At 62.1% G+C, this 57671-nt stretch carries 41 protein-coding genes and 3 pseudogenes (1 of these 44 cut by a window edge); 17 read left to right on the top strand and 27 right to left on the bottom strand.

Annotation, left to right across the window (positions count from 1 at the left end; all coding sequences use genetic code 11):
* On the bottom strand, positions 1–118 hold the 5' end (the start) of the coding sequence (locus tag ACIOUG_RS06615) for a DMT family transporter (RefSeq protein ID WP_401063583.1). It extends 368 nt beyond the left edge of the window; only the first 118 of its 486 coding nucleotides appear in the window; the start codon lies at positions 116–118; its stop codon lies off the left edge, out of view.
* 113 nt (positions 119–231) lie between these two features.
* Between ACIOUG_RS06615 and ACIOUG_RS06610 the strand changes: the two genes are divergently transcribed.
* On the top strand, positions 232–1167 hold the full coding sequence (locus ACIOUG_RS06610) for a LysR family transcriptional regulator (RefSeq protein ID WP_401063581.1): 936 nt from the start codon (positions 232–234) through the stop codon (positions 1165–1167).
* Between the two features lie 137 nt (positions 1168–1304).
* Here the strand turns inward: ACIOUG_RS06610 and ACIOUG_RS06605 are convergent.
* The 3 genes and pseudogenes from ACIOUG_RS06605 to ACIOUG_RS06595 all read right to left on the bottom strand — a co-directional run.
* Positions 1305–1898 (bottom strand): annotated as a pseudogene (locus ACIOUG_RS06605) (methyl-accepting chemotaxis protein); the annotation flags it as partial.
* 312 nt (positions 1899–2210) lie between these two features.
* Positions 2211–2987: pseudogene (locus tag ACIOUG_RS06600) on the bottom strand (cache domain-containing protein); the annotation flags it as partial.
* A gap of 193 nt (positions 2988–3180) precedes the next feature.
* Positions 3181–4500, bottom strand: coding sequence for a Na+/H+ antiporter family protein (locus ACIOUG_RS06595; RefSeq protein WP_027613996.1), 1320 nt, complete (start codon positions 4498–4500; stop codon positions 3181–3183).
* 267 nt (positions 4501–4767) lie between these two features.
* On the opposite strand from ACIOUG_RS06595, the pseudogene ACIOUG_RS06590 reads away from it, so the two are divergent.
* Positions 4768–6240, top strand: a pseudogene (locus tag ACIOUG_RS06590) (HAMP domain-containing protein); the annotation flags it as partial.
* Positions 6241–6342: 102 nt separating this feature from the next.
* Positions 6343–7098, top strand: coding sequence for a methyl-accepting chemotaxis protein (locus tag ACIOUG_RS06585; RefSeq protein WP_371262551.1), 756 nt, complete (start codon positions 6343–6345; stop codon positions 7096–7098).
* A gap of 132 nt (positions 7099–7230) precedes the next feature.
* On the opposite strand, the gene ACIOUG_RS06580 is transcribed toward ACIOUG_RS06585, so the two are convergent.
* Genes ACIOUG_RS06580 through ACIOUG_RS06565 form a run of 4 tightly spaced genes read right to left on the bottom strand, consistent with a single transcriptional unit; the run spans position 7231 to position 9832 of the window.
* Entirely contained in the window at positions 7231–8544 is a 1314-nt protein-coding gene (locus ACIOUG_RS06580; protein ID WP_401063578.1) for a sensor histidine kinase, read from the bottom strand.
* The gene (locus tag ACIOUG_RS06575; protein WP_003223514.1) at positions 8541–9209 is read right to left on the bottom strand and encodes a response regulator transcription factor; all 669 of its coding nucleotides are present in this window, start codon (positions 9207–9209) and stop codon (positions 8541–8543) included. The genes ACIOUG_RS06580 and ACIOUG_RS06575 overlap by 4 nt, the downstream gene beginning before the upstream one ends.
* A gap of 3 nt (positions 9210–9212) precedes the next feature.
* Positions 9213–9524 (bottom strand): PepSY domain-containing protein, encoded by a 312-nt coding sequence (locus ACIOUG_RS06570; protein ID WP_401063575.1) that lies wholly within the window; start codon positions 9522–9524, stop codon positions 9213–9215.
* On the bottom strand, positions 9524–9832 hold the full coding sequence (locus ACIOUG_RS06565) for a PepSY domain-containing protein (protein ID WP_401063572.1): 309 nt from the start codon (positions 9830–9832) through the stop codon (positions 9524–9526). Before ACIOUG_RS06565 ends, ACIOUG_RS06570 begins: the two co-directional genes overlap by 1 nt.
* A 244-nt stretch (positions 9833–10076) precedes the next feature.
* Between ACIOUG_RS06565 and ACIOUG_RS06560 the strand changes: the two genes are divergently transcribed.
* From ACIOUG_RS06560 to ACIOUG_RS06535, 6 genes are all read left to right on the top strand, one after another.
* Entirely contained in the window at positions 10077–11156 is a 1080-nt protein-coding gene (locus ACIOUG_RS06560) for a patatin-like phospholipase family protein (protein ID WP_401063570.1), read from the top strand.
* Positions 11157–11251: 95 nt separating this feature from the next.
* Positions 11252–11608 (top strand): 6-carboxytetrahydropterin synthase QueD, encoded by a 357-nt coding sequence (queD, locus tag ACIOUG_RS06555; protein WP_007915588.1) that lies wholly within the window; start codon positions 11252–11254, stop codon positions 11606–11608.
* 202 nt (positions 11609–11810) lie between these two features.
* The gene (locus tag ACIOUG_RS06550) at positions 11811–12623 is read left to right on the top strand and encodes an alpha/beta fold hydrolase (protein ID WP_401063567.1); all 813 of its coding nucleotides are present in this window, start codon (positions 11811–11813) and stop codon (positions 12621–12623) included.
* Positions 12624–12862: 239 nt separating this feature from the next.
* A complete protein-coding gene (codB, locus tag ACIOUG_RS06545; protein ID WP_401063564.1) occupies positions 12863–14134 on the top strand; it encodes a cytosine permease in 1272 nt (423 codons plus the stop codon).
* Between the two features lie 14 nt (positions 14135–14148).
* Positions 14149–15384 (top strand): cytosine deaminase, encoded by a 1236-nt coding sequence (gene codA / locus ACIOUG_RS06540; RefSeq protein WP_401063563.1) that lies wholly within the window; start codon positions 14149–14151, stop codon positions 15382–15384.
* A gap of 118 nt (positions 15385–15502) precedes the next feature.
* Complete coding sequence (locus tag ACIOUG_RS06535) at positions 15503–16150, top strand: carboxymuconolactone decarboxylase family protein (RefSeq protein ID WP_401063561.1); 648 nt, start codon at positions 15503–15505, stop codon at positions 16148–16150.
* 126 nt (positions 16151–16276) lie between these two features.
* Here ACIOUG_RS06535 and ACIOUG_RS06530 read toward each other — a convergent pair whose 3' ends face one another.
* On the bottom strand, positions 16277–17257 hold the full coding sequence (locus ACIOUG_RS06530; protein WP_401063559.1) for a diaminopimelate epimerase: 981 nt from the start codon (positions 17255–17257) through the stop codon (positions 16277–16279).
* Between the two features lie 372 nt (positions 17258–17629).
* Here ACIOUG_RS06530 and ACIOUG_RS06525 point away from each other — a divergent pair, with 372 nt between their 5' ends.
* Positions 17630–18781 (top strand): MFS transporter, encoded by a 1152-nt coding sequence (locus ACIOUG_RS06525; RefSeq protein ID WP_401063557.1) that lies wholly within the window; start codon positions 17630–17632, stop codon positions 18779–18781.
* Positions 18782–18897: 116 nt separating this feature from the next.
* Here the strand turns inward: ACIOUG_RS06525 and ACIOUG_RS06520 are convergent, their stop codons facing one another.
* The 4 genes from ACIOUG_RS06520 to ACIOUG_RS06505 all read right to left on the bottom strand — a co-directional run bounded on the left by ACIOUG_RS06520 (position 18898) and on the right by ACIOUG_RS06505 (position 23414).
* Positions 18898–21321, bottom strand: a complete 2424-nt coding sequence (locus tag ACIOUG_RS06520; RefSeq protein WP_401063554.1) for a TonB-dependent siderophore receptor — start codon at positions 21319–21321, stop codon at positions 18898–18900.
* 98 nt (positions 21322–21419) lie between these two features.
* Positions 21420–22403, bottom strand: coding sequence for a FecR family protein (locus ACIOUG_RS06515; protein WP_401063552.1), 984 nt, complete (start codon positions 22401–22403; stop codon positions 21420–21422).
* Between the two features lie 37 nt (positions 22404–22440).
* On the bottom strand, positions 22441–22941 hold the full coding sequence (locus tag ACIOUG_RS06510; protein ID WP_258679267.1) for a sigma-70 family RNA polymerase sigma factor: 501 nt from the start codon (positions 22939–22941) through the stop codon (positions 22441–22443).
* A 95-nt stretch (positions 22942–23036) separates the two neighbouring features.
* Positions 23037–23414, bottom strand: coding sequence for a c-type cytochrome (locus ACIOUG_RS06505; protein WP_401063550.1), 378 nt, complete (start codon positions 23412–23414; stop codon positions 23037–23039).
* Positions 23415–23637: 223 nt separating this feature from the next.
* On the opposite strand from ACIOUG_RS06505, the gene nhaA reads away from it, so the two are divergent.
* Positions 23638–24846, top strand: coding sequence for a Na+/H+ antiporter NhaA (gene nhaA / locus ACIOUG_RS06500; RefSeq protein ID WP_401063607.1), 1209 nt, complete (start codon positions 23638–23640; stop codon positions 24844–24846).
* Positions 24847–24984: 138 nt separating this feature from the next.
* Here the strand turns inward: nhaA and ACIOUG_RS06495 are convergent, their stop codons facing one another.
* A complete protein-coding gene (locus ACIOUG_RS06495) occupies positions 24985–29454 on the bottom strand; it encodes a hemagglutinin repeat-containing protein (RefSeq protein ID WP_401063548.1) in 4470 nt (1489 codons plus the stop codon).
* Between the two features lie 113 nt (positions 29455–29567).
* Positions 29568–31295 carry a ShlB/FhaC/HecB family hemolysin secretion/activation protein gene (locus tag ACIOUG_RS06490; RefSeq protein WP_401063546.1) on the bottom strand — a complete coding sequence of 576 codons (1728 nt, stop codon included), beginning with the start codon at positions 31293–31295 and terminating at the stop codon, positions 29568–29570.
* A 355-nt stretch (positions 31296–31650) separates the two neighbouring features.
* Here ACIOUG_RS06490 and ACIOUG_RS06485 point away from each other — a divergent pair, with 355 nt between their 5' ends.
* Positions 31651–32772 (top strand): HlyD family secretion protein, encoded by a 1122-nt coding sequence (locus ACIOUG_RS06485; RefSeq protein WP_401063543.1) that lies wholly within the window; start codon positions 31651–31653, stop codon positions 32770–32772.
* Positions 32769–34361 carry a DHA2 family efflux MFS transporter permease subunit gene (locus ACIOUG_RS06480; RefSeq protein ID WP_401063540.1) on the top strand — a complete coding sequence of 531 codons (1593 nt, stop codon included), beginning with the start codon at positions 32769–32771 and terminating at the stop codon, positions 34359–34361. The genes ACIOUG_RS06485 and ACIOUG_RS06480 overlap by 4 nt, the downstream gene beginning before the upstream one ends.
* A gap of 128 nt (positions 34362–34489) precedes the next feature.
* Here the strand turns inward: ACIOUG_RS06480 and ACIOUG_RS06475 are convergent, their stop codons facing one another.
* The 3 genes from ACIOUG_RS06475 to ACIOUG_RS06465 form a co-directional block, all read right to left on the bottom strand.
* A complete protein-coding gene (locus tag ACIOUG_RS06475) occupies positions 34490–34930 on the bottom strand; it encodes a carboxymuconolactone decarboxylase family protein (RefSeq protein ID WP_401063538.1) in 441 nt (146 codons plus the stop codon).
* 97 nt (positions 34931–35027) lie between these two features.
* Entirely contained in the window at positions 35028–36470 is a 1443-nt protein-coding gene (locus tag ACIOUG_RS06470) for a mechanosensitive ion channel domain-containing protein (protein WP_401063535.1), read from the bottom strand.
* A gap of 206 nt (positions 36471–36676) precedes the next feature.
* Entirely contained in the window at positions 36677–37543 is an 867-nt protein-coding gene (locus tag ACIOUG_RS06465; protein WP_401063533.1) for a pirin family protein, read from the bottom strand.
* 312 nt (positions 37544–37855) lie between these two features.
* On the opposite strand from ACIOUG_RS06465, the gene dkgB reads away from it, so the two are divergent.
* On the top strand, positions 37856–38659 hold the full coding sequence (dkgB, locus tag ACIOUG_RS06460) for a 2,5-didehydrogluconate reductase DkgB (protein WP_401063532.1): 804 nt from the start codon (positions 37856–37858) through the stop codon (positions 38657–38659).
* Positions 38660–38663: 4 nt separating this feature from the next.
* Here dkgB and ACIOUG_RS06455 read toward each other — a convergent pair whose 3' ends face one another.
* The 9 genes from ACIOUG_RS06455 to ACIOUG_RS06415 all read right to left on the bottom strand — a co-directional run bounded on the left by ACIOUG_RS06455 (position 38664) and on the right by ACIOUG_RS06415 (position 51193).
* Positions 38664–41888 (bottom strand): transporter substrate-binding domain-containing protein, encoded by a 3225-nt coding sequence (locus ACIOUG_RS06455; protein WP_401063530.1) that lies wholly within the window; start codon positions 41886–41888, stop codon positions 38664–38666.
* Between the two features lie 9 nt (positions 41889–41897).
* A complete protein-coding gene (locus ACIOUG_RS06450) occupies positions 41898–42524 on the bottom strand; it encodes a response regulator (RefSeq protein ID WP_401063528.1) in 627 nt (208 codons plus the stop codon).
* A gap of 144 nt (positions 42525–42668) precedes the next feature.
* Positions 42669–43103 carry a chemotaxis protein CheY gene (locus ACIOUG_RS06445; protein WP_401063526.1) on the bottom strand — a complete coding sequence of 145 codons (435 nt, stop codon included), beginning with the start codon at positions 43101–43103 and terminating at the stop codon, positions 42669–42671.
* Positions 43104–43190: 87 nt separating this feature from the next.
* Positions 43191–44399, bottom strand: coding sequence for an EAL domain-containing protein (locus ACIOUG_RS06440; RefSeq protein ID WP_401063524.1), 1209 nt, complete (start codon positions 44397–44399; stop codon positions 43191–43193).
* Positions 44400–44479: 80 nt separating this feature from the next.
* Positions 44480–44845, bottom strand: a complete 366-nt coding sequence (locus ACIOUG_RS06435) for a hypothetical protein (RefSeq protein WP_401063521.1) — start codon at positions 44843–44845, stop codon at positions 44480–44482.
* 230 nt (positions 44846–45075) lie between these two features.
* On the bottom strand, positions 45076–45792 hold the full coding sequence (locus ACIOUG_RS06430) for an MgtC/SapB family protein (RefSeq protein WP_007968289.1): 717 nt from the start codon (positions 45790–45792) through the stop codon (positions 45076–45078).
* A gap of 166 nt (positions 45793–45958) precedes the next feature.
* Positions 45959–48658, bottom strand: coding sequence for a magnesium-translocating P-type ATPase (gene mgtA, locus ACIOUG_RS06425; RefSeq protein WP_401063518.1), 2700 nt, complete (start codon positions 48656–48658; stop codon positions 45959–45961).
* Positions 48659–49241: 583 nt separating this feature from the next.
* Entirely contained in the window at positions 49242–50576 is a 1335-nt protein-coding gene (locus ACIOUG_RS06420; RefSeq protein WP_401063516.1) for a lysine N(6)-hydroxylase/L-ornithine N(5)-oxygenase family protein, read from the bottom strand.
* Between the two features lie 134 nt (positions 50577–50710).
* Positions 50711–51193, bottom strand: coding sequence for a sigma-70 family RNA polymerase sigma factor (locus ACIOUG_RS06415; protein WP_045122005.1), 483 nt, complete (start codon positions 51191–51193; stop codon positions 50711–50713).
* 322 nt (positions 51194–51515) lie between these two features.
* Here ACIOUG_RS06415 and ACIOUG_RS06410 point away from each other — a divergent pair, with 322 nt between their 5' ends.
* From ACIOUG_RS06410 to ACIOUG_RS06400, 3 genes are read left to right on the top strand one after another with little or no spacing between them, the layout of a single operon-like run.
* On the top strand, positions 51516–52688 hold the full coding sequence (locus ACIOUG_RS06410) for an efflux RND transporter periplasmic adaptor subunit (RefSeq protein ID WP_401063513.1): 1173 nt from the start codon (positions 51516–51518) through the stop codon (positions 52686–52688).
* Complete coding sequence (locus ACIOUG_RS06405) at positions 52689–54662, top strand: MacB family efflux pump subunit (RefSeq protein WP_401063510.1); 1974 nt, start codon at positions 52689–52691, stop codon at positions 54660–54662. It abuts the gene before it with no gap.
* A 7-nt stretch (positions 54663–54669) separates the two neighbouring features.
* Positions 54670–56070: an efflux transporter outer membrane subunit gene (locus tag ACIOUG_RS06400; protein ID WP_401063508.1), complete on the top strand. Its 1401-nt coding sequence runs from the start codon at positions 54670–54672 to the stop codon at positions 56068–56070.
* The last annotated feature ends 1601 nt before the right edge of the window (positions 56071–57671 follow it).

Below are 57671 nucleotides of genomic sequence, written 5' to 3'. Positions count from 1 at the left end.
GCAACCCGGCCTCCACCGACAGGCCCATGCCGGCCAGAATCACCAGCGGCAGCAACAACAGGCGCAACCACGACCGGTTCGCCGGCGCCGCCACACTCACTTCATCCAACGTCTGCATCATCCAACACCCACACAAGTCAACAATGGCGCGGATTATCGGCTGGCGCCGCTGTGCGATAAATGGGAGCATTCAGACAACACTTTTGCGCAACTCGCACAGCAGGATGATTCATGCACGGGTTTAACGAACTGGGCTTCAAGGCACTCAGGCTGTTTGTGGCGGTGCTCGACCACGGCAGTTTTTCCGAAGTCGCGCGGCGCGAAGGCGTGGCGCCCTCTTCTATCTCGCGGCAGATCCAGTTGATGGAGCAGGCGCTGAACCAGCAATTGCTCTACCGCCACACCCGCGCCGTGACGCCGACCGAGGCCGGGCGCATGCTCGGCCACCATGCGCGGCTGGTGCTGGTGCAACTGGAAGAAGCCGAGCAGGCGTTGCAGGAACAGCAAAGCGAACCCACCGGGCTGGTACGGATCAACGCACCGGTGGTGTTCGGCCAACGTCATCTGACGCCATGGCTCGGTCAGTTGTGCGCGCGCTATCCGCAGCTGCAACTGGACATCCAGCAGACCGACCACTACGTCGACCCGTTGCAGGAAGGCGCCGACCTGCTGTTTCGCATCGGTCCCATGCACGACTCGAGCATGCAGGCGCGGATTCTCGCGCCGCACCGCTTTCAGGTCGCGGCCAGCCCGGCGTATCTCAAGCGCCACGGCATCCCGCAGCACCCGGAGGATCTGGCGCAACATCAATGTCTGGCCTACAAAGGTGCGACCGGTCAGCAACGCTGGTTCTTCCGGCGGGATCAGGGCGACTGGACGCCCTACTCGGTCAAAGGCCCGATCACTGGCAACCACGCCGACACGCTCACCCAAGCGGCCGAACAAGGCCTCGGGTTGGTGATGTTTCCGTCGTGGCTGATTGGTGAAGCGGTGCGTGAAGGCACGCTGGTGCCGGTGTTGCGCGAATATCAGGTGTCGAACAGCCTGGAGCCGCAGCAGATCGCGGTGCTGTGGCCGGGGAGCCGGCGGCTGTCGGTGAAGGTGCGGACGGTGATTGATTTCTTCGTCGAGTGCTTCGGCGAAGTGCCCTACTGGGACCGACCTTAATAGATCAAGCACCACAATCCCTGTGGGAGCTGGCTTGCCAGCGATGACGCCAGCACATCCGACATTGATGTCGACTGACAGGACGCCATCGCTGGCAAGCCAGCTCCCACAGGGTTTTGAGCGAACTCTCGATTACGTCAGATGCGGAACTGGCCTACGAGTTTGCCCAATAGCTGGCCAAGTTCGGCCAGGCTGCGCGAAGTCTGCGCGCCCAATTGGGTCTCGTCCGCCACGCTGTCCACCGCCACCGCGATCTGATGCACGCTGCGGTTGATCTCTTCGGCCACCGCCGTCTGTTCCTCGGCTGCGCTGGCGATCTGCGCGTTCATCGAGTTGATGGTCGCGATCAGGTCAGCCATGGCGTCCAGCGACGCCCCGGCCTGATTGGCCTGCGCCGAGGTGCCATCCCCCGCTTCACTGGAACGGCGCATCGCCTCGACCGCCGACTGCGTGCCAGCCTGCAGGCGATCGATCATGCCCTGAATTTCCTGGGTGCTGATCTGCGTGCGGCTGGCCAACGCGCGCACTTCGTCCGCCACCACCGCAAAACCGCGCCCGGCCTCCCCGGCGCGCGCCGCTTCAATCGCCGCGTTCAGTGCCAAGAGGTTGGTCTGCTCGGCAATCGAGCGGATCACCCCGAGCACGCCGACAATCGACGACACGTCCTGCTGCAGGCTGTCGAGCGACACGCCGCTGCTGCGAATGTCATCCACCAGTGCATGAATCTGTTTGATGCTGCCGGCCACCACGCGTTTGGCGCTCTGGCCTTCTTCGTCGGTCTGCTGCGCGGCGACTGCCGCGTTCTGCGCGCTCTTGGCGACCTCCTGGGCGGCGGCGGACATCTGGTTGATCGCCGTGGCGACCTGATCGGTCTCGTGGCGCTGACGCTCCATCGCCTGATCGGAACGCTGAGCCTGATCCGACACCTGGGTCACCAGGCCAGTCAGTTGCGTGGTCATCTCGCTGATCTGCCGCACCAGACCGTGGATCTTGTCGACGAATCGGTTGAACGAGCCGGCCAGTTCGCCGAGTTCGTCCTGGCTGGTGATGTTCAGTCGGCGGGTCAGATCGCCCTCGCCCGCCGCGATGTCATCGAGGTTGGCTTTCATCAGGTTCAGCGGCCGCAGAATAGTGTTGGCCAGCAGCATCCCGGCGATGGCGATCACCAGCAACACCACCAGCGCCACGCCGACGATGCTGAGGATCACCCCTTCCATGCGCTCCTGTACTTGCGCCTGCACCACCGCGACTTGCGCTTCGATGCCGTCGAGGTTGACCGAGGTGCCAACCGCCATGTCCCATTTCGCCAGGTACTCGGTGTAGCCGAGTTTCGGCACCAGCACGTTGGCATTGCCCGGCAGCGGCGAGCTGTATTGCAGATAGTGGGTGCCGTCCTTCGCCACTTTCACCAGGCCGAGGTTGACGTAGACGCCATTCGGATCGCGGTTGTCCTTGAAGCTTTTGCCCACGCCTTCGGGGTCGTTGGCCTTGAACAGGCGCACGGTCTCGGAGTCGTAGCCGAAAAAGTAGCCGTCCTTGCCGTAGCGGATGCCCGACAACAGCTTGATCGCCTGCACCCGCGCCGCGTTGTCACCGGGGGCGGCAGCGTCGTACAGCGGTTTGATCGTGGTCATCGCCACGGCGACGTAACTTTGCAGCGTGGCTTTGGCGTCGGCCAGCAGACGCTCGCGAGTCTGTTCGACTTCGGTGTGCGCCTGTTGCTGGAGGATGAACAGCGTGGTCAGGCTGATGACCAGCGCAAAGAGTAGCACCGGCAGGACGGCAAGGGACAGGACTTTGGCCTTGAGACTCAAGCGCATTGGGGGGCTCACTCTTTTGGTTTTATTGGCGTGGTTAAAGGCGTTAACGGCACGCGCAAGCAAAAGTTGAGCGGGGGATTCACCGCATTCCCCTGTGGGAGCGGGCTTGCTCGCGAAGGCGTCGTGTCAGTCAACATTTATGTTTCTGATACACCGCTTTCGCGAGCAAGCCCGCTCCCACAGGTTTCAGCGTTTACAACACCATCGCGGCCACCCAGCCGAATGCCAACAACGGCAGGTTGTAGTGCAGGAAGGTCGGGACCACGGTGTCCCAGATGTGGTGATGCTGGCCGTCGACGTTCAGACCGGAGGTCGGGCCCAGGGTCGAGTCAGAGGCCGGCGAACCGGTATCGCCCAGCGCCCCGGCGGTGCCGACGATGCACACGATGGCCATCGGGCTGAACCCCAGCTGCACGCACAGCGGCACGAAAATCGCCGCCAGAATCGGCACGGTGGAGAACGACGAGCCGATACCGATGGTCACCATCAGGCCTACCAGCAGCATCAACAGCGCGCCGATCGCCTGGCTGTGATCGATCCACGCCGCCGCGCTCTCGACCAGCGAACGCACTTCGCCGGTGGCCTTGAGCACTTCGGCGAAACCCGAGGCGGAGATCATGATGAAGCCGATCATCGCCATCATCTTCATGCCTTCGGTGAACAGGTCGTCGGTCTCGCGCCACTTGACGATGCCCGAGGCCGAGAAGATCAGGAACCCGGCCAGTGCGCCGATAATCATCGAATCCAGCAGCAACTGAATGATGAACGCGGCGGCAATCGCCAGACCGGCAATGCCAATGGTCTTCGGGTTGTATGCGACGCTGACTTGCTCGACCTGTTCGATCTTCTGCAGATCGTAAACGCGCTTCTTGCGATAGCTGAAAAACACCGCCAGCAACAGGCCGAAGACCATGCCCAGTGCCGGGATCGCCATGGCGTGCATGACGTTGATCTGGCTGATATCGACCCCGGCCTTGCTGACGTTGGCCAGCAGGATCTGGTTGAGGAAGATATTGCCGAAACCCACCGGGAACACCATGTACGGAGTGATCAGGCCGAAGGTCATGACGCAGGCGATCAGCCGGCGATCCAGTTGCAACTTGGTCAGCACATATAACAGTGGCGGCACCAGCAGCGGGATGAACGCAATGTGGATCGGCAGAATGTTCTGCGAGGCAATCGCCACTACCCACAGCAGGCCGATCAGCAGCCATTTGACGCTGCCGCCGCCGGTCGAATGCTGGCGGTCGACCATCGCCAGGGCCTTGTCGGCCAGCGCATGGGCCAGGCCGGACTTGGCAATCGCCACGGCGAAAGCGCCGAGCAATGCGTAGGACAACGCCACCGTCGCCCCGCCACCCAGGCCGCTGTTGAACGCCTTGAGCGTGGCGTCGATGCCCAGACCACCGGTCAGGCCACCGACCAGCGCACCGACGATCAGGGCGATCACCACGTGCACGCGGGACAGGCTGAGGATCAGCATGACGCCGACCGCAGCAATCACTGCATTCATTTCACTACCTCAAAAACACTGCGATGAAATCATCACCGCCAGACAGGATGAGTCCGCCAACGCTTGACCGGCGGATTTGCAAAGAGGGTCTTATTAGAAGGGCGCGCACTGTGCCGCAGAGTGGCGGCGGTGTCAAAGCGAGCGGCTGAATTGAAATGTAACTGACAATGCACAACCCGGTGATGCGCAGGAGATCCCTGTGGCGAGGGAGCTTGCTCCCGCTCGGCTGCGCAGCAGTCGCAAACTCGGTAGACGCGTTGTGCCTGAATGACCGCATTAGCAGGGTTTGGGGGCGCTACGCACCCCAGCGGGAGCAAGCTCCCTCGCCACAGGGGCCTAAATGTCACTCAGCTGCGGCAATTGGTCATATTGCGCCTGAACAATAAAGAAAGCCGAAACGCGGCCGTTACAGTGCAAAGTCTCAGATATTTATCGAATAAGGACGTCTCCATGTCGCTCAGACAACTTTCCATTCAATGGAAAATCACCCTGCTCGCAGGCCTGTGCCTGGCCGGCATCGTGACCCTGCTGGTGGGTCTTTCGCTGTACCGCATGGAGCACAGCTCCGAGCTGGTGAAAGCGTCGAGCATGGAGATGCTGACCGAGTCAGCCCAGGCGCGTATCGAATCGCAAGGTGAAGTGCAGGCCGCCGGCATTCGCCAGCAGTTCATGGACGCCTATCAATATGGCCACGGCTTCTCGCGCCAAGTGCTGTTCCTGCGTGAACAGGCCGAAAAGCGCTTCCTCGACGCCTTCGACCTGCGCGAGGACATGACCCGTCAGGTCAAGTCCGCCTTGCAAGCCAACCCGGATCTGCTTGGTCTGTCGCTGGTGTTCGAAGCCAACGCGCTGGACGGCAAGGATGAACTGTTCGCCGGTCAGGCTGAACTCGGCAGCAACGACAAGGGCCGCTTCGCCCTGTACTGGTCGCAGCCGACTCCCGGCAAAGTCACCTCGATGGCGCTGCCGGAAAGCGACATGGCCGACACCAGCACCGGCCCCAGCGGTCAGGCGGCCAACGCCTGGTTCACCTGCCCGCGCACCACGCTCAAGCCGTGCGTGATCGAACCGTACTTTTATGTGATCGACGGCCAGAACGTGCTGATGACCAGCATCGTCTTCCCGCTGATGGTCAACGGCAAAGTCATCGCCTCGCTGTCGGTAGACATCAACCTCAACAGCCTGCAAGCAATCAGCCAGGGCGCGAGCAAAAAACTCTATGACGGTCAGACCGCCGTGAGCATCATCAGCCCGGCTGGCCTGCTCGCCGGTCACAGCCCGGATGCGAGCAAGCTGAGCAAGCGTCTGGATGCCGTGGACACCGTCAGCGGCGCCGAACTGTTGCGGCAACTTGCGGCCAGCAGCAGCGTCAGCAGCCTGCACAGCAACGGCCAGTTGAAAGTGCTGTCGCCGTTCCAGCCAATCCCCGGCGGCCCGTCGTGGGGCGTGTTGCTCGACGTGCCGGAAAAGGTCCTGGTCAGCCGCGCCGAAGCGCTCAAGCAGCAACTGGATGCAAGCAACAACGCCGGCACCCTGATCGAACTGAGCCTTGGCGTGCTCGCGGCCCTGGTCGGCCTGCTGCTGGTGTGGCTGATGGCGCGCAGCGTGACCAAACCGATCCTCGGCGTCGCGCATATGCTCGAAGACATTGCCAGTGGTGAAGGCGACCTGACCCGCCGTCTGGCCTATGACAAGAAAGATGAACTCGGTCAACTGGCCGGCTGGTTCAACAAGTTCCTCGACAAGTTGCAGCCGATCATCGCCGAAGTGAAACGCTCGGTGCAGGATGCACGCAACACCGCCGACCAGTCCTCGGCCATCGCCACCCAGACCAGCGCCGGCATGGAGCAGCAATACCGTCAGGTCGATCAGGTCGCCACCGCGTCCCACGAAATGAGTGCCACCGCGCAGGACGTTGCACGCAGTGCTGCGCAAGCCGCCGAAGCCGCCAAGGACGCCGACCGCGCTACCCGCCAGGGCCTGACCGTGATCGACCGCACTACCGCGAGCATCGACACCCTGGCCGCCGACATGAGCGCGGCGATGGTTCAAGTCGAAGGCCTGGCCGCCAACAGTGAAAAGATCGGCACCGTGCTGGAAACCATCCGCGCCATTGCCGAACAGACCAACCTGCTGGCCCTCAACGCCGCGATCGAAGCCGCCCGTGCCGGTGAAGCAGGGCGCGGTTTTGCCGTGGTCGCCGACGAAGTGCGCAACCTCGCCCGCCGCACGCAAGAGTCGGTGGAAGAAACCCGTCAGGTGATCGAACAACTGCAGACCGGCACCCAGGACGTGGTCGGGTCGATGGGCAACAGCCATCGTCAGGCGCAGGGCAGTGTCGAACAGGTCGGGCAAGCGGTGACCGCACTGCGCCAGATCGGCGATGCGGTAACTGTGATCAGCGACATGAACCTGCAGATCGCCAGCGCGGCGGAAGAACAAAGCGCGGTGGCCGAGGAGATCAATAACAACGTGGCGACCATTCGCGACGTGACCGAATCGCTGTCCGGACAGGCTAATGAGTCGGCGCGGGTGAGTCAGTCGCTGAACAGTCTGGCGAATCAGCAGCAGAGCCTGATGGATCAGTTCCGGGTCTGACTGCCCATTGCCAAACCCAATGTGGGAGCGAGCCTGCTCGCGAAAGCGGTATGTCAGTCAGCGATGATGTGTCTGACCCAGCGCATTCGCGAGCAGGCTCGCTCCCACAGGGGATTGGTGGTGTTGGGAAGATCAGCGTTTTGGCAGCTCGATCATCACCTTCAACCCGCCCCACTCGCTCTCGCCCAGCACCAGCAGCCCACCCCACGTCTCGACGATATCGCGCACGATCCCCAGTCCCAGACCATGCCCGTCAGTCTGCTCGTCGAGCCGCGTGCCACGGCTGAACACCTGAGTGCGTTGCTCTTCAGGGATCCCCGGCCCGTCATCTTCAACACTCAGGGCGTAGCCGTCAGTACGTTCGATCACACTCAGACGCACCTCGGCATCCGCCCATTTGCAGGCGTTGTCGAGCAGGTTGCCAAGCAGCTCCAGCAAGTCCTCGCGATCCCAGGGCAGTTGCAGCCCCGGTGGCGCGACATAGCTCAGCGCCAGATGCTCGCCGTGGATCATGTTCAGCGTTGCCAGCAGCCCCGGCAGTTCCGCATCGCAATCGAACAGCGCACCCGGCAGCGCATCACCGGATAACCGTGCGCGATTGAGTTCGCGATTGAGCCGCTGCTGCACCTGCTCCAGTTGTTCTTTGAGAATCTTGCGCAGCTCCGGGTGAGCATCGAGCTTTTCGCTCGACGCCAGACTCAGCAGCACCGCCAGCGGCGTCTTCAGCGCATGCCCCAGATTGCCCAGCGCATTGCGCGAGCGTTTGAGACTGTCTTCGGTGTGCGCCAGCAAATGGTTGATCTGCGCCACCAGCGGCTCCAGCTCTACCGGCACCTGGTCGTCCAGTTGCGAGCGCTGGCCCTGCTGCAACTGGGCGATCTGCTCGCGCGCGCGTTCCAGCGGCTTCAACGCGCGGCGCACCGTCAGCCGTTGCAGGAGCAGAATCAGCAGCAATCCGGCCAGCCCCAGGCCGAGACCGATCTGGCGCATGCGCTGGAAACTCTCGCGCACCGGGGTGTAATCCTGGGCGACGCTGATTGAGATCGACTGCCCCAGCCGTCGATAGTCCGAGCGCAATACCAGCAACTGCTGACCGTCCGGGCCCAGTTGCAGGTTGCTGTGCAAGCCCGGCTGGTCGAGCAGCGGCAGATCCTGATCCCACAACGAGCGTGAGCGCCAGTGGCTGTCGGCAAAGTCGATGCGGAAGTAGTGCCCGGAAAACGGTCGCTGATAGGCCGGCGACAGGTGCCGCTCATCCAGCTGCAAACCCTGCGGGCCGCGCACCAGCGCCACCAGCAGGCTTTCGCTGTCGTTGCGCAGTCCCGCTTCGAGATAGCGCTGCAAACCGACTTCGAACAACCACAGGCTGGTTTGCGCCAGCACCACGCCAACGATCACCATCACACTGATCAAGCCCAGGCTCAAACGGCGCTGGATCGACCTCACGAAGCTTGCCCGCCGAACAGGTAACCCTGGCCGCGACGGGTTTCGATCACGGCTTTACCAAGCTTGCGCCGCAGGTGGTTGACGTGGACTTCGAGGACGTTGGAATCACGCTCGGTCTCGCCGTCATAGAGGTGTTCGGCAAGGTGGGTTTTCGACAGGATCTGTTCCGGGTGCAGCATGAAATAGCGCAGCAGGCGGAATTCGGCGGCGGTCAGCTGAATCTCGCTGCCGTCGCGAATCACGCACTGGCGACCTTCATCCAGATGCAGGCCGGCAGCCTTGAGCGTCGGCTGATTGGCCTGGCCCTTGGAGCGGCGCAGCAACGACTGCACACGCAGGTGCAACTCTTCGGGGTGGAACGGTTTGGTCAGGTAATCGTCGGCGCCGGCCTTCAGGCCTTCGATGCGCTCAGCCCAGGAATCGCGGGCGGTGAGGATCAGCACCGGGGTCGACAGGCCCCCGGCGCGCCATTGCGCCAGCACCTCCAGCCCCGGAACGCCGGGCAGGCCGAGGTCGAGAATGATCAGGTCATACGGCTCGCTGCTGCCTTGATAGACCGCATCGCGCCCGTCCGCCAGCCAGTCCACCGCGTAGCCTTGGCGCTGCAGGCCGGCGATCAGTTCGTCGGCGAGCGGCACGTGGTCTTCCACCAGAAGCAAACGCATCGGTCAATCTTCCTTGTCTTTGAGTAATTGGCCGGTATCGGCTTTCAGGTGCAGCTCGCGCGCCACACCTTCGACCGTCAGCAGCTCGACTTCATAAACATAGACGTCGTGCTTTTCCTCCAGCTCGACTTCCAGCAGTTTGGCCCCGGGGTAGCGATCCAGCGCCTGTTGCAGCACCTGCTCCAGCGGCAGGATCACCCCCTGCTGACGCAGCTTCAGGGCTTCGTCCTGATCGAGATCGCGGGCCATCGCCGCCGAGCAAAAAATCACGAGCGCCAACGCCGTGCGACCGGTGGCGCGAACATTAACCTTCATTACGTATCCTGATGATCCTTGAGAACCTGCCCAGTGACCGCGTCTAATTCCAGATCCCACTCCAGCCCTTGCGGATCACGCATTTCGACCTGGTAGACGTACTTGCCGTACTCTTCTTCCAGCTCGGTTTCGGTGATCGTCGAACCCGGGTGCCTGGCCAGCGCCGTGGCGTTGAGCTTCTCGAAGGACACGATAGTACCAGCGTCGCGCAGGCGCAGGGCTTCATCGGGGCCAAGATCGCGGGCGTGGGCGAAGCTGGCGGTCAGGCCGATGATCGCGGCAATGGACAGGGCAGTCAGGGTTTTCATGGGGTCTCCGTATTTTTATGTGCAGCTACGGTGGGCACCTTAGCGGGATCAACTTAACTGAAACTGAATTGCCATCATTGCTCCAGAGCAACACCTTCGCCCTGTAGGAGTGAGCCTGCTCGCGATTGCGGTGTGTCATTGAGCATTGATATGTCTGATACACCGCTATCGCGAGCAGGCTCACTCCTACAGTGTTTTGCAACATGTGCTTATAATTGTTCGCTTGCTAACGATCGAGACCGGTATGACCGCCATCCACATCAAGTTCCCTGCCCTCACCCTCAAGGCCGGCCCTCGGGCCATGGCGCGCATTCGTGCCCAAGGGCTGAACGCCGCCGACGTCGGCACCCTGCCCGGTGCGGCCGGCGGACCTAAGGCTTTGGGGATTCAGGGGCTGGACCTGGCGTTGTTCGGCGAATGGCTGCCGAGCGCGCCGCGTGAGCGCTCGCTGATTGGTGCGTCGGTCGGCTCCTGGCGCTTCGCCAGCGCCTGCCTGCCGGACGCCGCCGCAGGCATTCGCCGCCTCGGCCAGTTGTACGCCGAGCAGAATTTCAACAAAGGCGTGACCATGGCCGAGATCAGCGCGAGCTCGCAGCGCATGCTCAATGACCTGCTCGACGGCCGCGACGCCAGCATCCTCAACAACGCCGACTATCGCCTGAACATTATGGTGGTCAAAAGCCACGGACGCCTGGCCGACGACCATCGTGGCCGCCTCGGCCTGGCGCTGGGTTCGGTGATCGCCGATAACCTGCGCGGTCGCGCGCGGCTGTCGCGGCACTTCGAACGGCTGATCATTCACGATCCGCGCCTCGCGCCACCGGTCAACGCGCTTGACGACTTCCCGTCGCGTTTCGTCGCCCTCAATGCCGGCAACCTGCGCCAGGCGCTGCTGGCCTCGGGTTCGATCCCGATGGTCATGGAAGGCGTGCGCGACCTGCCGGGCGCCGGTGTCGGCACCTTCCGCGATGGCGGGCTGCTCGACTATCACCTCGACCTGCCCTACAGCGGCGACGGGATTGTGCTCTATCCACACTTCACCGACCGGGTGATTCCGGGCTGGTTCGACAAGACCCTGCCGTGGCGGCGCGCCTCGGTCGAGCGCTTGCAGGACGTGCTGCTGCTGGCGCCGTCGAAGGAATATCTGGCGCGCCTGCCCTACGGCAAACTGCCGGACCGTAACGACTTCAAGCGCTTCATGGGCGATGCGCCGAGCCGCCAAAAGTACTGGCACGCGGCGATGGACGAAAGCCGCCGCCTCGGCGACGAGTTTCTCGAACTGGCGGCCAACGGTCGCCTCGCCGAGCGCTTGCTGACCCTTTAGTCAGTGTTTTCCCGCATCGCCAAACACAAGCTGGTAAACTCGCCGCCTGCCCGAATCGCTGCGGCGAACGCCACCTGAACAGAGCCGAAAATACTGTGGAAATCTTCAAGGAATTTACTTTCGAATCCGCCCACCGCCTGCCGCACGTACCGGACGGCCACAAGTGCGGACGCCTGCACGGTCACTCGTTCAAAGTGGCGCTGCACCTGAGCGGCGACCTCGATCCGCACACCGGCTGGATCCGCGACTTCTCCGAGATCAAGGCTATTTTCAAGCCGTTGTACGAGCGTCTGGATCACAACTACCTGAACGACATTCCCGGCCTGGAAAACCCGACCAGCGAAGTGCTGGCCAAATTCATCTGGAATGAAATGAAGCCGCTGCTGCCGGAACTCAGCGCGATCCGCATTCACGAGACCTGCACCAGCGGTTGCATCTATCGCGGCGAATGATTCAACACAAATCCCCCTGTAGGAGTGAGCCTGCTCGCGATAGCGGTTTGTCAGACACATTGATTTCGGATGTGCCGACGCTATCGCGAGCAGGCTCACTCCTACAAAGGATCGGTGTTTGTCAGGAAAATAGAGAACAGCCTTCACGGCTGTTTTTTTATGCCTATGCTTTTTGGCTCAAACCCGCCAAGAGGACAGGCCGATGACGGACTGGCTGCTGGATCAGGTCTTCGATTTCAACGGGCATCCGATACGCCACGCGGTAATCGGTGACGGCCCGCCACTGGTATTCGTGCATGGCACGCCGTTTTCATCGTATGTGTGGCACCGCATCGCGCCGTATTTCTTTGCCAGTCACCGGGTGCATTATTTCGACCTGCTGGGTTACGGGCGCTCCGCACAACCGGATGCCGATGTATCCCTCGGCGTGCAAAACCTGCTTCTCGCGCAATTGCTCGATCACTGGCACATCCAGCGCCCGGACGTGGTCGCCCATGACTTCGGCGGTGCCACCGCGCTGCGCACGCATTTGCTTGATGGCAAGGATTACCGCAGCCTGACGCTGATCGATCCGGTGGCGCTGACGCCATGGGGATCGCCGTTCGTGCAGCATGTGCGCCAGCATGAAGCGGCGTTCAGCGGCCTGCCCGATTACATTCAGCGCGCGATCGCCCCGACTTACATTCGCGGGGCGATTCACCGCCACATCCCCGACGCTGAACTGGCGCCCTACGTGCAACCGTGGCTCGGCGATCCGGGGCAAGCGGCGTTCTATCGGCAGATCGCGCAGATGGACGAACGCTACACCCGCGAGGCCGAACCGCTGTACCCGAGCATCCGCTGTCCGGTGCAGATTCTCTGGGGTGAAGCCGATCAGTGGATTCCCATCGAGCGGGGCCGGGCGTTGCACAAGATGATCCCCGGCGCGCAATTTCACCCAATCGAAAACGCCGGCCACCTCGTTCAGGAAGACGCCCCGGAAGCCATCGTCGCCGCCCTGCTGCGCTTCCTCTGACTCCAACACAAATCCCCCTGTAGGAGCTGCCGCAGGCTGCGATCTTTTGATCTTGTTTTTTAAAATCAAAGTCAAAAGATCGCAGCCTGCGGCAGCTCCTACATTGGGCTTCGGTGCGTTCAGGTGCACCGTTTTCGCGCCGAATATCACCACCTCGTCTATACCTACGCGCAATGCCGTCGCTTGGCACGACCACTGCAACCCACACCGCGTCCCCCCTTTTCAGCAAGGAACGCCCCATGACGCAGACCGATCCCGGCAACGACTACCCCCTCAGCGAAGTCCCGATGCATGCACGCAAAGGCTTGGCCTCCACCGCCATGGTGCTGCTGGGCTTCACCTTCTTCACCGCAACCATGTTCGCCGGCGGCAAGCTCGGTGTGGCCTTCAGTTTTGGCGAGATGCTGGCGGTGATCGTCGTCGGTAACCTGCTGCTCGGGCTGTATGCGGCGGGGCTGGGTTACATCGCCTTCAAGAGCGGCCTGAATTCGGTGCTGATGGGGCGCTTCTGTTTTGGTGAAGTCGGCAGCAAGCTCAGTGACCTGATCCTCGGCTTCACCCAGATCGGCTGGTACGCCTGGGGCACTGCGACCGCCGCCGTGGTGCTCGGCAAATACTTTGATCTGGATGAGGGCACCGTGCTCGGTCTGATGGTGCTGTTCGGCCTGGTGTTCTGCGCCACCGCGTATGTCGGTTATCGCGGCCTGGAGATTCTGTCGTACATCGCGGTGCCGGCGATGATGTTGCTGCTGATGCTGTCGATGTGGGTTGCGACCGTAAAAGTCGGTGGCCTCGATGGTTTGCTCAGCGTAGTGCCGAGCGGTTCGCTGGACTGGTCGACCGCGATCACGCTGGTGTTCGGCACCTTTGTCAGCGGCGCGACCCAGGCGACCAACTGGACCCGTTTCTCGCGCTCGGCACGGGTCGCCGTGCTGGCGAGCCTGATCGGATTTTTCATCGGCAATGGCCTGATGGTGCTGATCGGTGCCTACGGCGCAATCGTCTATCAGCAGCCGGATGTGGTTGAAGTGTTGCTGTTGCAAGGTTTCGCCATGGCCGCGATGGCGATGTTGCTGCTGAACATCTGGAGCACCCAGGACAACACCATCTACAACTTCGCCGTCGCCGGCTGCAACCTGCTGCGCACCGGCCGGCGCAAGACCGTGACCCTGGCCGGTGCGGTGATCGGCACCCTGCTCGCCCTGCTGGGCATGTACGACATGCTCGTGCCGTACCTGATTCTGCTGGGTACGGTGATTCCGCCGATTGGCGGGGTGATCATGGCCGACTTTTTCTTCCGCTGGCGCGGGCGCTATCCGCGTCTGGCCGACGCACGGCTGCCGGCGTTCAACTGGCCGGGGCTGGGGGCTTACGCGGTCGGTACGCTCGCCGCATTCCACTCGCCCTGGGTCGCGCCGCTGGTAGGGATTGCCGCCGCCGCGCTAACGTATGTCATCGTTACCGGCCTGCTCGGCGCCCGTCGCGCCACCGTGCCATTACAAGACCTATAAGAAGGATTCGCCTGATGCACATCATCAACGCCCGACTGCGCAACCAGGAAGGTTTGCACGAACTGCACCTGGAAGACGGTCTGATCCGCAGCATCGGCCGCCAGACCGAAGCCCCGACCCTCAACCCCGGCGACCTCGACGCCGGCGGCAATCTGGTGGTGCCGCCCTTCGTCGAGCCGCACATCCACCTCGACGCCACCCTCACCGCCGGCGAGCCGCGCTGGAACATGAGCGGCACGCTGTTCGAGGGCATCGAGTGCTGGGGCGAGCGCAAGGTCACCATCACCGAAGAAGACACCAAGACCCGCGCCAAAAAGACCATCCAGGCCTTGGCCGCCCACGGCATCCAGCACGTGCGCACCCACGTCGACGTCACCGATCCACAGCTCACCGCACTCAAGGCAATGCTCGAAGTCCGCGAAGAATCCCGGCACCTGATCGACCTGCAAATCGTCGCGTTCCCGCAGGAAGGCATCGAGTCGTTCCGCAACGGTCGCGAGCTGATGGAAGAAGCGATTCGCATGGGCGCCGATGTGGTCGGCGGCATTCCGCATTTCGAGTACACCCGCGATCAGGGCGTCAGCTCGGTGAAGTTTCTGATGGACCTGGCCGAACGCACCGGCTGCCTGGTGGACGTGCATTGCGACGAAACCGACGACCCGCACTCACGCTTTCTCGAAGTGCTCGCCGAAGAAGCCCGCAGCCGTGATATGGGTGCCTTGGTCACGGCCAGCCACACCACAGCGATGGGCTCTTACGACAACGCTTATTGCGCCAAACTGTTCCGCCTGCTTGGCCATTCCGGGATCAGTTTTGTCTCATGCCCGACCGAAAGCATTCACCTGCAAGGGCGCTTCGACAACTTCCCGAAACGCCGTGGTGTGACCCGCGTGAACGAGTTGCTGGAGGCCGGGATGAACGTGTGTTTTGGCCAGGACTCCATCGTCGATCCGTGGTATCCGCTGGGCAACGGCAACATTCTGCGCGTGCTCGAGGCCGGGTTGCACATCTGCCACATGCTCGGTTATCGCAACCTGCAGAACGCGCTGGATCTGGTGACTGACAACAGCGCCAAAGCCATGCACCTGGGCGAGCGTTACGGCCTGGAACAGGGGCGCCCGGCGAACCTGCTGATTCTGTCGGCGGACAGCGATTACGAAGTGATCCGCAGCCAGGGCCTGCCGCTGTATTCGATTCGCGGCGGCAAGGTGTTGATGCAGCGGCAGATGCCGGTGGTGGAGTTCGTCTAAGGTAATCAGATCGGCGTCGCGATGACGCCGATTTCCCCCACCTCGATGGACGCTTTTTCATGCTGAAGTTCGTGCGTAGTTGATCAACCGCCATCCTCATTGGCTTGAGGATTTCTCCATGAACCACAAACCTTCACCCATGGCCACGCTGTACGACGAAGGCCGTCATACCTTTACCGGACTTGTACCCGATGGCGGCGCTCGTCTCGATGCACTGTTTCACACCGTACCCGCGTTGGGCGAGTTGGCGGTGGGCGTGGTTTACGGGCATTTGCATGCCCGCCCCGGCCTCGACCCGCGTTTGCGTGAAGCAGTATCGTTTGCCGCCATCGTCGCCTCGGGGATGGTCGGTCCGCCGCTGAGTGTGCACCTCAAGACGGGACTGGCCTCGGGGCTGGCGCCCGGTGAAATGACCGAAGTGTTATTGCAGGCCTCGGCATTTGCCGGTTTTCCTCGGGCGGTCAGCGCAGCGGAGCAACTCAATCGGCTGTTCGACGAAGCCGGCCTGACCTCACCGCCCCCACCGACACCCCGTGAAGTCGCACAGACCTTCTGTGAACAAGTGCGCGCCGGGCATGCACCGATTCCTGTAAGTGGCGCGGTAAAGCGCCAGTTGAAACACGCGCAAAGGTTGGCGCTACAGGCCAGTTCGGCGCACACAGTGATTGTTGAATGTTTCGAGGATGAGCTGTCGCCACGTGCACTGCTCTGGTTGACGGTGCAGGGTGATCATGTGGTGTCGGTGACGTTGTTCAAGGCTCATTGACAGGGTCAACCTGCGGGCCTCATCGCTGGCAAGCCAGGCTCCCACAGGGTTTTGTGTGGAAACATTATTCGTGCCCACCTGAATCCAATGTGGGAGCCTGGCTTGCCAGCGATGGCGATTCAGAATTCAGCCCATCAACCGCGCCGCACCGAACAACCTGACCCGCACCAACTCTCCGTCTGTTTCTTCGAGCAAAACCGGCGCGGTGCCGCCGGGCATGATCACTTGCACCTGCCCCGCCGTCACCCAACCCACTCGCCATGCAGCACACGCCACTGCACTGGCGCTGGTGCCGGAAGACGCGGTCGGCCCTTCGCCACGCTCGAACACTCGGGCGACGATGCGCTGTGCTGACTCAAGCGCGGCCCATTGCAGATTGATACCCTCCGAACACGGCTGCCCGGCACCGGTGGGCATCGCGTAGGCGATTCGGGTCAGGCCTTCGGCCCAAGGCGATTGGCGCATTTGTGAGTTGCCCGGTAGCTCGGCGACGTTGGTCAACAACGTCACGCAATGCGGATTGCCGATGCGCACGAACTGGCTGTGCTGCCACGCGGGATCAAGCTGCGCCAATGGTTTTACATGGCTCAGCTCATGACCATTGAATTCGCGGCCTTCTACATTCCGGGCGGCCACCGCTGAAGGCCCGAAGCCCGGTTGACCGAGGTCCAGCCAGAAGCCCTTCACACCTCCGACTTCCGCTGTTTTCACCGATGTTTCCACCGCGCCGCCCTTGTCGTGATGGACCCGCAGCGACGCGCCTTGCGCCGGCATCAGCCCCTGCGCCAACAACGACTGGGAGAAAATCGTCAGGCCATTGCCACTGCGCTCGGCCAAGGTGCCGTCGGTGTTGACGATCAGCACGTCGAACGGCGGTGCTGACTGGAACGGACCGATCAGCAGACCGTCGCTGCGGTGCGATTTGCTCCCCGCCGGACGCTGGCCCTCGGGCCAGTCGCAACACAGCGCAATGGCTGCGCGACTCCATGCCTGTCTCGACGCAGCGCACTGCGCGGCACCGAGCGGCAAATCGATCCCGGCCTCGCGAAGGGCCTCAGGCGAAATCACCCCGTAAATATTGCCCCGCGCATCGTAGAACTGCGTCATCACCGGCCTCACTCACCTTGTCGAAGCCATCACTGTAAACCGCGATCCCCTGTAGGAGTGAGCCTGCTCGCGATAGCGGGGTGTCAGGCGCCCTGGTCATTGCCTGAGCCACCGCCTTCGCGAGCAAGCCCGCTCCCACACTAAATGGCGGGCGCTCACAAATCTGCTGTCATGCGCAGATCACTGTGGGAGCGGGCTTGCTCGCGAATGCGGTGTGTCAGTCACTATATTCTTTGGCTGACACACCACTATCGTGAGCAGACTCACCGCTACAGGTTAGGATGTCGGTTGCACCGCCCCGAGACCTGCGATCGAACCTCGACGCGCTATCACGGTCATTCGGGGACGCGACGTTTTTTGCCAAGGATCGATATGACCAGCCTCAACCCCCAAGACACCTTCGTCCCCGGACGCCTGCAACAGATGTCGACGCGCATCGCTTTTTTCATCGCCGGCCTGGGGATTGCCGCGTGGGCGCCGCTGGTGCCATACGCCAAGGCCCGCGCGGGCCTCGATGAAGGTACGTTGGGCCTTCTGCTGCTGTGCCTGGGAGTCGGCTCGATTCTGGCGATGCCACTGGCGGGGATTCTCTCCACGCGCTTCGGCTGCCGCAAAGTAGCGACCGGCGGCACCCTGCTGATTTGCGCGGCGCTGCCGTTGCTGGCGACGGTGTCGTCGATCCCGGCGCTGATCGCCACGCTGTTCATGTTCGGCGCCGGATTGGGCACGGTGGATTCGACCGTCAACCTGCAAGCGGTGATCGTCGAGCGGGCCAGCGGCAAAAATATGATGTCGGGGTTTCATGGCCTGTTCAGCCTCGGCGGAATTGTCGGCGCGGCAGGCGTCAGCGCCCTGCTCGGCCTCGGACTGACACCGCTGGCGGCCATGCTGGTGGTGGTGGCGGTGTTGATCGGCGCGCTGTTCAAAGCCGTGCCGCACATGTTGCCGTACGGCAGTGAAAGCTCCGGGCCGGCGTTCGCCATTCCCCATGGCATCGTGCTGTTCATCGGCGGGATGTGCTTCATCGTGTTCCTCACCGAAGGCGCGGCGCTGGACTGGAGCGCGGTGTTCCTCGCCCAGGAACGCGGAATCGACACGGCGTATGCCGGGCTTGGTTACGCGGCGTTTGCCCTGACCATGACGGCGGGACGCTTGATGGGTGACCGGATTGTTCGGCATCTGGGTGCCACGCGGATCATTCTGTTCGGCGGGCTGCTGGCGGCGGCAGGTCTGTTTCTGGCGACCTTCGCCCCGAGCTGGGAAGCGGCGCTGCTGGGTTATGCGCTGGTCGGCGCGGGCTGTTCGAACATTGTGCCGGTGCTGTACACGGCGGTAGGCAAGCAGACCGTGATGCCGGAAAGCATCGCAGTGCCAGCCATTACCACCTTGGGTTACGCGGGGATTCTGGCGGGGCCGGCGGTGATCGGCTTTGTCGCGCATGCCAGCAGTTTGAGTTTTGCTTTCGGGTTGATGGCGGTGCTGTTGGTGGCAGTCGCCATTGGCGGCAAAGTCCTCAAGGTCTGAACAGCATCATTGTGGCGAGGGAGCTTGCTCCCGCCGGGTTGCGCAGCGACCCCAAAAATCGGGCCTGCTGCGCAGTCCAGCGGGAGCAAGCTCCCTCGCCACAGGGTCAGGCGTTATCAGAAGCCGACGCTGGCCTGCACAAAGAACGTCCGCGGTGCGCCCACATACATCCCCGAATTGTTATCGCTGGAACGGGTGAAATACTGCTTGTCGAAGACGTTTTTCACCCCGGCGCTGAGCTTCAGGTTCGACACCTGCGGCCCGAAGTCATACCCGCCGCGCACGTTCCAGGTCACGTAACCCGGGATGTCGCCGTACTGCCCGTCGGCCGTGCCTTCGGTGATGTAATTGCCGTTGAAGCTGCCATCGGCGTTGACCCCGGTGCCCGGCGAGCGCTGTTTCGATTGGGCGAAACCGTCGATGTTGTAGGTCCAGCGATTGATGTCGTAACGCAAGCCAACGGTTGCCACCTGCCGCGAATAGAACGGCAGATCACGGCCCTTGAAGCCCGGAATCTCACCTTCGTAGGTGGCGCGGGTGTAGGTGAAACCGGCGTTGGCGGTCAGCCCGTCAAGGCGCGGATCAAGCGCGGCCATGTCGTAATGCACCGACGCTTCGATGCCCTGGTGCTTGGTCGCGCCGAGGTTGGTCCAGCCGACATCGTTGCTGATGTATTGCAGTTCGTCATCGAAGTCGATGTAGAACAGCGTCACTTCCCCGCCCCACACGTCATCGTTGTAGCGCGTGCCGATCTCGTAGGTCTTGGCTTTTTCCGGCTCCAGGCCGTTGGCAGTCTGGTCACCCGAGCCGCCCTGGCCGAGCTGGAAATACTGCAGGCTGCCGAACGAGGTTTCGTAGTTGGCGAACAGTTTCCACGCGTCCGACAGGTGATACATCACGCTCAGCGCCGGCAGCGGTTCGTTGCTTTCGATGCTGCGGTTTTTCTCTGGCACGCGCTTGCCCGAGGTGTCGAGTACGGCGCGGTCATGCCAGTCGGTGCTGATGTGTTCGAAGCGAACGCCGGGGGTGATGGTCCAGTTGCCGACGTCGATCTTGTTGTCGACATACACCGAGTTGGCCTCGGTGCCGCCGGTGCGGTCCTGAAACACATGACCATCGGACGTCGGCGTGACCACCGGCTGATTGTTGACCAGCGCCAGACGGCTCGACTGCTCGTGCATCGCCTCTTTCAGGTAGCGATAACCGACGCTGACTTCCTGAGTGGTCGGGCCGACGTCGAGGACCCGCGACACACGCGGCTCGACACCGAGGGTGTAGTAGGAACGCGGGTACGAGCTAAGGGTTTTCTGGTCGCGCGCGGCGATGGTGCTGCCACGAAAGCTGTCGGTGTAGTAGGTGAGCACTTCGGCTTGGGTGCGCTCGTCGATCTGGCGGATCCACTTGAACGACACGTCTTTGCGCCGGCCGCTGAAGTTGTCGTAATCGCGCACCGAGTCGTACGGCTTGTCGTCGTACTGCTTCTGCGTCAGGCCGCCGGGCATGTCGGCGCTGGCGTCGTAGTAGTGGAAGTTGAGACTGAAATCGTCCTGATCGGTCGGCGCCCAATGGGTCTTGAGCAGTACGTCGTCGATGTCGTTGTCGTTGTTGCGCTCGCGGTAACCGTTGCCGTTGACCCCGGAATACAACAGCGCCACGCCCATGCCGTTGTCGGCAGTGCCGCCGAGGAACGCCGTGTCGATGTGCTTCCAGCCGCCGTAGCGGGTGGTTTCCAGCGTGGTGCCGATTTCCCCGGTGGCTTTTTCCGGGATGGCGCGGGTGACGAAGTTGATCACCCCGCCGACGTTTTGCGGGCCGTAACGCACAGAACCGGCGCCGCGTACCACGTCGATGCTGTCGAGGTTGCCCGAGGAGATCGGCGCCATCGACAGTTGTGGCTGACCGTACGGCGCGAACGCGGCGGGCACGCCGTCGATCAGCACCGTGGAGCGTGGCGACAGGCGCGAGGTCAGGCCACGCACGCCGACGTTCAACGCGATGTCGCTGCCGCCGGTGCCATTGGAGTCCTGCACCTGCACACCCGGCACGCGCTTGAGCACATCACTGACATTCATCGCGCCCTGCTCGACCATGGCTTCGCGGCGGATCACCGTGCGTGCGCCGGGATGGTTCTGCACCACCGCAGCGTCGGCGTCGCCGAGCCAGTCACCGACCACTTTGATGTCGGTCACGCCCAGTTCCAGCGGGCCATTGCTGGCGGCAGTTGCGGCCGGCGCCAGGGTTACCGAGCCTTCGTTGATCTGATAATCCAGACCACTGCCCTGGAGCAATTGGCGCAACGCCTGCTCGGGGGAAAGGTTGCCGTCCACGGCGGGCGCCTGTTTACCGGTGACCAGGTCGGGGCTGAAAAACACTTGCAGCGAAGTTTGCTGGCCCAATTCGCTAAGGGCCTGGCCCAGCGGCTGGGCGCGGATGTGAATGGCTTCAGCGGCGAAGGCCAGCGGCACGGCGGCGTTGACCGCTAACGCCAGGGCCAGCGGTAACCAGGGGGATTTTTTGTTGTTGGCTGAGGTGTTTTTCACGTCGAACGTAGTCCTGTGGATCGCAAGAGTGCGCGTCTGTTAATGCAAACCAGTTGCAGTTGAACAGGAAGACGATGAACTCGAAAAAAACCTGAATTTTATTTTGAAATTATTTCCTGACTGCCATCGGCCAGGGTGCGAACGGCCACCGGCAGGATGCTCGGCAGGGCCTTGAGCAAGGCGTCGGTGTTGTCGGATTTGAACACGCTGGTCAGGCGCAGACTGGCCACGTCCGGGTTGCTGACCTTCAGCGGTTTGTCGCGATAACGCGAAACCTCCGCTGCCACTTCGCCGAGGCTGGCGTTGTTGAACACCAGTTTGCCGCCGCGCCACGCCGTCAATTCGGCGGGGTTGACCGCGTAGGCGGCAGCGACTTTGCCCTCGGCATCGACATGGGTGCCGAGGCCTGCGGTCAGGTTGATGAGTTGGTCGTCCGGCGCATCGCGCCCCTGCACCTTGACCGTGCCCTGCTCCACCGCGACCCGGGTTTGCGTGACATCGCGGCGCACATCGAAGCGCGTGCCGGTGACCGTGACCTTACCGTTACCGGCCTCGACCACGAACGGGCGCGCGCTGTCGTGCTGAACGCTGAACATCGCCTCGCCTTCACTCAATTCGATCAGCCGTCGGTCCTTCTCATAGCGCACCTGCAAACGGCTGCGACTGTTCAGGTCGATCACCGATCCGTCCGGCAGCGCCACATGCTTGCGCTCACCCAGCGCCGTGGTGAACTCGGCGCTATAGCCGTCCGGGTGATTCAGACCGCTGAACAACCCGAGGCCGAGCGCCACCGCCAGCACACTGGCCGCCACGGCATAGCGCAAAAGCGGGCGACGTTCGCGGCGAGTTGGCGGGGTTTCGACGAGGGCCTTAAGGCGTGGCGCCGGCAGCAGATCAGCCGCCGTCCACAAGCCTTGCAGCAACTGGAATTCGTCACGGTGTTGCGGATGCTGGTTCAGCCAGGCGTCGAAGCGCTGCTGTTCGTCGGCACTGATCAGCGGTTCCTGCAAACGCACAAACCAGCGTGCCGCTTCATCGCGCACCGTTGTTTGCCCGCACGCGCAATCACGAGTATCCATCATGGAATGTCCTGTTTGGCTGGGGATTGAAAGCAGCGGCTCATGACTGCAAGCCGTCGAGACGGTCGCGCAAATGTCGCAGGGTGCGGATCATATACTTTTCGACCATGTTCCTCGACAGCCCCAGGCGTTCGGCGATTTCCGCCTGGGTCAGGCCTTCGATCTTCTGCCAGACGAAAATCTTCCGGCAGTTGAGCGGCAATTCCTGCAGCGCCCGTTCGATGGAATCGGCCAACTGGATCGCCTGCATGTAATGCTCCGGGTCGCCGGTGGACGACACACTGTGATCGATCGCCTGCGACTCCATGGCTTCCCGCCGGTCCTCACGCCGATAACCGTCGACCGCAATGTTGCGTGCGGTCTGGTGCAGATAGGCCCGTGGCTGCTGCACCGCTGCCGAATCCGATTCGAGCACCCGCACAAAGGTGTCGTGCGCCAGATCCTCGGCCTGCGCGCGATTGCGCAGACGCCGGGTCCAGGTGCCGATCAACTCTTCGTAATGCTCGAAAAAGCCGGGTCTGCGGGGCAGCATGGGGTTCATGACGGCGTGCGATAGAAAGGGGCGTGAATAGTAATGCTTCCTATTAAGCTCGGCAATTCATTCCTTGGAAACTCGCCCCGCCGTTCATCTCCAGGTCATCGTGCTTTGGCAATCACCTCACTCATGTATTGATGCAGATCGCGAAAATCCTCAACGCTCCAGGCATGCGGCGCGATCTTCACGCCGTTGTCCCGCAAGGTTTTTGGAATCAGGTTTCCATTGGGGCGAAGGATGATCGAGGACACGATGACGCCCGGATAATCCTTCAGGCGTTTCTTGAAGGTGGCTGTTGTCAAGTCAGGCGTTGGCGGATTGCTTTTATTGGCCAATGGCCCGGTTGCCTTGATATCCGCGCCGTGGCACACGGCACATCGCTGGACATAAAGATTTTTGCCGTTGGCATTTTCCGCAACGGACAGGGAGGTCTGAATGACTGATAACAAAGCGAATAAGGCGATGAAGGTTGTTTTCATTTTTATAGAGCGTCAGAGGCTGAAATGGGCGGCGCACAGCTAAGCACACATCAGGAAGTGACTTTCCACCTATCGAGAAATTGCCGGCAGCGACCCACGTCGTCGAGTTTTTCGCAGCCGTCCCGCCTATTGTGTAAAATGCCGCCCGGGTGCCACCGCAACGACGCGGCAGGGCAGGTTTAATTCAGCGCAGGTCGGGCCGCCGCGCGGAGTTGCCGTGCCTATGAGCCACGATCCGTCACGCCTGCATGCTGCCCCTGCCCGCCAGGATTCGCCGTCTGCCCTGGCCTTTCTCTCCCGATTCTTCGCCGCCGAATCCGCCGGTGGCCTGATCCTGATGGCCGCGGCCCTCGCCGCACTGTTGGTCGCCAACTCGCCTTGGGCGGCCACGTATTTCTCGACCCTGCACATCAAGATCGCCGGTCTGTCGATCGAGCATTGGGTGAATGATGGCCTGATGGCGATCTTCTTCATGCTGGTGGGCCTGGAGATCAAGCGCGAAATGCTCGCCGGGCAGTTGTCGACCTGGGGTCAGCGCGCGCTGCCGGGCTTCGCCGCGCTGGGTGGGATGCTGGTCCCGGCCTTGATCTACGTTGCGATCAACTGGGGCAATCCGCAGACCCTCAGCGGTTGGGCGATTCCCGCCGCCACCGACATTGCTTTCGCCTTGGGCGTGCTGTCGCTGCTGGGCAAACGGGTGCCCGTGTCGCTGAAAATCTTCCTCTCGGCGCTGGCCATTCTTGATGATCTGGGCGCGGTGGTGATCATCGCGATTTTCTACACCAGCGGCCTGTCGGTGAGCATGCTCCTGGCCTCGTTGGCGGTGATCGCATTGCTGGTGATCCTCAACCGCTGCGGTGTCAGAAAGCTCTGGCCGTACCTGCTCGCCGGCGCCTTCCTGTGGTTCTTCATGCTGCAATCGGGGATCCACGCGACCCTCGCCGGGGTGATTCTGGCCCTGTGCATTCCACTGGGTAACCCGGAAGACGAGCACAACTCGCCGCTGCTGTACCTCGAAGAAAAAATGCATCCCTGGGTGGCGTTCGCCGTGGTGCCGATTTTCGGTTTCGCCAATGCGGGTGTATCGCTGGCCGGCATTTCCCCGAGCAACCTGCTTGAGCCGGTACCGCTGGGTGTGGCGCTGGGCCTGTTGTTCGGCAAGCAGATCGGCATCCTCGGCCTCGGTGCCCTGGCGATTCGCAGTGGTCTGGCGCAGTTGCCGCAAGGCGCGAGCTGGCTGCAACTGTACGGTGTCGCCCTGCTCTGCGGGATCGGCTTCACCATGAGCCTGTTCATCGGCGCACTGGCCTTCCCGGGCGCAGCGCATCTGGTCGATTCGGTGAAGGTGGGGGTGTTGCTGGGTTCGATCCTGTCCGCGCTGCTGGCGGTGGTCGTGCTGCTGAATGCGGGTAAGGCGAAGGCTTCGAGCTGATCGCCGGATCTGGTCGCGACAGAAACCAATGTGGGAGCGGGCTTGCTCGCGAAGGCGGTGATTCAGTCGATAAATTAGCTGACTGAATCACCGCCTTCGCGAGCAAGCCCGCTCCCACAGTTTTTACTGCGGTGCTGCTTAGCCTTTTTCGTCGATCCCGGCTTGCAGGGTCTGGCTGTCCAGATGGCCGCTCAGGGTCACCGGACCGACTTTCAGATTGCCGTTATCGAACGACACCTTCGGGGCGTTTTCCTCGGTTTTCTGCGGCAGGTCCAGCCCGGCTTTTACTCCGTAGTCACGGTTGACCAGATCGCTGCTACCCACCTTCGAACCGCCCAGATCGACCTTGCCCTCAGGCGATGAAATCCGCGCGCCAGTCAGCTGCGTTGCGCCGCCCACCGCAAGATTCACACCCTGATTGCCACTGATGCCGGACGCCTGCGCCACACTGTCCTTGTGCGCGTATTCGCCCTGCGCTTTCAGCGTTGGCTTGTAGTCGGTGCCGGCGAGCTTTTCCTTGTCGCTCGGTGGGTTCTTCTTCGCGGTCAGGCCCAGATCGACATCGACCTTGGCTTGCGTCTGCGAGTCCTGACGACTGTCGACGCTCAGGTCACCGGCAATCTTGCCGCTGACATTTTTCGCGTCGATCCGTGCACCCGACAGCTGTGCATCACCGGCACTGTTGAGCACCACGCTGTCAGCCTTGATCTGGCTGTTCTGCTGGGTGGTGCCTTGCAGGTAGTCGACGCCAATCTTGGCCCCGGCGTTGAAGCCGTGGTCGCTGCTGGCCTTCTCATCGGCGGCGGTCGGGGTCTTGCTGCTCAGGTTGCCGCCGGCATTCAGCGCGACGTTCCAGTTGTTGCGGCTGTCAGTGGACTGCGCCGACTCCTGAACGAAACCGCCCTTCTGCGCATCGATGCTGACGTTCGGCGCGCTGACTTGCGTGCCTTGCAGGTGCACCGCGTCACCGCTCAACACGATATTGCTCTGGCTATTGAGCTGACCACCGGTCAACGTCTGCGAGTTTTCGTTGACCCGGCCGATGTTGAAATTGCCGCTCAGATTACCGCCCTGATCGCGACTCTTCTCGCTGCTGGATTTGCTGCCGCCACCCTTCAAACCGCCGCCGAGATTGCTGCCGGTCGCGGTGTGCGTGGTGGTGGCCGCTTGCAGATCAAGCTTGCCGTCAGCGTGCAGATCAATCCCGCCGGCGCTGTCGACCTGCGTGCCTTGCTGAACCTGATTGCCACCGCTGCTCAGTTGCACCGGGTCGTTGCCGCTGATGCTCGCCACATGGGCCTGAGTGTCAGTGGTCTGCTTGCCGCTGTGATCGAGCTGGAAGCCAGCGCCGAGGTCGACGTTGGTGCCGTCGGTGCCCGGCAAGGTGCCGACCGTCAACGAGCCGCTGCCGCGCAGGCTGGAGTCGCTGCTGCTCTGGCGGTCGGTGGCCTGATTCAGCGCCAGATCGCCGCCGGTCTTGATGCTCACCCCGCCCTGCCCGCCGTCGAAACGGCTGCCAGCGAACTGTGCGTCCCCGCCCACTTTAATGTTCACGCCTTGGCTGCCGGCATAACCGCCGACCACCGCGGTGCTGCTGTCCTTACTGGCGTAGCTATTGCCACCGGCGCCGCTGGCGGCGACGTTCACGTCTTCGCCGGTCTTGGTGTAGACGCGCACGTCGACCTTGGCGTCCACTGAGTTATCGGTGCTGCTGTGATTGTTGCTCGCGGCATCGGCAACCAGTTTGTCGGCGCTGATGTTGACCTTGCCGTTGCTGGCGCTGTACTGGGTGCCCTGGTCGTGCAGGGTGCCGGCGGTTTTTACCTCGACACTGCCACCGTCGAAACGACTGACCACGGCGTTGCTGCTCTGCTCGGTCTTGTCGGCGCTGCCGTGACCGATCGCCACGTCGAGGCCGACGTTCGGCTGGCCGAGATTGCTCAATGCTTCCTTGTCCGGCACCTTGCCGTTAAGCACATCCTTGACCGCACCGGCAATCGGCCGGGCGATGTCCTTGTACTCGACGTTGGCGCCAATGTCCGCCGACCAGTTGCTCTGGTTGTGGGTGCTGCTTTCGGTGTTGCTGGCAGCGCGGTTGTCGATCGCGTTGGCCGCGACGTTCAGACCGTTGCCAGCCTTGACCTGCGCGCCTTCGGTCAGCAGCTTGTCGGCGTTGATGTTCAGGCTGCCGCTGCTCTGCACGTGGGTGGTTTGCGCGGTGGTGTTGCTGCTGCTGTCTTGCGTGGTGCTGTGGGCGAAATCGACGCCACTGCCGGCACGGTCAAGGCCGCCGGTGTAGTAAAAACCGCCGCCGGTACTGGAGGTGCCGGATGAGGTTTTGTGGCTGTCCTGTTCAGCCAGCAACGACACATTCTTGCCACTCAGCGTGGTGTCGCCGGCTGTGGATTTGACCTCACCGCCCTTGACTGTCAGATCACCGCCGGCCTGCACCTGCACGCTGCCGCCGCTGAGGCTCGAGCCTTGCTGGTTGACGTCGTTGCGGGTGACGGTCTGTTGTTTGTCTTCATAGTGCACCCCGGCGCGGTATTGCTCCGGCGTTTGCTCTTTGGCGTAGGCATCGAAGCCACGGGTCTCGGTGGTCGAGCTGCTGTCGTGAGTGTTCTGCGCGGAATGCACGTTCACATCACCCGCCGCGTCCGCCGTCAGCGCGCCGCCGGCCTTGACCGTGGAACCAGCCACTTCAATATCCTTGGCGCTTTTGAGCTTGAGGTTGCTGTCAGAAACCAGCTCGCTGCCCAGCGTGGTGCTGTCTCTGGAGTTCTGCCGCGACTCGTCCTTGGTGATGCCGAAGAACTTGCTGTCCTTGTCGTGGTTGTTGCTGTGCGAGGTGTCCTGCACGCCGTCGATCAGCAGCGAACCCTGAGCGCTGATCACGCTGGCCTCGGTGCCGCCACGGACCTGGCTGCCGCTGATGCGTACATCGTCGGCCTTGACGATCAGTTTACCGGCGGCGTTGATTTTGCTGCCCTGATGCTGAGTCTTGCCTTTGTCGGCGTCACCGGTCTTGCCGAAGAAACCACCGCCGACCAGGTCACCAGAATAACTGTTGTTATTGCTGCGGTTGGTGCGGGTGGCCGTGGTGACCTCCACCTGCTTGCCCGCCAGTTTCACATCACCGGCGCTGTTCAATTCAGCGCCTTCGGAACGCAACAACGCGGCGGTTTGCAGAGCGATATTGCCGCTCTTCAACTGGCTGCTGATGCTGCGCTGTTCTTCGCTGCTGTTGTTCCAGTCGGCCTTCCACAGATGCTTGCGATGGTTGCCCTGATCGGTCTGGGTGTGGCTTTCGGTGGCGGCGGTCAGGCGCAGATCGCCGCCGCTTTGCACATCGAGATTTTTCGCCGCTTCAACCTTGGCCGCTTTGAGTTCGGTGTCTTTGCCGGAGCTCAGCTTGACGTCGCGGCTGGCGACGATCTGGCTGCCGTGCTGGCGAGTTTCACTGTCAGTCTGGGTGCGGTCGTAGGTTTCCCAAGTGATGCCGATGGTGCTGTTGCTCCAGTTTTCGCGCTGCTCCTGGAGCTTGCGGCTTTCGACGGTGCTCAGGGTCAGGTTGCGCTTGGCATTGACGCTGACGTCGCGAGCACTGACATCGGTGGCGGCCAGCGTCAGGTCGTTGCCGCTGTGCAGGCCGACATCGCCCTGACTGCTGCGAATGCCGGCACGGGTCACTTCGAGGCTATTGGGGATGGCTTCACCGCTGACGCTGAGGTCGCCGGCGGAACGGATCTGCACGCCGTCACGCCCGGCCACTTGCACCGCACCCACACGCACGCCCGCGCCCTCTGCGGTGCTGATGATATTGATGCGCCCGGCCTGCATCGCGCCGAACAGGCTGGCGTCAATGCGTTGATCCTGGGTGTTGCCCGCCGGGTCCACGGCTTTGACCTGACCGCTGGCGTAATCGACCTGATTGCGTCCGAGCGTGAGGTTCAATTGATCGCGGGCGTCGATGCGGCCCTGGCTGTCGATACGCGGGGCGATCAGGTTGACCGAACCCTCGGCGTTACGCAGGCCGCCACTCTGGATCTGCAACTGACCGCTGGCGTCGCGGGTGCTCAGGCCTTGCAGTTTGCCGTCGTTCAATTCCGGACGACCGACCAGCAGACTGGCGTTCGGCGTATTGATGAAACTGCCGCCGTTCACCGAAATGCCGTTGGGATTGGCCAGCACATAATCGGCCGCACGGCCGAAGATTTCCTGGGCGCCGTTAATGGCCGACGGGTTGCGGCTGATCACCTCGTTGAGGATCACGCTCGCCGCCTGCCCCTGCAGTTGCGGGTTGGCCGCCAGTTGCCCGGCGAGCTGCGATTGCCCGGCCTGCAAGGCGTTGTTCAGCACCAGCCCCTGACGGTCGACGTTGTAGTCGAGGAACTGGTTGTGCGACAGACCCGAGCCGTTGGGCGCGACGATATTGACGATGGGCACCCCGCCCTGAGTCTGCAACTGCGCGGTGCCGCCGGGCCCGGGTGCGACCATCACACCGCCGGCGATGGCGCTGGGCAGGTGCACGGCGAAGAACAGGCTGGCGATCGCCCAGCGCAGTTTGCCCCGAGGAGAAAGATGGAATGCAAAGGAATGTGCTGGCATAAAAACGTCTCCATGTAAGTACGGCATCACGGCGCGCGATTTGGTCTTGGCCGTGGCTGTCGCGCTCAGATCCGACGGCGGTTTGTTCACTGCTTGATGAATCTCGGTGGTGCTCATATCTGCAACCCCACGCGCATCAGCCAGGTCTCTGGCTCGTGCTGCAAACCGTTGGGGGTGTTGAGGGCGCGTTGGTAATCGATGTCCACTTGCAGATTCTTCCAGCCCAGATTCAGCCCGACGCTGGCGCCGCTCAGGCGTTGACCTTGCGCGCCGTGATCGGCCTTGAGCCAGCCGTTGTCCAAACCTACGCGCGGGGTGATTTGCAGCGGCCAATCGCTGCGCAGCGGCAGACGCAAGGTGTTGCGCCAGATCGCGCCGCTGGCACCGGATGCGCTGCTGACCCGATAGCCGCGCACCGCCGAATCGTCGGTGCCGAGCAACTGTTCGATGGCCGGTAACGGATCGGGGCTGTATTGCAGATTGAGCTGGCTCTGCCACTGCCACGCTTGCGCGCCGAACTGACCGTTGCGCCACTGACTGAGGCCGGCGCGGTACTTGCGAAACTGCGCTTTGGGCAGGTTGTTGACTGCATGATTGGCGTCGTCATCGGCACCCAGCCAGCGCAAGCCTTGCGAGTAGCTGAAGTCGAGGTTCCACACCGCACGGTCGAGCCAGAACAGATTGAGTCCGGCTTCGGCCACGGTCAGGGTCGGGCTTTGAATGCCCAGGCGGACATTCTCCAGATAGCTGTCGACATCCTTGTGCGCCAATTGCAGGTTGGCGCTGAGCTGACGGCTCTGGTCGCGCCACAACACACGGTCGGCGCGCAGGCTCAGTTGATCGGTGATGCCGGTGCTGTACAAGGTCGCACTGGGCAGTTTGAACGGCGCGCGGTATTCGGCGTGGCTGGCGAACGCGCTGTAGGTCCAGTAGCCGTAGGGAATCGCGTAGTACAGGCTGGCGTTGCGACTGTAGCGGTCGCCCTGATTCAACGTGTCGCTGGCGCTGAGGCTCAACAGATCGTTGAGTTGCAACGGGCTGTCGAAGCTCAGGCTGACGCTGTCGCGATCACGCCCGGTGCTGGCGCTGCCGAGGTTGTCCATACCCAGGCCCAACGCCCAGCGCGACAGCCCGGCCGTGCGCGAACGCAGGATGATTCGCGACGCGCCCGGCTGGCTGCCGGGGGCGATGTCGGCGGTCAGGTCAATCGAACGCAAGCGGTTCAACTGATCCAGGCCCTGCTCCAGATCGCGCAGGTTCAGCGGCTGACCGAGCATATGCGGGAACGCGCCGCCCAGCGACACGGGCAGGCTCTGATCGGCCAGTTCGATGGACTCGATGTAGCCCTCGTCGATCATGATGTCCAGCGACTGTCCCGCCTCCGGCGCGCTCAACAGGTACGGGCGGCTGGCAATGTAGCCCTTTTCGACGTAGCTCGCGGTGATGGTCGCCAGCAGATGGTTGATCTGGCCGACGCCCATGCACGGCGCCAGCAGCGGTTTGATCCGGGCGTTGAGCTTGTCGCTGTCGATCAGCGTAACGCCGCCGATGCGCGTGCCACTTAGCGGCCAGCAGCGTTCATCGGGGGTGACGGTTTGCGCGATGACTGGAGTGGCCGGCGCCGGGCCGAACGCACCGCGCTCGAGTTGGCGCTGGCGTTGCTCCATCTGCAGTTGTTGCAGATCGCGCTGTTGCTGTTGCTGCTGGCGCAGCACTTCCTGGCCCGGCGCAACAGGGTCAGCCGCTTGTATCGAGGAGGCGCACACACTCAACACAAAGGCCGACAACAGCGGGCAAAGCGTGGAACGACGACGAAAAACAGCGCAAAGCGAATACGGCACGCAACATCCTTGCAAGCATAAAATGGCGTAATGCCACTTCATCAATGCGAGTGATAGTCAGAGCCTTCCTACGCAAATGCAAGACGCTTCCTACAGCGCTTACATTTCTTAAACAATTGATTTTGCTGCGTTCACCGCCAGCAACCGCGCACGGCGTAAGGGTTTCCCCGAGGGGGGTGATCGAGTTGTCGAACGCTCGTCCCACCTCACGGGCGCTAACTGTCTACCGAGCCCCCTCCAAAACCTGAGTCGCTGGAAGCAAACGGACGACCGGCATAAAAACTCAATTGCCACAAAATATTACTTGCCTCATATTACGTCCGTAATAACGACTCGTTTCCGCAGGTACCAAGCCATGACCAGCATGCCCACCCTTGAGCCCGACCTGTCTGTTGCGGTCACCGCCGCCAAGCCGCCACTGCGCAAACGCCTGCTGCTGACGGGCGCCGGCCTGATCGCGCTGGTGGTGGTTGGTGTGTACGCCGCGCACTGGTGGGGCACCGGGCGTTTTCTGGAAGAGACCGACGATGCCTACATCGGTGGCGACGTCACGGTGATCGGGCCGAAGGTCGCCGGGTACATCGAAGAAGTGCTGGTCAGTGACAACCAATCGGTGAAGGCCGGCGACGTGCTGATTCGACTCGATGCGCGTGACTATCGCGCCAACCTCGCCAAAGCCGAGGGCGCCGTCGCTGCCGAACAAGCGCTGCTGGCCAACCTCGACGCCACCGAGCAATTGCAGCAAGCGGTGATCGGCCAGGCTCGGGCCGGCATTGATGCCGCCGCTGCCGAAACCGCCCGTTCGCGGGACGACAATGCCCGCTACAAACGCCTGGTGAGCAGCAACGCGGTGTCGGTGGAAAGCGCCCAGCGCGCCGACGCCAGCTTCAAGACCGCCCAGGCCCTGAGCGCCCGTGCCCAGGCTGAATTGCTCGCCGCACAGCGCCAACTGGCAGTGATCGACACTCAGAAACAACAGGCCCGCGCCGCCCTGCAACAGGCTCGAGCCGAGCGCGATCTGGCGCAACTGAACCTCGGCTACACCGAGCTGCGCGCACCGGTCGACGGGGTGATCGGCAACCGCCGCGCACGGGTCGGCGCCTATGCCCAGGCTGGTTCGCAACAGTTGTCGGTGGTACCGGCCAGCGGTCTGTGGGTGGATGCCAATTTCAAGGAAGACCAACTGGCGCGAATGAGACCCGGGCAACGCGTGAGCATCCGCGCCGACGTGCTCTCCGGCCAGGAATTCCATGGCCGCCTCGACAGCCTCGCGCCCGCCACCGGGTCGCAATTCAGTGTGCTGCCCCCGGAGAACGCCACCGGCAACTTCACCAAAATCGTCCAGCGAGTGCCGGTGCGAATCCTCCTCGATCCGGCCGACGGCGTGCTCGGGCATCTGCGTCCCGGCCTGTCGGTGACCGCCGAAGTCGACACCCGCGCGCCAGCTGAAACCAGCGCCGTGGCTGTCGCGCCATGAGCACCGCCCTCGCCGCCCCGGCGCAACCGTTCAACGCCGCCGACATGGCCACCGCGACCAAAGTGTTCGCCTTCGCCACGATGTGCATCGGCATGTTCATTGCGCTGCTGGACATCCAGATCGTCTCGGCGTCGCTGCGTGATATCGGCGGCGGACTCTCGGCCGGCACCGACGAAACCGCGTGGGTGCAGACCAGTTACCTGATCGCCGAAATCATCGTGATCCCGCTGTCGGGCTGGCTGTCGCGGGTGTTCTCCACGCGCTGGCTGTTTTGCGCTTCGGCGGTCGGCTTCACCCTGGCCAGCCTGCTTTGCGGCGTGGCTTGGAACATCCAGAGCATGATCGCCTTTCGTGCGCTGCAAGGCTTTCTCGGCGGTTCGATGATTCCGCTGGTGTTCACCACCGCGTTCTTTTTCTTCACCGGCAAACAACGGGTGATTGCCGCCGCGACCATCGGTGCGGTGGCGTCACTGGCGCCGACCATGGGGCCGGTGATCGGCGGCTGGATCACCGATATTTCCTCGTGGCACTGGCTGTTCTACATCAACCTGGTGCCGGGGATTTTCGTCGCGGTGGCAGTGCCGATGCTGGTGAAGATCGACCAGCCGGAACTGGCGCTGCTCAAAGGTGCCGACTACCTGAGCATGGTGTTTCTCGCGCTGTTTCTCGGCTGCCTGGAATACACCCTCGAAGAAGGCCCGCGCTGGAACTGGTTCAGTGACAGCACAATCCTCACCACCGCATGGATCAGCGGCATCGCCGGTGTGGCCTTCATCGCGCGCACCTTGCACGTGGCCAATCCGATCGTCGATCTGCGCGCGCTCAAGGATCGCAACTTTGCCCTCGGCTGCTTCTTTTCCTTTGTCACCGGGATCGGCCTGTTCGCGACGATTTACCTGACGCCGCTGTTTCTCGGACGGGTACGCGGCTACAGCGCGCTGGACATTGGTCTGGCGGTTTTTTCCACCGGGGTGTTCCAGATCATGGCGATTCCGCTGTACGCCTTTCTCGCCAATCGCATGGATTTGCGCTGGATCATGATGATCGGCCTGGGGCTGTTTGCATTGTCGATGTGGGAATTCAGTCCGATCACCCACGACTGGGGCGCGGGCCAGTTGCTGCTGCCGCAAGCGCTGCGCGGGATTGCCCAGCAACTGGCGGTGCCACCGGCGGTGACGCTGACTTTGGGCGGCTTGGCCCCGGCACGCTTGAAGCACGCTTCGGGGCTGTTCAACCTGATGCGCAACCTGGGCGGTGCCATTGGCATTGCGGCGTGCGCGACCATTCTCAATGACCGCACCAACCTGCACTTCACCCGCCTGGCCGAGCATCTGAACAGCAGCAACGAGGCGCTGAATCAGTGGCTGTCACAGGTCGGTGGCAACCTGGCGACGCTGGGTCAGAGCGGTGATGTCGGCGTCACCGCCGGCCTGCATCAGCTGTGGCTGCTGACCTACCGCGAGGCGCAGACCCAGACCTACGGCGACACCTTTTTGATGATCATGTTGTGCTTCATCATCGCCACGGCGATGGTGCCCTTGATGCGCAAGGTGCAACCACCGGCCGCGCCGAGTGCGGATGCGCATTGATCCAGACTTCCAAAACGACCGGCCCCTGTAGGAGCTGCCGCAGGCTGCGATCTTTTGGCTTTGATTTTAAAAACAAGATCAAAAGATCGCAGCCTGCGGCAGCTCCTACAGGGGTTATGTGTTGCGGCTTAGAGCTGTGGGGTTTTACGGAAGCCCACGGCCAGACGGTTCCAGCTGTTGATGGTGCTGATCGCCACGCTCAGGTCGACCATTTCCTTGGGGGTGAAATGCGCAGCGACTGCTTCGTAATCTTCGTCCGGAGCGTGGGTCAGGCTCAGTTGGGTCAGCGATTCGGTCCACAGCAGCGCCGCACGTTCGCGGTCGGTGAAGAATGGCGCTTCACGCCACGCGGTCACGGCGAACAGCCGACGTGGGGTCTCGCCGCCCTTGATCGCGTCGGTGGTGTGCATGTCGATGCAGAACGCACAGCCGTTGATCTGCGAAGCTCGCAGTTTGACCAGTTCGACCAGGGTCTTTTCCAGCGGCAGTTTCGAGACGGCGGTTTCCAGGGCGATCATCGCTTTCAGGGCGTCTGGGGAGGCGGTGTAGAAATCGGTGCGAGCTTTCATGGTTGAGTTTCCGGGGCCAGTGAATGTGTGACTAAGGTAGCCCCGCACCTGCCCCGGACAAATAGCCAATCTCCCGGAAGACGAGTAGACCACCGCGTCACACGCGATTGCGTAACCAGTGCAGGAACCCGGTTTTCGCCACCACAGGCGGCACGTCCTGGGTCAGGGTCTGGGCCTTGTGCAGGCGATAATCGAGCAAGGCTTTCATCGCCTCGTTGATGTCATGGCGGGCATCCAGGCACGGCTTCAGGTAGGTCTTCTCGATGCGGTACAGCGCACAGAAGGTTTTCGCCGCGAAGGTCGCCGGCACCGAGGAATCGGAGAGAATGCCGGCCTCACCGATCACTTCCCCCGGCCCCATACGCCCGGATTCGAACGGCGTGCCATGGCGAGTCAAGGTCACGCTGACCACGCCGGACTCGATGATGAACAAATGATCGCTGACCTCCCCGGCATCGAGAATCGTCTCGCCGGCGCGGAAAGTCTGCAGGGTCATGTTCTGGCTGAAGGTGTCTTTCTCTTCCTGGCGCAGAGTGGAGAAAATCGGCGAACTGTCGAGCAGCGCCCGTGGCCGCGAGAGGTTGCCGGCGACAATCGGTTCGACACTCGACAACAGATTGACCCCGGATGCCTGCAGATGCCGGTAAGCCAGATCGAACAGCTGATTGCGCACCGAACGCTTCTGATCCATCGACGACACAAAACCGCTGATCTCATATTCAGCACCAGCGCTGCTGGAGCTTTTCAACGCGACGCTCGGCGACGGATTGTCCAGCAGCGGGCGGCAACCCTGCATCGCCCGCTCCAGCGCGTCGATCACCGTATTGGGCCGGGCGTGCGGGCTGACCTGGACACTGACGGCCACCCCGAACATGTTGCTCGGTCGGCTGAAGTTGATGATCTTGGCCTTGGCTGCCAGTGAGTTGGGAATCACCGCCATGCTGCCCTGGCTGGTTTGCAGGCGCGTGGCGCGCCAGTCGATATCGACGACCCGGCCTTCGGTGCCGTCGATGGAGATCCAGTCATCAATCTGATAGGGCTTGGTGGTGTTGAGCACGATCCCGGAGAACACGTCACTCAGGGTGCTCTGCAATGCCAGACCGACGATGATCGCCAAGGCCCCGGACGTGGCCAGCACGCCTTTGACCGGCAGATCCAGCACGTAAGCCAGTGCCGCGATAATGGCGATCAGGAAAATCACCGCGCCGAGCAGATCCTGCAACAGCCGCCCGGTGTGCCCGACGCGCTGCATCATCACCGCGCCGATCAGCACCGTCAGGGTGCGCGCGCCGAACAGCCACCAGCCAATCTGCAAGCCGGTCGCCGCCAGGTGCAGCGGCACGTTGTCGGCCCACGGCGCCGGTTCCATCGGGTTGAGGCCTTCGTTGAACAACAGCACGCTGAACAGGCTGAAAATCAGCACCCGCACCAGCAGCTTCCACTCGCTGCCACGGGAGCTGATCAGGCGCCACAGCCCGAGATCGAGGAGGATCAGGATCAACGCGCAGAACAACGGATGTTCGGTCAAAAAAGACAACATCAAACCACTCCGACAGGGGCCAATCGCGAGAAGATCGCACAGATTGGCTCAGTGTAGGAGCAATTGATTTCAGAGGATGAACGCCCGCGTAAAAACACCCAAAAACCAATGTGGGAGCGGGCTTGCTCGCAACGGCGGTGGATCAGTCAGACACGCATCGACTGGCACTCCGCTTTCGCGAGCAAGCCCGCTCCCACAGGGGGTAATTACCCGTGCATCCGGCCGAATCGTCCGGACTGGAAGTCGGCGAACGCCTGATGAATCTCCTGCTCGGTGTTCATCACGAACGGGCCGTGGCCGACGATCGGTTCGTCGATCGGCTCGCCGCTGAGCAGCAGCACCACCGCGTCTTCACTGGCCTCAAGGGTCAACTGACGACCGTCGCGCTCGAACAACACCAACTGCCCGATACCTGCCGTTTGCGTACCGTTGATCGTCACCGAACCTTTCAACAGCACCAGCGCGGTGTTGCGCCCTTCGTGCAGATCCAGCGTCAGCAACTTGCCGGCGTTCAGCCGCAGGTCCCAGACGTCGATCGGCGTGAAGGTCTGCGACGGGCCTTTCTGCCCCTCGAACTCACCGGCGATCAACCGCAGGCGGCCGGCGTTGTCCTTCAGCGCGATATCTGGAATGTCGCGATCGAGAATGGTCTGGTAGCCGGGCGCGGCCATTTTGTCCTTGGCCGGCAGGTTGACCCAGAGTTGCACCATTTCCAGTTTGCCGCCGGTTCTGGCGAAATCATCCGAGTGAAACTCTTCGTGCAGGATCCCGGACGCCGCCGTCATCCACTGCACATCGCCCGGGCCGATGGTGCCGCCGCTGCCGGTGGAATCGCGGTGCTGCACTTCGCCGTCGTAGACGATGGTCACCGTTTCAAAACCACGATGCGGATGCTGGCCGACGCCACGGCGCTCGGTGGTCGGGGTGAATTCGGCAGGTCCTGCGTGATCGAGCAGCAGGAACGGGCTGATGTGTTTGCCCAGGTTGTCGTAGGAAAACAGGGTGCGAACCGGGAACCCATCGCCGACCCAATGGCCGCGAGGGCTGGTGTAGATACCGATGATGTTTTTCATGGTTGCCTCCAGAAAAGTGGGTGACGCAATGGATTAAGCTTAAATCCATGACGGTTGGAGGACTAGCCGGCAAAAACCGGCTTTAGTGTTCCACTTATAGAACAGTGCTGCACCTATCCACATAGCCTTGTAGGAGCTGCGGCACGCTGCGATCTTTTGATCTTGTTTTTCAGGATCAAAAGATCGCAGCGTGCCGCAGCTCCTACAAGATTCGTGACTTGCGCTCAACAGTGCTTTGCCCCGGCAGCGGTTTTTCTCACGGACGCAGACACGGATACTCCTCTCATTCCCACTGCAACCCTGGAGTCATCAATGTCTGTTCCCGCTTTTGGTCTGGGTACGTTTCGCCTGCAAGGTCAGGTGGTCATCGACTCGGTGAGCACCGCCCTTGAACTCGGCTACCGTGCCATCGACACCGCGCAGATCTACGAAAACGAAGCCGAGGTCGGTCAGGCCATCGCCGCCAGCGGGATTGCCCGCGAAGAGCTGTTCATCACCAGCAAGATCTGGATTGCCAACTTCGCCAAGGACCGTCTCATCGACAGCCTCAAGGAAAGCCTGCAGAAATTGCAGACCGACTATCTGGACCTGACGCTGATCCACTGGCCGTCACCGGAAGATCAGGTGCCGGTCGGCGAATTCATGGGCGCGCTGCTCGAAGCCAAGCGTCTGGGCCTGACCCGGCAGATCGGCGTGTCCAACTTCACTATCGAGCTGATGCAACACGCCATCGCAGCGGTCGGTGCAGAAAATATCGCCACCAATCAGATCGAGCTGCACCCGTACCTGCAAAACCGCAAAGTGGTCGAGTTCGCCCGCAGCCAGGGCATCCACATCACCTCGTACATGACCCTCGCCTATGGCGAAGTGTTGAAGGATCCAGTGATCCAGCAGATTGCCGAACGCCTGCAAGCCACGCCGGCGCAAGTGACGCTGGCCTGGGCGATGCAGTCGGGTTACGCGGTGATCCCGTCGTCGACCAAACGCGCCAACCTGCAGAGCAACCTCGGCGCCACCGCGCTGACCCTGAGCGAGGCCGACATGGCGCTGATCGCCGGTCTGGAGCGCGGCCAGCGCCTGACCAGTCCGAAAGGCATCGCCCCGCAGTGGGATTGAGCACTCAGCCCTGAAGCAGCTGCGCGAGGCCGAGCATGGTCGCGCGCAGCGCACCGACCGACCGGTGCACGGCCAGCGTTTCGGCGTCCCGACAGGCTTGTTCGAGATCCACGCACGCCGCCACCACCCGGGCGGCACCGACCATTTGCGCACCGCCCTTGATGTGATGCGCGAGCGTCCGCAACCCGTCCAGATCCTGGGGCTGGCGCGCCGCATCCAGCCGTTGCAGATCCTCGTGCAAACTGCGCAACACTTGCTCACGCAGGCGTTGCATCACCGTGTGATCGTCTCCGGCCATTTGCTCCAGCGCGCTGAGGTCGATCTCGGGCGACGGCAGTGTCGGGCTCGCGACGAGCTCACTTGCAGCGTGAGTGGCCGCCCTCAATGCCTGCTCCAGATCGCGCAAGCGAATCGGCTTGAACAGACAATCGTCCATGCCGGCCTCAAGACAGCGGATCTTCTCCTCGATCTGCGCATTGGCGGTAAAACCGAGAATCAGGCAACGCGCCCTGCCGCTCGCCGCCTCTTCGGCACGAATCGCCCGCGCAAGTTCGTAGCCGTTGCGCTGCGGCATGTTGCAGTCGGTGATCAGCACATCGAACGGTTGTGCCCGCCAACGCTCCAGGCCTTGTTCACCGTCTTCGATATCCACCGTGCGGTGGCCCAACTCACTCAATTGCCAGCACAGCAGCAGTCGGTTGACCGGATGATCGTCCACCACCAGCACACTCAATGGCCGCGCGGACCTGGGCACCATTTCCGGCTCTGCCGGGACGGCAACTGCTGCGAGCGCGGCCAACGGTGACAGCTGCAGATTGATTTCAACCCGCGTGCCTTGCCCGGGTCGACTGTCGAGATGCAGCGTCCCGCCCATCATTTCGCAGAGGCTGCGGCTGATCACCAGCCCCAGCCCCGAGCCACTGCGCGCTGATTGACCGGTGTTGCGCGCCTGGACAAACGGGTTGAACAGACGCTGGCGGTCATCGGCGCTGATGCCGATGCCGCTGTCCTCGATTACCAGCGTCACGGCCAACGGCCCAAACGCGGTCCGCGTCACCGTCAACCACAGGCTCACTTCGCCCTGCTCGGTGAACTTGATCGCGTTGCTCAACAGGTTCGACAGCACTTGCTTGAAACGCGTCGGATCAAGCATGACATCAACGTCACTGTGCGCCCCCAACTCTACATGCCATGACAGACGCTTCTCGCGTGCCAAGCCCTCGAACACCCGGCACACCGAAGCCACCAACTCGCGCAGGTTGGTCCGCTCCGGCACCAGGGACAGATGCCCCGACTCGATGCGCGCGATGTCGAGAATGTCACCGATCAGTGCGAGCAATTGCTGGCCGGCGCTGGACGCGACCTGGATCGCCAGCCGATCGGTGACGCCCTCCTCGGCGCGTTTGAGGGCCAGTTCGAGCATGCCGATCAAGGCGTTCATCGGGGTGCGGATTTCATGGCTCATGGTCGCCAGAAACGTGGTCTTGGCGCGGTTGGCGTCGTCGGCGGCTTCCTTGGCCTGCCGCAACTGGCGCAGCCATTGCTGACGCTGACGCAACTGCCAGCGCTGAAAACCGATCCAGGCCAACGCCAGTACCAGCAGGCCCGCCGCCGTGGCGAACGCCAGGAGAATTTCGCGCCGGTGGCGCTGCCAATAGCTCTCCTCCACGACCACATCATGGCTCCACCGCTCGACCAGTTCGTCCATCTGCTGCGGCGCGATGCTCAGCAGCGCCTTGTTCAGAATCGTGTGCAGTGCGGTCGCCTGCGGGGCGGTGGCCAGGGCAATGCGCGCCGGCTGATTACCGATGGTGTTGGTGACGCGCAGGCGTTCGCGGTAATGACGGGCAATCAGAAAACGCGCCACCAGCAACGAGCTGACCGTCGCGTCGGCCTGCCCCTTGGTGATCAGTTCCATGCCCTCGGCGGGGCTGCTGACCTCCACCAGGCGTAAGCCGGGTACCCGTCCCTGTATGTAGCCGCGCAACGGATGGCCGCGATAAATCGCCAGGCGCTTGCCCGCCAGATCGTCAAGGCTGCGCGGGCTGCGGGGCGTGGTGGCGCTGACCAGTACAAACGGATTGTTCAGGTACGCACGGGTGAATTGCAGCTCGACTTCGCGCTCGCTGCTGGGTGTCACCACCGGCAACACGTCGAGTTCGCCGGCCTTGAGCTGTTCGATCTGGCGGTCCAGCGACTGTCCGCGAACAATCTCCAGTTGCAGCCCGGTGCGCTGACTGATCAGGTTGAGCAATTGCGCCGACAGCCCGTTGAAACGCCCGTCGGCATCAAAAAACGTCAGCGGCGCGAAGTCTTCGATCACGCCGACACGCACACGCGGATGCTGCTGCAGCCACTCCTGCTCCCCGGCACTGAGGCGCACCCGCGACTGCGTGGCCATTTGCGCGCGCCCCGCGCTCCAGCGCTGCTCGATCAGCTGACGACGTTCCATGGGAATCGCCGCCAGCGCCTTGTCGAGGATGCGCTTGAGGCGTGCCTCGCTGCGCAGCACGGCGAAACCGAAAGGGTTGGCGTCCAAACCTGACGGCCCGGCCAGTTGCAGGTCATTGCGGTAATTGGTGTTGATCAGGTAATTGGCACTGATCAGGTCCCCCAGGTACCCATCATCAACCCCGAATGCCACCGCACCGAGCGCATCCATCGCCGAGGGATAGCGCTGCAGGTTTACCTCGGGATAGAACGCCTGGACGCTGGCCAGTGGCAGATAGTCCTCGACCATGGCGATGCGTTGGCCGGCCAGATCCGCCGGCAAGGTTTCGTCGCGCCGGGTCACCAGCATCGGCTGATCTTCGGCGTAGGGCCGCGTCAGGACGAAATCCGGATCGGCCAGCTCAAAGCTGTTGGACGTTCCCAGCAGATCGAGTTCGCCGCGTTTGAGCGCAGCCATCACCTCATCGCGCTGGGCGAAACGCTGCACCTCGATCCGCACACCCAGCAGTTGCGCCAGCAGGTCGGCGTAGTCGGCGGTGAGACCTTCCAGCTCCTGGCGATTGCGGGTGATTTCGAAGGGTGGGTAATCGGCGCCGGAAATGCCCATGCGCAATACCGGGTGCTGGCGCAGCCATTGCCGGTCCTGTTCGTCGAGCGGCACCCGGATATTTTCCAGGCCCGCCTGAGTCAACAGTTCCAGATGCTGCGGCGGCTCGCTGGCCCAACAGCTGACCGTGAGGCTCAACCACACCAGCCACCACCCGCGTCGCGGACTCACCTTGGTCACTCAGATCAGAAAATTGCGCTTGGCGAATTCGCGCAAGTGCACCGTGGAATTGATACCGAGCTTTTTCATCAGGCGGGTTTTGTAGGTACTGACGGTTTTATGGCTCAGGTGCATGTCTTCGGCGATCGTCTTGTTGGGTTTGCCCTGCGCCAGTTGTTCGAGAATGCTCAGTTCGCGATTGGACAACTGGTCGATCAGTTGCTTTTCGCTGTGGTGCAACGGCGACGCTATATGTCCGTTGTCGGGCAGCGCAACAAAATACGAGTAGCCCGACATCAGCGCCTGGATGGCCTTGTGCAGTTGCAGCAACTGGTTGCTCTTGGCCACATAGGCCATGGCGCCGCAGCGCATGCAGCGGTCCTGATAGTGCAAAGGATCCTGCGACGTGAAGATCAGCACCCGGCATTCGGGGTCGTGGGCCTTGAGTCGCTCCAGCACCTCCAGTCCGCCGAGCCCTGGCAACTTGAGATCGAGCACCACCAGCCTGGGTTTGTGTTTACGGCTCAGCTCCACGGCTTCGCTGGCGCTCGACGCTTCGTGGATCACCTTGAACCTTTCGGTTTCAAGCACGAGTCTCACGGCAGCCCGCACCACCGGATGATCGTCGACGATCAACGCTGACTTCATGAGCGCTCCCAGTGCAAAAACATGACAAGGGTGCCACCGGCATCGGCTGTTCCCCGCCGGGATGGCTGCGCAAAGACTGTTACACGGGAAGCAAACCGTATCTACCTGTCAGATCTGACAGTTGCGACAACGGACAATCCGTGCTCAAGCCCGACGTTGCAAGGCTGGCGCCGGGTTCCAGACATTGGCTGCGCACACCGGGGCAACGTCGACCCGCGCCATCAGCTGCTTGATCGCCGCTGCATTGGGCAAGGCGACAGGACTGATCTGCAGGTTTTCCTGGGCGAAGCCGGCAGGCGTCAGCGCTGGCGCGGTGGGTTCGTTATAGATCAGGACGTGGCGCACATGCGGGTTGTTGAGGAAAAAACCGGGCAGGTCCAGCGAACCGGCCGCCAGTTCGGCATTGATGACCACGGCGTCAAACGGCTCGCAGCCGTACTCCACCAGGGTCAGCAGTTCAACGAGGTTCTGCACCGGGGCAATGCGGAAGTATTCAAGAGCGTTGAACAGGCGCTCGATTTTCATCCGGTGAAAATGCTGCGGGTCGGCTATCAGGATGCGCAGGGTTTTATTTATCATGCTCGGTCTCGTGGAGGTCACGGGTGTGTGCGCCAAGACTACGCAAGCGGCATGGACAACTCTGTAGGACTTTTCCTAAAAAAACCGTCACTCATCCGCGTGTTCCCGGTGATTGCGCCGTTGCAACCAGTGCAGCAGATCGGCCCCGGCCATCGGCCGCGCGTACCAGTAGCCCTGCCCTTGCGCGCAGCCCAGCGCCAGCAGTTCGCGACGTTGCGCATCGGTTTCGATGCCCTCGATGACCACGCTCATGCCCAGGGTCTCGCCCAGCGCCAGGGTGCTGGCGATGGCCGCACGGCAACGCGGCTCGTGCGCAAGGTTGCGAATGAAGTCGGCGTCGAGCTTGATCTCGTTGAACGGCAACTGACACAGACGCTGCAACGAGGAGAATCCAGCACCGAAGTCATCAATGGACAAGCGGCAGCCCATCATGCGCAAACGCACCAGGCTCTCCAGGCTGGTGGCGGGCGCTTCGAGCAGGCCGCTTTCAGTCAGCTCGAAGGTCAGGCTGGAGCCCGCCACGGCATGCCGCGCCAGCGTGGCTTTGAGGGTGTTGGCCAGCTCCGGATTAGCCAGCTGCACGGTTTGCAGATTGAACGCCATGTTCAGTGCAAAACCTTGGGCCTTGGCGCGTTTGTGCAGGTTCAGCGCCTGCTCCAGTTGGCAAAACAGCAATGAGTCGAGCAAGCCACAACGCTCCAGCACCGGCATGAATTGCCCAGGGGCAATGATCCCGCGGGTCGGATGCAGCCAGCGACAAAGCACCTCGACACCGCAGACTTCACCGGTGTGCAGGTTGAATTTGGGTTGATACCAGGCATGCAATTGCTGATCGACCAACGCCTGGCGTACAGCCGCTTCACTGGCCAGCACCACCGCCCCGGACGGGCTCGGCGCCTCGACCGGGCGGTGAACGAATTTGTCCAGCAACCCCGCCAACACCTGGGCATGCAGCGGTTTGCCGACATCCCCCAGCAGCTCCAGACCGAGCAGCGTGACCATCTGGTGTACCGCCCGGCGCAGATCCGCCGACAGCGAGCTGCAGATGATCACCGACCGCACCTGCCCCGACGCACCGACCCGCTGCAGAAACTCCAGGCCGTCCATGCCCTCCATCTGCAAGTCGCACAGTGCGATGTCCACCGTGCCGACCTCATCGAGCAGCGCCAGCGCCTGCGCCCCGTCGCTGGCTTCGAACACCTGATGACAGCCCAGGCTCTGCAGCATGCTGACCGCCACCGAGCGTTGGAACGGGTGATCTTCAAGAACCAGGATACGCAGGGGCGGGTTGGACATGCTGATGGCCTCGTTGTGAGTGAATGGCGGACGAGTGTTTGCCGTTTCGAGCAGGCGTCTGCGGTCGCAGCGCACATTGCCTAACCATCGAGATGTTCCAGCACGCTGCCAAGGGCCTGCCGATCGGGGATCCGCAGCATGAACAACTGGCGTCGACGAGTGGCATAAATCGCCTCGGCCTGCGCTTGCCCACGCCGGACATCGTGGATCACCGCATGCCGAATCTGCGGGTTGCCTTGAAAGAACCGCACGGGATCAACACCGGCAGCAGCGATCAGTTCGCCATTGATGAGCATCAGGTCGAATTGCTCGAACGGCTCAGGGGAGTAATGCGTGAGCGCCAGCAGTTCACGAAACGAACGGATCGGCGTGAGATTGCGATAACCCAGCTCGTGGAAGACTCTGGCGATTCTGGATTGCAGCGCCTGCTGCTCTTCGACAATCACGATTCGCCTGCACTTGTAGGACATAAAATTTAACGGTGTAGAAAATGTGCTGACCACGCTAACGACAAGCCGTCGAAATCTATGTAGGAAAATTCCCAAAAGCAGGCGCAAACCTGTTGAAAACCGCCGAAAACGCCGCACAGGTCGGATCCATGCGGCGTTTTTTTCTTGCCAGCCAATGTGACAGCGCCACCCGCCATCCTGCCGAACGACGGCTGGAACCCACCGCCTTACTCGGTAGTACTCGGACTCCAGAACGCCTGCACCACCAGCGCCGAGGTCGAAATCCGCGCCACCAGGGCATCGAGTTCGTCACCGTCCACCGAGGTGGTCGCCAGCGTCGCTTCGATCTCGATTTCGTCGGCACCGAAGGCGTGTACATCGACGTCGCTGGCCGGGTAGTTGCTGCGTTCCAGTTCGGCTTCCAGCAGGGCGAACACAGCTTTCTGCTGCGAGCGCCGGGCGATCACGTAAACGATGTTGGTGACTTCGGCCGAGACCACATCCAGTGGCTGGCGGTTGATGTTGTTGACGATCGGTCGCAGCAAGGTGTTGGCGGCCAGAATGAACAGCGTGCCGAGCACCGCTTCGGCCAGCAGGTCGGCACCGGCGCAGGCACCGACGGCGGCGGAAGTCCACAAGGTCGCGGCGGTGTTGAGACCACGGACGTTGCCCTCTTCGCGCATGATCACCCCGGCGCCGAGAAAGCCGATGCCGGAGACCACGTAGGCGACCACGCGCACAGCCCCTTCAGCGCCGCCGAGACGGTTGGCCATGTCGACGAAAATCGCCGCACCGACCGCCACCAGCACGTTGGTGCGCAGGCCGGCGGTGCGCTGCCGGTACTGACGCTCGAAACCGATCAGGCCACCGAGGATGAAGGCTGCACTGAGGCTGACGAGGGTGTCGAGCAGCGAGGTGAGGTTGAGGTTGTTGATGGCTTGCATGATGAAGCTCCTTGAATAAACCACAGTCCCTTTGTCGGGCTTGCTGCCAATTCACTTGAAATAGCCGATCCCTGTAGGAGCTGCCGCAGGCTGCGATCTTTTGATCTTGTCTTGTAAAAACAAAATCAAAAGATCGCAGCCTGCGGCAGCTCCTACAGGGGCAGCATTACTGCCAGCCGAACCGGCGGATGTAGAAACCTTTCACCGCCTGGGTCAGCGCCATGTACGCCAGCAGGATCACCGGCAGGAACACGAAGTACAGCGACGGCAGTGCCTGCAATTTGAAGTAGTTGGCCAGTGGCCCCATCGGCAGGAAGATCCCCACCGCCATGATGATCCCGGTCATCACCAGCAGCGGCGTGGCTGCACGGCTTTGCAGGAACGGAATCTTCGGCGTGCGGATCATGTGCACGATCAGCGTCTGGGTCAGCAGACCGACCACGAACCAGCCGGACTGGAACAGAGTCTGGTGATCCGGGGTGTTGGCATCAAACACGTACCACATCAAGGCGAACGTGGTGATGTCAAAGATCGAACTGATCGGCCCGAAGAACAGCATGAAGCGTCCAACATCAGCCGGCTGCCAGCGCTGCGGCTTTTTCAGCATCTCGTCATCGACGTTATCGAACGGAATGGCGATCTGCGAAATGTCGTAAAGCAGGTTCTGCACCAGCAGGTGCATCGGCAGCATCGGCAGGAACGGAATGAAAGCACTGGCGACCAGCACCGAGAACACGTTGCCGAAGTTGGAACTGGCGGTCATCTTGATGTACTTGAGCATGTTGGCGAAGGTCCGGCGCCCTTCGAGCACGCCCTCCTCCAGCACCATCAGGCTCTTTTCCAGGAGGATGATATCGGCGGCTTCCTTGGCGATGTCCACCGCGCTGTCCACCGAGATGCCGATGTCGGCCGTGCGCAGTGCCGGGGCGTCGTTGATGCCGTCGCCCATGAACCCGACCACGTGCCCGTTGCCCTTGAGGATGCGCACGATGCGCTCCTTGTGCGACGGCGTGAGCTTGGCGAAGACGTTGGTTTTTTCTACCGCCACGGCCAGCTCGGCGTCGCTCATGCGCTCGATGTCGTTGCCCATCAGCAAGCCCTGTTGCGCCAGACCGACTTCACGGCAGATCTTCGCGGTCACCAGTTCGTTGTCGCCGGTCAGCACTTTGACCGCCACGCCATGCTCGGCCAATGCCTTGAGCGCCGGCGCGGTGCTTTCCTTCGGTGGATCAAGGAACGCCACGTAACCGATCAGCGTCAATTCCTGTTCATCCGCCAGGCTGTAAGTGTCGCGACCTTGCGGCATCGAGCGGGCAGCCACGGCCACCACGCGCAAGCCTTCAGCGTTGAATGCTGCGGTGACCTGCCGAATCCGGGTCAGCAATTCATCGCTCAAGGCTTCTTCGACTTCGCCGTGCTGCACACGGGTGCACACCGCCAGCACTTCTTCCACCGCACCTTTGCAGATCAGTTGATGTGGCTGACCACGCCCTTCGACCACCACCGACATGCGCCGGCGGTTGAAGTCGAACGGAATCTCATCGACCTTGCGAAACGCCGTGCCGACCTTCAGTTCGCGATGGATTTCCACGTGCTCCAGCACCGCCACGTCGAGCAGGTTTTTCAGGCCGGTCTGGTAGTAGCTGTTCAAGTAGGCCATTTCCAGCACGTCATCGGAGTCTTCACCCCAGACGTCGACATTGCGCGCGAGGAAGATCTTGTCCTGGGTCAGGGTGCCGGTCTTGTCGGTGCACAGCACGTCCATGGCGCCGAAGTTCTGGATCGCATCCAGACGCTTGACGATGACCTTCTTGCGCGACAGGAACACCGCTCCTTTGGCCAGCGTCGAGGTGACGATCATCGGCAGCATTTCCGGGGTCAGCCCAACGGCAATCGACAAGGCGAACAGCAGCGCTTCGGTCCAGTCGCCCTTGGTGAAACCGTTGATGAACAGCACCAGCGGCGCCATGACGAACATGAAGCGGATCAGCAGCCAGCTGACTTTGTTCACACCGAGCTGGAACGAGGTCACCGCGCGGTCAGTCGCGCCGACTCGCTGCGCCAACGCGCCGAAATAGGTGCTGTTGCCGGTGGTGAGAATCACCGCCACCGCCGTACCGGACACCACGTTGGTGCCCATGAACAGGATGTTCTCCAGTTCCAGCGGATTGCGCGTGTCGCGGTCGGCTTGCCGGGCAAATTTTTCCACCGGCATCGACTCACCGGTCATCGCTGCCTGGCTGACGAACAGGTCCTTGGCGCTGAGCACCCGGCAATCGGCGGGAATCATGTCGCCGGCGGACAGCACGATGAGGTCGCCCGGCACAAGTTGCTTGATCGGCAGTTCGATCCGCGGCTCATCGCGGCGCATCACCGTGGCGGTGTTGCTGACCATGGCCTTGAGCGCGTCGGCGGCCTGATTGGATTTGCTTTCCTGCCAGAAGCGCAGGAGCGTCGACAGCACCACCATGGAGAAAATCACCGTGGCGGCTTTCAGGTCTTCGGTCAGCCAAGAGATCACTGCCAACAGGGTCAGCAGCAGGTTGAACGGGTTTTTGTAGCAGTGCCACAGGTGGGTCCACCACGGCAGCGGTTGCTCGTGTTCGACTTCGTTGAGGCCGTACTGCGCGCGCAGTGCGTCGACTTCAAAATCAGTCAGGCCGTCGGTGTGGGTGCCCAGCGAAGACAGCAGTTCGCCGCTGTCGCGATGGGCCGCATCGACCAGGGTATTGGCCAGGGTGGGCGGCACTTCACGGCTGACCGTGGTGTCGTTGAACGATTCCAGCAACGCCAGACGGCGGAAGTGCCGGGCGATGTGGCGTGTGCGCAGGAAGCCTGCGAAAAATTCCTTGAGCGTAAGTTTCATGGCTGTTGCCCCTATGGTCAGCCGGGAAACCGTCGAGCAGGTACGACCATGCCTCGTTCACCGGAAAAACCGGCACGGCAAGGCTTGGCGCGCCGGTCAGAAAAGACAGGCGTGTCGATAGGTTTGCGATCACGACCACACGGTCGAAACCACACACGTTCAGTGTCGATGAGAAGGACGTCGGGACATGGTCTCAACTGACCATGATCGGGATGCCGCTGCTCGCTTTTACGGCGAGACAACGGCAGAGAAAGGCTGCGCGTTATCTTGCCGAGAATCTGCCGGTTACCGAGACCGGCCGACAACTGTCACTCGAACAAGTACCCACTGTGGGTCTCCGCTATTGATGAAAACGCGCGAAGCTTACGCCTCGATGATTGGAGAGTAAACCCGCAAGAGGAAGTGTGTCGGGGGAATGTGGCGGGTGTTCAGGAAGGGTTCAGGAAGGGTTCAGGATCCAGATTTTCAGCAGTGCTGATGGCCCCATCGCGAGCAGGCTCACTCCTACATTTTGTCCTGCGTACACAGAACATTTGTAGGGGTGAGCCTGCTCGCGATAGCGGTATTACAGACGACGCAAAACTCAGCTGGCCGTCGCCAACAGCAGATCCGCCATCGAACGATGCCCACGGTTCTTGCCATGCTCGTACAGCGACCCGGCGATCTCGTCAGCACGCACCGGCAGCACCGACAGCAAGGTGTCGCTCAGACCATGGCTGGCCTGGCAGAAGCCCTGCATGTACAGGCCGGCCTTGCAGCGCTCGTCGGTGATCAGTTTGTAGTTGCGATCAACCTCGAAATCACCGAGGTATTCCTCCAGTGGCGCCAGCAGTTTGCGGTGCATCTGCCGCTCGTAACCGGTGGCCAGGACCACGGCGTCATAGACACGCACGGTGACTTCGCCGGTGGCGTTGTTGCGCACGGCCAGTTCAATGCCGCGCTCGGTGGCGGTGGCGCTCTCGACGGTGGTCAGGGTACGGAACGCATGACGGGCGATGCCCGAGACTTTCTGCCGATAGAAGATGCCGTAGATGCGCTCGATCAGGTCGATGTCCACCACCGAGTAGTTGGTGTTGTGGTATTCGTTGACCAGGCGCTCGCGCTCGGCGCTGTTTTGCTGGAACACCAGATCGGTGAACTCCGGCGAGAACACTTCGTTGACGAACGGGCTGTCGTCCGCAGGCTTGAGGGCCGAGCCGCGCAGGATCATGTCGACCTGCACCGACGGGAACGAATCGTTGAGGTCGATGAACGCTTCTGCCGCGCTCTGCCCGCCACCGATGATGGCGATGCTCATCGGTTGATTGTTCACGCACGGCTGCTTGGCCATCTGCGACAGGTACTGCGAGTGGTGGAACACGCGGCTGTCGCCCTTGAGCGCCTTGAACGCTTGCGGAATACGCGGCGTGCCACCGGCGCTGACCACCACCGAACGCGCGGTGCGCACGAACTGCTGGCCTTCGGTGTCGCGGGAGATCACGCGCAGCGCTTCAACCTGATGGTTGTGCAGTACCGGTTCGATGGTCAGCACTTCTTCGCCGTAGCGGCTCTGCTCGGTGAACTGCCCGGCAACCCAGCGCAGGTAGTCGTTGTACTCCATGCGGCACGGGTAGAAGGTGCCGAGGTTGATGAAGTCGACCAGACGGCCGTGGGCTTTCAGGTAATTGACGAACGAGTACGGGCTGGTCGGGTTGCGCAGGGTCACCAGATCCTTGAGGAAGGAAATCTGCAACTCGCTCTGGGTCGACAGGGTGTTGCCGTGCCAGCTGTAGTCGGCCTGCTTGTCGAGGAACAGCACATCCAGCTCGCCGTGGGTCGGGCCGCGCTCTTGCAGAGCGATGGCCAGCGCCAGGTTCGAAGGGCCGAAACCGACGCCGATCAGGTCGTGAACGATGGGCGATGCAATTGCCTGAGTCATTTCCAGTGTCCTCTGGATGAACCCCTCAACAAGGGGAAAGGAGAGCCTAAGTGACCCGACTGGCCTTGAGCAGGACAGCAGGTCGTCTGTTGAGTAGGAACGAGGACAGTGAAATAAAATTTAACGATGTCGGCTCAATGGGCATCCCATTGCTTGATGCGCAGGCGGCAATGCTTCATCGCATTGACGATGTGTTTTTCCACCAGCGCCTTGGAAATCCCCAGATGTTCGGCGATCTGCGGGTGCGACAGGCCTTCGATCTTGCGCAGCAGAAAACTGTCGCGACACAGCGGTGACAGTTCCGCCAGGGCGCGCTGGAGCATTTCCAGACGCTGGCCGTGATCGAGGGTGCCGTGAGGCGATGGGGTGAAATAGCGCTCTTCGCTGTCGAGCACTTCCAGCGGTTCGACCTGACGCAAGGCGTTGCGCCGATGATCGTCGATCACCAGATTCAACGCGGTGCGATAAAGAAACGCCCGAGGTTGCTCGATGGGGGTGTCGCTGGATCGTTCCAGCACCCGCACGTAGGCGTCATGCACCACATCTTCGGCGACCTGACGGTTGCCGAGCTTGGCGTTCAGGAAACACACCAGCTCGCGATAGTAGTTTTCCAACATGACTCCCGGCCGCTTTGATGCGGATTCTATCCTTGAGCACACTGATCGACAGCCCCGGAAGACGGGGTAGCAAGATAGTGGCAACTTGAGGTGCGTAATTTATAGTAATTCTCATATAGATTTAAAGTGGCGTTTGTCGTTGCCCGCCAAATAGTGCCGTTCTATACCTGTAACATCCTGTGTCTTCGCTTAAATTCCCCGCCGCTTTCATCGTTTACAGGACAGCTCCCCGTGTCTGCCGCGCCTTGCGTCAGCGTTCAGCGGCTGCCCGCTTCTGCGCGCCCCCGAACGACGGGCCGAATTCCACTGGCCGGAACCCTGCATGAAACGTCCCCGCCCCGCCCGACGCGCCCTGCTCGTAGTCCTTTGTCTGATTCCCGTTGTTGCCTACGCCGCGTGGCAAATCATGCCCCCGGGGCGCGAGCGCTTCGCCACCGTGCAAGTCAGCCGTGGCGATATTGAAAGCAGCGTCACCGCGCTGGGCACCCTGCAACCGCGACGTTACGTCGATGTCGGTGCGCAGGCCTCCGGGCAGATCCAGAAAATCCACGTGGAAGTCGGTGACGTGGTCAAGGAAGGTCAACTGCTGGTGGAAATTGATCCCTCCACGCAGAAGGCCAAACTCGACGCCGGGCGCTTTTCCATCGAAAACCTCAAGGCGCAATTGCAGGAGCAACGCGCCCAGCATGAACTGGCGCGGCAGAAGTATCAGCGTCAGCAGCATCTCGCCGCCGGCGGCGCCACCCGTGAAGAAGACGTGCAGACCGCCCGCGCCGAACTGAAAGCCACCCAGGCGCGCATCGACATGTTCCAGGCGCAGATCCGCCAAGCCGAGGCCAGCCTGCGCAGCGATCAGGCCGAACTCGGCTACACGCGGATCTACGCGCCGATGGCCGGCACCGTGGTTGCCCTCGACGCCCGCGAAGGCCAGACCCTCAACGCGCAACAGCAGACACCGCTGATCCTGCGCATCGCCAAGCTGTCACCGATGACCGTGTGGGCCGAGGTCTCCGAGGCTGACATCGGTCACGTCAAACCGGGCATGACCGCCTACTTCACCACCCTCAGCGGCGGCCAGCGGCGCTGGAGCAGCACTGTACGGCAGATTCTGCCGGTGCCGCCCAAGCCACTGGACCAGACCAGCCAGGGCGGCGGCAGCCCGGCCAGCACCAGCAAAAGCGGCAGCGCGCGGGTGGTGTTGTACACCGTGCTGCTCGACGTCGATAACGCCGACAACGCGTTGATGGCCGAGATGACCACCCAGGTATTTTTCGTCGCCGATCAGGCCAAGGATGTGCTCACCGCGCCGGTCGCCGCACTGCAGGGCAGCAGCACGGCCAACCTGCAAATCGCTCAGGTGGTGGCGGCCAACGGTGATATTCAGCAGCGCGAAGTACGCACCGGCATCAGCGACCGGCTCAAGGTGCAGATTGTCGACGGCCTCAACGAAGGCGATCACCTGCTGATCGGCCCGGCTGATGGCAACGGGGGCTGAATGCAAACGCCTTTGATCGACCTGCAGGACATTCGCAAATCCTACGGTGGCGGCGACGCTCCCGAGGTTCACGTGCTGCGTGGCATCGACCTGTCGATCCACGCCGGCGAATTCGTGGCGATTGTCGGCGCTTCCGGTTCCGGCAAATCGACCCTGATGAACATCCTCGGCTGCCTCGACCGCCCGACCTCCGGCGAGTACCGCTTCGCCGGGGAAAACGTCGCCGGCCTCGACAGCGACGAGCTGGCCTGGCTGCGCCGCGAAGCCTTTGGATTTGTGTTCCAGGGCTATCACCTGATTCCGTCCGGCTCGGCCCAGGAAAACGTCGAGATGCCGGCGATCTATGCCGGCACCCCGGCCGCCGAGCGTCACGCCCGTGCCGCCGCCCTGCTCGACCGTCTCGGCCTGGCTTCGCGCACCGGCAATCGCCCGCATCAGCTGTCCGGTGGTCAGCAGCAACGGGTGTCGATTGCCCGGGCGTTGATGAACGGCGGCCACATCATCCTCGCCGACGAACCCACCGGCGCCCTCGACAGCCACAGCGGCAAAGAGGTGATGGCGCTGCTCGATGAACTGGCGAGCCAGGGCCACGTGGTGATCCTCATCACCCACGACCGCGAAGTTGCGGCCCGGGCCAAGCGCATCATCGAAATTCGCGACGGCCTGATCATCAGCGACAGCGCCCGCGACAACCCCCAAGCCCAGACCAGCGCCAACCCCGGCGCCCTGCAAGCGGTGGATCTGCGCAAGCGTCTGGTCGAGGGCGCCGAAGCCACCGGCGCCTGGAAAGGCGAACTGGTCGACGCCTTGCACGCCGCCTGGCGAGTGATGTGGATCAACCGCTTTCGCACCGCGCTGACCCTGCTCGGGATCATCATCGGCGTAGCGTCGGTGGTGGTGATGCTCGCGGTCGGCGAAGGCAGCAAGCGCCAGGTCATGGCGCAGATGGGCGCCTTCGGTTCCAACATCATTTACCTCAGCGGTGCATCGCCGCACCCGCGCGCGCCGCAGGGCATCGTCACCCTGGATGATCTGGCGGTGCTCGCCACCCTGCCGCTGATCAAGCAGATCATGCCGGTCAATGGCGCCGAAGCCGTGGTGCGTTTCGGCAACCTCGACCACAACAGCTACGTCGGCGGCAACGACACCAATTTCCCGAAAATCTTCAACTGGCCGGTGGCCGAGGGCAGCTATTTCACCGCGGCCGATGAAGCCGCCGGTGCCGCCGTGGCGGTGATCGGGCACAAGGTGCGGAGCAAACTGCTCAAGGACGTCGCCAACCCGATCGGCCAGTACATCCTGATCGAGAACGTGCCGTTTCAAGTGGTCGGCGTGCTCGCGGAAAAAGGCGCCAGCTCCGGCGACTCCGACAGCGACGATCGCATTGCCGTGCCTTACTCCGCCGCAAGCACGCGACTGTTCGGCACCTACAACCCCGAGTACGTGGCCATCGCCGCGGCCGACGCGCGCAAGGTCAAGCAGACCGAACAGGCGATCGAACGCATGATGCTGCGCCTGCACAACGGCAAGAAGGATTTCGAACTGACCAACAATGCCGCGATGATCCAGGCCGAAGCGCGCACGCAGAACACCCTGTCGCTGATGCTCGGTTCGATTGCCGCGATCTCGCTGCTGGTCGGCGGCATCGGCGTGATGAACATCATGTTGATGACCGTGCGCGAGCGCACTCGCGAGATCGGCATTCGCATGGCCACCGGTGCCCGCCAGCGCGACATCCTGCGCCAGTTCCTTACCGAAGCGGTGATGCTCTCGGTGGTCGGCGGGATAGCCGGCATTGCCCTGGCGCTGATCGTCGGCGGCGTGCTGATCCTCAGCGAAGTCGCTGTCGCGTTCTCGTTGCTGGCCGTGCTCGGCGCCTTCGGCTGCGCCCTGGTCACCGGTGTTGTCTTCGGCTTCATGCCCGCCCGCAAAGCTGCCCGGCTCGACCCGGTCACGGCCCTTACCAGTGAATGAACGATCTATGAAACCGCGCCTCAGCCTGTTGACCGTGTGCCTGATTCTCAGCGCCTGCGCCAGCCCCGTTCAACGCCCGGACAGCGGCGTGCAGGCGCCGGCCACCTGGCAAGCGCCGCACAGCGCCAGCCTCGCCCGCAACAACCCGCAGTGGTGGACGCAATTCGGCAGTCACGAACTCGATCGCCTGATCGAGCAAGCGCGCCTGGGCAGCTTCGACCTCGCCGCCGCCGTCGCCCGAGTGCAACAGGCTCGGGCCAGCACGGTGATCGCCGGCGGCTCGCAACTGCCGGAGGTCAAGGCCGGGATCAACGCCAATCGGCAGAAACTGCTGCGTGGCAGTGGCTACAGCCAACTGGATGCCGACAGCAGCAATCAGGCCGTGGACTACTTCGACAGCAGCCTGAGCGCCAGCTACGAAGTCGACTTCTGGGGTGGCCAGCGCGCCTCCCGCGACAGTGCGCAATTCACCTTGCAGGCCAGCGAATTCGATCGCGCCACGGTCGAGCTGACGTTGTTCAGCGACGTCGCCAGCACCTATGCGCAGACGTTGGCGCTGGGTGAACAGGCGCGCATCGCCGAGCTCAATCTGGGCAACGCCGAAAGCGTATTGCAACTGGTGCAGACCCGTTACGACTCCGGCTCAGCCACCGCGCTGGAACTGGCCCAGCAAAAAAGCCTGGTGGCAGCGCAGCAACGGCAATTGCCGCTGGTGCAACAGCAGGCCCGGGACGCCTTGATCAGCCTCGCCGCGCTGCTCGGCCGCCCGGTGCAGCAACTGGCGGCCAGTCAGGAGTCCTTTGATCAACTGCAATGGCCGGAAATTGCCAGTGGCGTCCCCAGCGAACTGCTCAGCCGGCGCCCGGACATCGCCCGCGCCGAAGCCCAACTGGCGGCGGCCGAGGCTGACGTCAAAGTCGCCCGCGCGGCGATGCTGCCGAGCCTGACCCTCACCGCTCAACTGGGCTCGGGTGCCGACCAGTTCGACCAGTTGCTCCGCAGCCCCTTCTACAACCTCACGGCCGGCCTGGTTGCGCCGATCTTCAACAATGGCCGCCTGAGCGCCGAGCGCGACAAGGCCAGCGCACGCCAGCAGGAGCTGCTGGAAAACTATCGCGGCGCGATCATCAATGGTTTCGCCGATGTGGAAAAAGCCCTGAACAGCATTCGCGGCCTCGACCGGCAACGGCAATGGCAGAGCGAAGAACTGAACCAGGCGCAAACCGCTTTCAACATCGCCCAGAGCCGCTATCAGGCCGGCGCCGCCGACCTGCTGACCGTACTGGAAACCCAGCGCACCCTGTATGCCGCGCAAGACCTAAACGTGCAACTGCGCCTGTCGCGACTGCAGGCGAGCATCGCGTTGTACAAGGCGCTGGGGGGTGGCTGGCAAACCGCGAGCCGCTGATCTCTGGGGAAGAGGAATGCTTGCGTTGAGTTGAATCAAACAAATCCATCCTGAATGACCCACCGCATTCGCGGGCAAGCCCGCTCCCACAGGTTTTGGGTATCACTCCAATCCTGTGGCAACCGCTGAACATTGTGGGAGCTGGCTTGCCAGCGATTGGGTTGTGTCAGGCGAAGCTGTTCTGGATGGCTCACCGCATTCGCGAGCAAGCCCGCTCCCACAGGTTTTGTGGATCCCCCCAATCCTGTGGCAACCGCTGAACATTGTGGGAGCTGGCTTGCCAGCGATTGGGTTGTGTCAGGCGAAGCTATTCTGGATGGCCCACCGCTTTCGCGAGCAGGCTCGCTCCTACAGGTGTTGTGGATCACTCCAATCCTGTGGCAACCGCTGAACATTGTGGGAGCTGGCTTGCCAGCGAATGGGCTGTGTCAGGTGAAGCTGTTCTGGATGGCCCACCGCTTTCGCGAGCAGGCTCGCTCCTACAGGTTTTGTGGATTACTCCAATACTGTGGCAACCACTGGACCCTGTGGGAGCTGGCCTGCCAGCGAATGGGCTGTGTCAGGCAAAGCTGTTCTGGATGGCCCACCGCTTTCGCGAGCAGGCTCGCTCCTACAGGTTTTGTGGATCACCCCAATCCTATGGCAACCGCTGAACATTGTGGGAGCTGGCCTGCCAGCGATTGGGTTGCGTCAGGCGAAGCTGTTCTGGATGATCTACCGCATTCGCGGGCAAGCCCGCTCCCAAAGGTGTTGTGGATTACTCCAATCCTGTGGCAACCGCTGAACATTGTGGGAGCTGGCTTGCCAACGATTGGGCTGTGTCAGGCAAAGCTGTTCTGGATGGCCCACCGCATTCGCGAGCAAGCCCGCTCCCACAGGTGTTGTGGATCACCCCAAACCTGTGGCAAACACCGAATCCTGTGGGAGCTGGCTTGCCAGCGATTGGGCTGTGTCAGGCAAAGCTGTTCTGGATGGCCCACCGCATTCGCGAGCAGGCTCGCTCCCACAGGTTTTGTGGATTACTCCAATACTGTGGCAACCGCTGAACATTGTGGGAGCTGGCTTGCCGGCGATGGCGTCGTGTCAGGCAAAGCTGTTCTGGATGGCCCACCGCTTTCGCGAGCAGGCTCGCTCCTACAGGTTTTGTGGATTACTCCAATCCTGTGGCAACCGCTGAACATTGTGGGAGCTGGCCTGCCGGCGATTGGGTTGTGTCAGGTGAAACTGTTCTGGATGACCCACCGCTTTCGCGAGCAGGCTCGCTCCTACAGGTTTTGTGGATTACTCCAATCCTGTGGCAACCGCTGAACATTGTGGGAGCTGGCTTGCCAGTGATTGGGTTGTGTCAGGCGAAGCTGTTCTGGATGGCCCACCGCATTCGCGGGCAAGCCCGCTCCCACAGGTTTTGGGTATCACTCCAATCCTGTGGCAAACACCGAATGCTGTGGGAGCTGGCCTGCCAGCGATTGGGTTGTGTCAGGCGAAGCTGTTCTGGATGGCCCAGCGCTTTCGCGAGCAGGCTCGCTCCTACAGGTTTTGTGGATTACTCCAATCCTGTGGCAACCGCTGAACATTGTGGGAGCTGGCTTGCCAGCGATTGG

It is taken from the genome of Pseudomonas sp. NPDC087803 (assembly GCF_044742995.1).
In the GTDB taxonomy this organism is placed as follows: Bacteria; Pseudomonadota; Gammaproteobacteria; order Pseudomonadales; family Pseudomonadaceae; genus Aquipseudomonas.
The sequence above is the reverse complement of the archived record's forward strand: the minus strand, read 5'-3'. Positions and strand labels throughout refer to the sequence as shown.

What these genes read in the sequence shown, in the direction of transcription:
- nhaA (WP_401063607.1), top strand. Translation starts at nt 23,638, where the DNA reads ATGAGCCACGATCCGTCACGCCTGCATGCTGCCCCTGCCCGCCAGGAT.
- codB (WP_401063564.1), top strand. Translation starts at nt 12,863, where the DNA reads ATGACGCAGACCGATCCCGGCAACGACTACCCCCTCAGCGAAGTCCCG.
- ACIOUG_RS06445 (WP_401063526.1), bottom strand. Translation starts at nt 43,103, where the DNA reads ATGATAAATAAAACCCTGCGCATCCTGATAGCCGACCCGCAGCATTTT.
- ACIOUG_RS06570 (WP_401063575.1), bottom strand. Translation starts at nt 9,524, where the DNA reads ATGAAGGTTAATGTTCGCGCCACCGGTCGCACGGCGTTGGCGCTCGTG.
- ACIOUG_RS06595 (WP_027613996.1), bottom strand. Translation starts at nt 4,500, where the DNA reads ATGAATGCAGTGATTGCTGCGGTCGGCGTCATGCTGATCCTCAGCCTG.
- mgtA (WP_401063518.1), bottom strand. Translation starts at nt 48,658, where the DNA reads ATGAAACTTACGCTCAAGGAATTTTTCGCAGGCTTCCTGCGCACACGC.
- ACIOUG_RS06430 (WP_007968289.1), bottom strand. Translation starts at nt 45,792, where the DNA reads ATGCAAGCCATCAACAACCTCAACCTCACCTCGCTGCTCGACACCCTC.
- ACIOUG_RS06505 (WP_401063550.1), bottom strand. Translation starts at nt 23,414, where the DNA reads ATGAAAACAACCTTCATCGCCTTATTCGCTTTGTTATCAGTCATTCAG.
- ACIOUG_RS06450 (WP_401063528.1), bottom strand. Translation starts at nt 42,524, where the DNA reads ATGAAGTCAGCGTTGATCGTCGACGATCATCCGGTGGTGCGGGCTGCC.
- ACIOUG_RS06610 (WP_401063581.1), top strand. Translation starts at nt 232, where the DNA reads ATGCACGGGTTTAACGAACTGGGCTTCAAGGCACTCAGGCTGTTTGTG.
- ACIOUG_RS06485 (WP_401063543.1), top strand. Translation starts at nt 31,651, where the DNA reads ATGACCAGCATGCCCACCCTTGAGCCCGACCTGTCTGTTGCGGTCACC.
- ACIOUG_RS06415 (WP_045122005.1), bottom strand. Translation starts at nt 51,193, where the DNA reads ATGTTGGAAAACTACTATCGCGAGCTGGTGTGTTTCCTGAACGCCAAG.
- ACIOUG_RS06495 (WP_401063548.1), bottom strand. Translation starts at nt 29,454, where the DNA reads ATGCCAGCACATTCCTTTGCATTCCATCTTTCTCCTCGGGGCAAACTG.
- ACIOUG_RS06420 (WP_401063516.1), bottom strand. Translation starts at nt 50,576, where the DNA reads ATGACTCAGGCAATTGCATCGCCCATCGTTCACGACCTGATCGGCGTC.
- ACIOUG_RS06575 (WP_003223514.1), bottom strand. Translation starts at nt 9,209, where the DNA reads ATGCGTTTGCTTCTGGTGGAAGACCACGTGCCGCTCGCCGACGAACTG.
- ACIOUG_RS06480 (WP_401063540.1), top strand. Translation starts at nt 32,769, where the DNA reads ATGAGCACCGCCCTCGCCGCCCCGGCGCAACCGTTCAACGCCGCCGAC.
- ACIOUG_RS06530 (WP_401063559.1), bottom strand. Translation starts at nt 17,257, where the DNA reads ATGACGCAGTTCTACGATGCGCGGGGCAATATTTACGGGGTGATTTCG.
- ACIOUG_RS06510 (WP_258679267.1), bottom strand. Translation starts at nt 22,941, where the DNA reads ATGAACCCCATGCTGCCCCGCAGACCCGGCTTTTTCGAGCATTACGAA.
- ACIOUG_RS06565 (WP_401063572.1), bottom strand. Translation starts at nt 9,832, where the DNA reads ATGAAAACCCTGACTGCCCTGTCCATTGCCGCGATCATCGGCCTGACC.
- ACIOUG_RS06400 (WP_401063508.1), top strand. Translation starts at nt 54,670, where the DNA reads ATGAAACCGCGCCTCAGCCTGTTGACCGTGTGCCTGATTCTCAGCGCC.
- ACIOUG_RS06550 (WP_401063567.1), top strand. Translation starts at nt 11,811, where the DNA reads ATGACGGACTGGCTGCTGGATCAGGTCTTCGATTTCAACGGGCATCCG.
- codA (WP_401063563.1), top strand. Translation starts at nt 14,149, where the DNA reads ATGCACATCATCAACGCCCGACTGCGCAACCAGGAAGGTTTGCACGAA.
- ACIOUG_RS06410 (WP_401063513.1), top strand. Translation starts at nt 51,516, where the DNA reads ATGAAACGTCCCCGCCCCGCCCGACGCGCCCTGCTCGTAGTCCTTTGT.
- ACIOUG_RS06560 (WP_401063570.1), top strand. Translation starts at nt 10,077, where the DNA reads ATGACCGCCATCCACATCAAGTTCCCTGCCCTCACCCTCAAGGCCGGC.
- ACIOUG_RS06475 (WP_401063538.1), bottom strand. Translation starts at nt 34,930, where the DNA reads ATGAAAGCTCGCACCGATTTCTACACCGCCTCCCCAGACGCCCTGAAA.
- dkgB (WP_401063532.1), top strand. Translation starts at nt 37,856, where the DNA reads ATGTCTGTTCCCGCTTTTGGTCTGGGTACGTTTCGCCTGCAAGGTCAG.
- ACIOUG_RS06585 (WP_371262551.1), top strand. Translation starts at nt 6,343, where the DNA reads ATGGAGCAGCAATACCGTCAGGTCGATCAGGTCGCCACCGCGTCCCAC.
- ACIOUG_RS06515 (WP_401063552.1), bottom strand. Translation starts at nt 22,403, where the DNA reads ATGATGGATACTCGTGATTGCGCGTGCGGGCAAACAACGGTGCGCGAT.
- ACIOUG_RS06535 (WP_401063561.1), top strand. Translation starts at nt 15,503, where the DNA reads ATGAACCACAAACCTTCACCCATGGCCACGCTGTACGACGAAGGCCGT.
- ACIOUG_RS06525 (WP_401063557.1), top strand. Translation starts at nt 17,630, where the DNA reads ATGACCAGCCTCAACCCCCAAGACACCTTCGTCCCCGGACGCCTGCAA.
- ACIOUG_RS06470 (WP_401063535.1), bottom strand. Translation starts at nt 36,470, where the DNA reads ATGTTGTCTTTTTTGACCGAACATCCGTTGTTCTGCGCGTTGATCCTG.
- ACIOUG_RS06405 (WP_401063510.1), top strand. Translation starts at nt 52,689, where the DNA reads ATGCAAACGCCTTTGATCGACCTGCAGGACATTCGCAAATCCTACGGT.
- ACIOUG_RS06465 (WP_401063533.1), bottom strand. Translation starts at nt 37,543, where the DNA reads ATGAAAAACATCATCGGTATCTACACCAGCCCTCGCGGCCATTGGGTC.
- ACIOUG_RS06440 (WP_401063524.1), bottom strand. Translation starts at nt 44,399, where the DNA reads ATGTCCAACCCGCCCCTGCGTATCCTGGTTCTTGAAGATCACCCGTTC.